We start from the raw sequence: 57,671 nt of genomic DNA on the forward strand, positions 1-57,671 counted from the left end.
GATCAGCGCGCCGATGAACGGCTTGGCGTCGCCGACCGCCATCGCCTGGCTGATCAGCGGGTGCGCCCGCAACCGGTCCTCCAGGATCGCCGGTGCGACGTTCTTGCCGCCCGCGGTGACGATGATCTCCTTCTTGCGGCCGATGATAGTCAAGAAGCCGTCGCCGTCGATGGCGCCGAGGTCGCCGGTGTGGAACCAGCCGTCGGAGAACACGGCCTCGGTCTCCTCGTCGTTGCGCCAATAGCCGGTGAACACCACGCCGCCCTTGACCAACAGCTCGTCATCGTCGTTGATGCGCATACTGTTGCCGGGCAACAACTTTCCGACCGATCCGACCTTGGCGTCGTCGACCCGGTTCACCGTGATCGCGGCGCTGGTCTCGGTGAGGCCGTAACCCTCGTAGATGGGCAGCCCGACACCGCGGTAGAAGTGACCCAGCCGGGCGCCCAGCGGAGCGCCACCGGAGATCGCGCCGCGGCAGTCGCCGCCGAGCGCCGCGCGCAGCTTGCCGTAGACGAGCCGGTCGAACAGCGCGTGCTTGGCCCGCAGCAGCAGCCCGGGGGCGCCGCTGTCCTGCGCCTTGCTGTAGTCGATCGCGGTATTGGCGGCGATCTCGAAGATGCGCCCCTTGCCGTCGTTGCGGGCGTTCTGCTCGGCGGTGTTGTACACCTTCTCGAACACCCGGGGCACCGAGACCACCAGCGTCGGCTTGAACACGCCGAACGTGGGCACGAGGTTCTTGATGTCGCTGGTGAAGCCGAGCGTCACCTTGTACGTGAACGCCGCGAGCGTGATCGCGCGGGCCAGCACGTGTGCGAGCGGCAGGAACACCAGCATCTTCTCGCCCTTGTCCAGCAGCGTCGGGAAGCAGTCCTTGGCGCCGCGGATCTCGTAGACGAGGTTGGAGTGGGTCAGTTGGCAGCCCTTGGGCTGGCCGGTGGTGCCGGAGGTGTAGATCAGTGTCGCGGGATCGGCGGCCTTCAGCGCGGCCAACCGTTCGTCGAGTGCCTTGGCGTCGACCGACTTTCCCGCCTCGGCGAGCTCGTCGAGCGCCGGCGTACCCGAGCCCTCGATGCGCAGTACCTGCCTCAGCGCGGACAGCTCGTTCTCGAGGTGCTCGATCTTGTCGGCGTGCGCGTCGGTCTCGGCGATGATCAGCACCGCTTCGGAGTCCGAGAGCACGAACTTCACCTGTTCTGGCGAATTGGTCTCGTAGATCGGCACGGTGAGCGCGCCGGCGGCCAGGATCGCAAGATCCAGGATGGGCCACTCGTAGCGGGTCGCAGACAGCAGCGCGACGCGGTCGCCGGGGGCGACGCCCTTGGCGATCAAACCGAGTGCGGTGGCCCGGATCTGGTCGGCGGCCTGCTTGCAGGTGACGTCGATCCATGTGCCGTCGACGAGACGCTGGAAAATGACATGGTCGGGATCGTCGCGCTCGTGGTCGAACACGGAGCTGACGACGTTGTCGTGCTCGCCCACCGTGAAGGTTGCGGACTCACTGAACTCACGCACGGTCTTGGCCTCCCGATCCGGCTGGTCTGCTGGTCCCAGCCTAGTCGGCCGCGATCTGCCGGGTCAGGTCCGTATGTGAAGCTGGTAGGCCATGTACAGCATCCAGATTGCGGATGACACCTTCGTCGCAGCCGACCCCGTCGAGGTCGGCCGGTACGTCGCGGATCCCGCGAGCTGGCGTCGCTGGTGGCCCGACCTGCGGTTGACGGTGGTGGAGGACCGAGGCGAGAAGGGCCACCGCTGGACCGTCACCGGCGCGCTGACCGGGACGATGGAGATCTGGCTGGAACCGGTGCTCGATGGCGTCGTCCTGCACTACTTTCTGCATGCCGAGCCGTCGGGGGTGGCGGCGTGGCAGTTGGCCAAGATGAATCTGGCCAAGGTGAACCACCGGCGACGGGTCGCGGGTAAGAACATGGCGTTCGAGGTCAAGCAGCGGCTGGAGGCCACGCGCCCGGTGGGCGTCTCGCCGTTGGCCTGATGCTTCGTCCCGTCGCCAGCAGGGGAGGGTAGATTTTCACCGTGGCGGACAAGACGGCGCAGACCATTCACATCGATGCCGACCCTTCGACGGTCATGGACGTCATCGCAGACATCGGGTCCTATCCGGACTGGGTGGCCGAATACAAGGAGACCGAGGTCCTCGAGGCCGACGCCGAGGGTTACCCGAAGACCGCCCGGCTGGTGTTGGACGCCGCCGTACTCAAGGACACGATGGTGCTGTCGTACGACTGGCCACCGGACCGCAAGTCGGTGAAGTGGAGCCTGGTGTCCAGCTCACTGCTGAGGTCCCTGGAAGGGGCATACCGACTGGCACCCAAGGGATCTGGAACCGAGGTCACCTATGAACTGTCGGTGGATCTGGTCATTCCGATGATCGGGTTGTTGAAGCGCAAGGCCGAACGGCGCCTGACCGACACCGCGCTGAAGGACCTCAAGAAACGAGTCGAGGCTGAGTGAGCGCCAATGCCACCGACACCTCTGCCGCCATAATCAGCCTGTTCGTCGGTAAAGGCGGAGTAGGCAAGTCGACGTTGGCGACCGCCACCGCCGTGCGAGACGCACGGGCGGGCCTGCGCGTGTTGATCGTCTCGACCGACCAGGCGCACTCCATCGGCGACGTGCTCGGTACGACGGTGACGCCGACCGGATCGGGCAAGCCGACCCGGGTGTTCGCCGACCTGGAAACCGGGGGAGACGTCGCCGGTGGCGGATCCCTGGACGCGCTCGCGCTGGACACACTGGCGCTGCTGGAGTCGAGGTGGCGCGAGATCGCCGGCTTGCTGTCCGGCAGATTTCCCCAGTCGGAGCTGGGAAACGTTGCTCCGGAAGAGCTTTCGGCACTGCCAGGTGTCCAGGAGGTGCTCGGGCTGCACGAGGTGGGCGAGCTGGCGGCCTGCGGGCGGTGGGACCGCGTCGTGGTGGACTGTGCATCGACCGCCGACGCGCTGCGCATGCTCACCCTGCCCGCGACGTTCGGTCTGTATCTGGAGCGGGCGTGGCCGCGGCACCGACGGCTGTCCACCGGAACCGACGACCCACACACCGCGGCCGTCGTCGCCCTGTTCGAGCGGGTCGGCGCCGGAACCGAGCGGCTGAGCACGTTGCTCACCGACGAGTCCAAGGTCAGTGCCCATCTGGTGATGACGGCCGAGCGGGTGGTGGCGGCGGAGGCGGCGCGGACGCTGGGCTCGCTGTCCCTGATGGGTGTTCAGGTTGCGGAGTTGATCGTCAATCAAATCCTGGTGCAAGACGATTCGTACGAGTACCGCAACCTGCCCGACCATCCCGCGTTCGACTGGTATACCGAGCGGATCTCGGAGCAGCGAGCGGTCCTCGATGAACTCGACGCCACGATCGGCGACGTCCGGCTGGTGCTGGTGCCCCATATGGCCGGCGAACCGATCGGGGCCAAGGCGCTCGGCGAATTGCTGGACAGCGCACGGCGTCGCGACGGCACGCCGCCGCCGGGGCCGCTGCGCCCGATCGTCGACCGCGAGTCCGGCTCTGGCCTCGAAGCGGTCTACCGGTTGCGGCTAGAGTTACCGCAGGTCGACTCTTCGGCGCTATCGCTTGGCAGGGTCGACGACGACTTGATCATCGGCGCCGGCGCCTTGCGGCGCCGGGTCCGTCTAGCGTCCGTGCTGCGTAGGTGCATCGTGGTGGACGCGCAATTGCGAGGATGTGAGTTGACCGTGCGGTTCCGTCCGAATCCGGAGGTGTGGCCGAAGTGACTGGCCCGCACGCCGATCTCGGGCCGGAGCTGCGCCAACTCGCGCAGACGATCCTGGACACCCTCGACCCTGCGGTGCGGCTCGCCGCCGCCCGCGCGATGGGCAGTGGCGCCGGCAAGTGCCAGCAGCTGTGGTGCCCCGTCTGTGCGCTTGCGGCCCTGGTGGCCGGCGAACAGCATCCGCTGCTCACGGTCATCGCCGAGCACAGCGTCGCGTTGCTGGCCGTGGTCCGGGCGGTTCTCGATCAGGCCGAGCGGCAGGCCGGGTCGACGGGGCCGGGTGAACCGCCGGACGGACCGCCTGCACCGCCGACCGACCCCGGTCCGGACGGGCCGGAGCCGCCCCCACCGCCGGGCCGCTATCAACACATCCCCGTCACAGTCGAGGAGTAAGTGTTCCTCGCTGTGGTCGCATCCACAGTGCGTGGGTAAAGTTGTCGCAGAACACCGGCCGGTGTTCGATCACCGGGAGGGCCCATGTGGTATTGGCTGTTCAAGTACATCTTCATGGGACCTCTGCTGTCGTTGCTGGGTCGGCCGAAAGTCGAAGGGCTCGAACATCTTCCGCACTCCGGCGCGGCGATTCTGGCCAGTAACCACCTTGCCGTCGCGGACAGCTTCTATCTGCCGTTGGTGGTCAGCCGCAGGATCACGTTCCTGGCCAAGGCCGAGTACTTCACCGGCACCGGCATCAAGGGCTGGTTCACCCGCTGGTTCTACACCGTCGCCGGTCAGGTCCCGATCGACCGCACCGACGCCGACAGCGCGCAGAGCGCATTGAACACGGCCGGCCGCATCCTCGGCGAGGGGAAGCTGCTCGGGATGTATCCCGAAGGCACCCGGTCGCCCGACGGACGGCTCTACAAGGGCAAGACCGGCCTGGCGCGGTTGGCGCTGCAGACCGGCGTGCCGGTGATTCCGGTCGCGATGATCGGAACCGACGTCGTCAACCCGCCGGGCAGCAAGATGTGGCGCTTCGGTCGGGTGCAGGTCAAATTCGGCAAGCCGATGGATTTCAGCCGCTTCGAGGGTCTGGCGGGCAACCGCTTCATCGAACGCGCGGTCATCGACGAGGTGATGTACGAGTTGATGCGGTTGTCCGGTCAGGAGTACGTCGACCTCTACGCCACCGACATCAAGGAGGGCAGGGCCGACGACGCGATGAAGCCGTCGGCCCGCATGCCGGAAGTAGCTGCCGGTTAATTGACCGCGGGCACCGGCGTCGCGTCGACGACCGGCCTGCTGCGCTGCGCCGGCTTGATCGCGCCCGCCACCGTGCCGGCCACCAGGATCACCGCGATCGCCCACCACACGTAGGAGCCGCCGGCCAGTTGTCGCCACAGCGAAGCCGCGGTCTCCTTGTGCTCGGGCATCAGCGTGATCGGCGTCCACACCATCAGCGCCAAACCCGCGCCCGCCACCACGGCCAGCGCCGGGTGCCGTCTTCGGTACGCCACCAGCGCCGTGACCACCAGCGCGGGCAGCGCCCACACCCAGTGGTGGGACCATGACACCGGCGACACCACGAGCCCGAACATGGCCACACAGATCAGGGCGAGGACGGGCTGATCGGCCTTGAGCACCCGTCGCACCGCCCACACGGTCAACGCGAGCACGGCGAGACAGGCTATTACCCACAGCACGAACCGTGGTCCTTCGCCCACCCCGAGCCGGGCCAATGCGCCCGCGATGTTCTGGTTGGTGTTCAGCGTCGCGGTGCCTATGCGATCGGTGTTGCGCACCGTCTCGGTCCAGTACTCAAGCGAGTCGCGCCAGGCGAACGCGGCCCCGACCAACGTGGCGACGACGGCGGACGCCGCCGTGACGAGCAACGCGCGGGTGTCGCGACGCAGCAGGAAGTAGAGCAGGAAGACCGCCGGGGTCAGTTTCAGCGCGATCGCCAACCCGAGCAGCATGCCCCGCGGCCACGGTGTCCGGCGCGGCACGCAATCGGCGATCACCAGCGTCATCAACACCACGTTGATCTGCCCGAAGTCGAAGTTCGACCGGATGGGCTCCAAGTAGACCACCGCCGGGGCGACGACGGCCGCGGCCAGCCACGCCTGCCGCAGCCAGGCGGGTTCGCCGGTCACCGAGGTCTCGGACCAGACGTCGCACCGGTGAAGCACGATCGTCACCGCGACGATCAGCAACACCAGTGTGGTCACCGTGATCGCGGCGCTGGCCGCCTCCAACGACAACAACGCGAACGGGGCGAAGGCCACCGCGGCCAGCGGCGGATAGGTGAAGGGCAGGTCCAGCCCGCCCCGGGTGTGGAACATCGCGCCGTCGGCGTACAGCGGTCGACCGTCCAGCCAGGCTTGTCCGCCCATCCGGTAGACGTCGACGTCGATGCGGTACGGAACCGGGCCGAGCAACCGCCAACCCGCCCAGACCAACGCGGCCAGGGTGAGCAACTGGAACAGCCGCCAGGCGAGCGTTGGCCCCCAACCAGCCCCGCCGGGCGACCGCCACATACTCATGTCATCGACCAGACTATCGGGGCGCACCGGCAGGTCGGCCGGTATCCCGGCCACGACACGCGCAGGTCATCGTGCTCCTCGCGGGCGCATGGCCCATCTTGCTCCTCGCGTCCGCATAACCCATCTTGCTCCTCGCGTCCGCATGGCTCGGCGTAGGTTTTCTGCGTGCTCGCGGACATCCACGTCGACTTCGCCATCCCCCCGGCGCGGGTGCCGCTGGTGTTCTGCCTGGTCGCGTTCATTCTGACGTTCTTCGTGATCCGCACGATCGTGCGGTACATCCGCAGCCACCAGAACAGCAGTGCGCCGCGCAAGTGGTGGCAGCCGCGCAACATCTCTGTTTCGGCGGCACAGGGTGGGGGACTGCACATCCACCACGTGGTGATCGGTGTGGTTCTGGTCATGGTCTCCGGCGTGACGATGGTGACGTTGGCGGTTGACGGGGGAGTACCCGAATTCACGGCGGCGGCAATCTTTTTCGGAATCGGTGCGGCGCTGGTCCTCGACGAGTTCGCGTTGATCTTGCATCTGGAGGACGTGTACTGGGCCGAGGACGGCCGGACCTCGGTCGATGCGGTGTTCGCCGCGGTCGCGGTCGCCGGCCTGCTGGTCCTGGGTTTCAACCCGTTGTCGTTCTTCGACATCGACATCTGGCGCGACGACCACAATCTGCTCGCGCGGGCGGGTGTGATCGCGGTGGCGGTGTTGACCCTGCTGCTGGCCGTCGTCGTGCTGCTCAAGGGCAAGGTGTGGACGGGACTCATCGGGATGTTCCTCACACCGCTGCTCGTCGTCGGCGCGGTCCGGTTGTCCCGCCCGCACGCGCCCTGGGCGCGCTGGCGCTACACCAACCGGCCCCGCAAGATGCACCGGGCGCTGGAACGGGAGCGTTGGCTGCGGCGGCCCGTGGTGCAGGCCAAGCTGTGGTTGCAGGACGCCGTCGCCGGCATGCCCAAGTTTCCTGACGACGCGGAGGTCGATGAGCAACTCGACCGCGAAATCCGCGCCGCTCCGGCGCCGAGGGACCGGTCGGTCGCGGCGGAAACCGAAAAGGAACCCGCTTAGTGCGCTACTTCTACGACACCGAGTTCATCGACAACGGTCGCACGATCGAGCTGATATCGATCGGAGTGGCTGCCGAGGATGGCCGCGAATATTACGCAGTGTCAACCGAATTCAACCCCGAACGGGCGGGCAGCTGGGTGCGCAAGCACGTGCTGCCCAAGCTTCCGCCGCCGGCCTCGCAGCTGTGGCGTTCGCGGAGCCAGATCCGCTCGGAGCTGGAGGACTTCTTCGGCATCGACGGTGACGAGCCGATCGAGCTGTGGGCCTGGGTGGGCGCCTACGACCACGTCGTGCTGTGCCAGCTGTGGGGCCCGATGACCGACCTTCCGCCGGCGATCCCGCGTTTCACGCGGGAGTTGCGGCAGTACTGGGAAGAGCGCGGTTCGCCGCGGATGCCGCCGCGGCCGCGGGATGCCCACGATGCGCTGGTCGACGCTCGCCACAATCTGCTTCGGTTTCAGCTGATGACCACCGGCCAAGCGCAGGCCCAGCGGTGAAAAGCACATGTCGCGGGCCGTTACCATGAACGGGTGAACTGGACCGTCGACGTACCCATCGACCAGTTGCCACCGTTGCCGCCGCTGCCCGATGAACTGCGCCAACGGCTCGACGCCGCGCTCGCCAAGCCCGCGGTTCAGCAGCCGAGCTGGGACGCCGATGCGGCCAAGAACATGCGCACCGTTCTGGAGAGCGTCCCGCCGGTGACCGTGCCCGCCGAGGTCGAGCGGCTCAAGGGTCTGCTGGCCGACGTGGCGTGCGGCAAGGCATTCCTGCTGCAGGGCGGCGACTGCGCCGAGACCTTCGTCAACAACACCGAACCCCACATCCGGGCGAACCTTCGCGCGCTGCTGCAGATGGCGGTGGTGCTCACGTACGGCGCCAGCGTGCCGGTCGTCAAGCTGGCCCGGATCGCGGGCCAGTACGCCAAACCGCGGTCGGCCGACATCGACGCGCTCGGGCTGAGGTCATACCGCGGCGACATGATCAACGGCTTCGCGCCCGACGCCGCGGTGCGCGAGCACGACCCGTCGCGGCTGGTGCGCGCCTACGCCAATGCGAGCGCGGCGATGAACCTGGTGCGGGCGCTGACCGGCTCCGGACTGGCCTCGCTGCACCTGGTGCACGACTGGAACCGCGAGTTCGTCCGCACCTCACCCGCGGGCGCCCGCTACGAGGCGCTGGCCGGTGAGATCGACCGCGCGCTGACGTTCATGAGCGCCTGTGGCGTCGACAACCGCAACCTGGATACGGCCGAGATCTACGCCAGCCATGAAGCCCTGGTGCTCGACTACGAGCGCGCGATGCTGCGGCTGTCCGACACGGAGCAGGGCTCCAAGCTCTACGACCTGTCGGCGCACTACGTGTGGATCGGTGAGCGCACCCGTCAGCTCGACGGTGCGCACATCGCGTTCGCGGAGGTGATCGCGAACCCGATCGGTGTCAAGCTCGGCCCGACCATGACACCGGAGCTCGCCGTCGAATACGTCGAGCGGCTGGACCCGAACAACGAGCCGGGCCGGCTGACGCTGGTGACCCGCATGGGCAACAACAAGGTGCGCGACCTGCTGCCGCCGATCATCGAGAAGGTGCAGGCCACCGGCCACCAGGTGATCTGGCAGTGCGATCCGATGCACGGCAACACCCACGAGTCCTCCACCGGCTACAAGACCCGCCACTTCGACCGGATCGTCGACGAGGTGCAGGGCTACTTCGAGGTGCACCGGGCGCTGGGCACCCACCCCGGCGGCATCCACGTCGAGATCACCGGCGAGAACGTCACCGAATGTCTCGGCGGAGCGCAGGACATCTCGGATTCCGACCTCGCCGGGCGCTACGAAACCGCCTGCGATCCGCGGTTGAACACCCAGCAGAGTTTGGAACTCGCGTTCCTGGTCGCCGAGATGCTGCGCGACTGATCGCGCCTAGATGAGATTCGGCAGGTTGCTACCCGCCGTCCACGCGGCGGCCGCGATCAGCGCCGTCAACGTCAACACGGCGACCACCCAAAACAGCAGCGCGCGCCGAGCGCGCTGGCGTGCCCAGTAGAACTCATCGAGGTCGATTCCAGCGAACTGCGCCGACACCGGCTGGAATTCGGGCTCGGGCGCCGGCCAGTCCTCGCGCGGTAGCGTCCGGGTCTGTTGGCGCGGCGCCGGTGGAACCGCCGTCCGCGCGGCGGCGGGCTGCAGGGCAGCGGACGCATGCTGGGCGGAATTGTGGGGAGCCGGCACCCGGAACGGGGGCAAACCGAGTTCGTCGACCATCGCCTCCAGGTGCTCGCCCATCTCATCGGCGTCGGCATAGCGGTGCGCGGGATCGCGGGCGCTGGCGCGCGCCACGAATGCGTCGAATTGCGCTGGGACGCCGGCGATCGTCGAGCTCGGGGCGGGCACGTCGTTGTCCATCCGCTGATAGGCCACCGCGAGTGCAGTGTCGCCGGCGAACGGGGTCTGGCCGGTCAGCAGTTCGTAGGTCAGGATTCCAACCGCGTAGACGTCGCTACGTGGGTCCGCATCGCCGGTGCTGACCTGCTCCGGCGACAGATACGCCGCGGTGCCCAAGATGACGCTGGTGGAGGTGATCTTCGCTTCGGCGACCGCGCGCACCAGCCCGAAGTCGGCGATCTTGACGTCGCCGCCGTCGGAGATCAGCACGTTCTCGGGTTTGACGTCGCGGTGCACCAGGCCCGCGCGGTGCGCCGCCGCGAGCCCGCCGAGGACCGGCCCGAGCACCGCTGCGGCCGCATGCGGGGGCATCGGCCCGCGCTCGCGCAGCAGTTCCCGAAGCGTGCCGCCCTCGACGAGTTCCATCACCAGGAAGGGGTGCTGCCCGTCGATGCCCTGGTCGTACACCGCGACCAGGCCGGGATCGGTCAACCGGGCGACCGCGCGTGCCTCGCGCTGGAACCGCGTCATGAACTGCGTGTCCCCCGCGTACCGCGCGTCCATCACCTTGAGCGCCACGGGCCGATCGAGGCGTAGGTCGAGCCCGCGGTAGACCGCGGACATGCCCCCGGTGGCGATCAAGGTGTCGACGCGGTACCGACCGTCGAGCACGGCCCCGGCAAGCGGGTCCGTGTGCGGGTAGGAATCCACCGAAGACATGTTACGGAGCGCGATCTCGTCGATTTCGCGGCTCCGGCCGGTTGCGACCGGATCTACACTCGGTGCCGTGAGCAGTATTCCGGCCGCGGAGGACGTCCTCGACCCGGCCGAGGACGTCTACGATCTGCCCACCGTCGCCGAGATGCTCGGCGTGGCGGTGACCAAGGTGCATCAGCAACTGCGGGACGGCCATCTGATCGGCGTGCGCCGAAACGGAACAGTCGTGGTCCCGAAGATCTTCTTCGACGCCACCGGCCAAGTCGTCAAACCCCTGCCCGGTCTACTGGTCGTACTGCACGACGGCGGCTACCACGACACCGAGATCGTGCGCTGGCTGTTCACCCCCGACGCATCGCTGACGATCAGGCGCGACGGCGCGACCGAGGCCTTGGCTAATGCCCGGCCGGTTGACGCTCTTCACTCGCATCAGGCCCGTGAGGTGGTGCGCCGGGCTCAGGCGATGGCGTGTTGACCGCCCCCGGTCGCGCCTTGTACAGCGAGTACCACGCCACCGCGGCGCACGCGACGGCCAACAGCACGTGCGCCCACGAATACATGCCGTGCGCCCCGTCGGGTTTCCAGATCACGGTGATCCACGTGGACAGGCCCGCGATCACCGCGATCGAGCGTCTGCTCTGAGTCAACGCCGCCACCACCGCCAGCGGCCAGGTGTAGTACCAGGGCAGGGCCGCCGGTACGAACAGCACCACGATCACCATCACCACCGCGATACCGGTCAGTGCCTCGCGGTCGGTGTGCCGAGATCGCCACCACACGAACGGAAGTGACACCGCGATGACCGCGATCCCGATGATCCTCGCGACGTCGAGCACGGCGTAGAAGTTCACCGGCAGGAACAATCCGCCGAAGGCGTTGATCAGGTTCGCCGCCGCGGTGGGCAGCGTCAGCCAATTGATGATCTTCACCGATCCGGCCAGCGCGGTGAGCCAGCCCAGGCCCACTCCGGCCGCGAAAGACAGCACCGCGAACACCGCGCACAAGATCAGCGCCGAGGCCGCCGTCGCCGTCATGAAGGCTTTGACCGGTGAGAAGCCGCGCCCGCGGCGCAAGTTGCGGGCCCACACCCACACCATGAACGGAAGCGCCAGCCCGGCAGTCGCTTTCACCGCGACCGCGACCGCGATCAGGCTCACGCCCCACACATGGCGGCCATTCAACGTCAACGCGATGCCCGCCATCATCAGGCCCACCATCAGCATCTCGTTGTGCACGCCGCCCATCAGATGGATGATCACCAGCGGATTGAGCACGCAGATCCACAGCGCGGTCGCGCCGTCGGCGCCGATATGACGGGCGACGCGCGGCGCGGCCCAGATCAGCAGCGCCAGGCCGGGAAGCATGCACAAGCGCAGCAGCATCGTGCCCGCGACCACGTCGTCGCCGACCAGCATCGTGACGAACTTGGAGATGAGAATGAAGCCCGGGCCGTACGGCGCGGTGGTGGTGGTCCAGATCGGGCTGACGTTGTCCAGCAACAGGTTCGGGTTGTCGACGGGGCCGACCGCGTACGGGTCGAGTCCGTCGCGCAGCAGTGCGCCCTGCGCGAGGTAGGAGTAGGTGTCGCGGCTGAACAGCGGGACGCTCAGCAGCAGCGGCGCCAGCCAGAAGGCGGTCGTCGCAACCATCGTGTATTCGGTTGCGGTGCGGTTGACCACCTGGCGGCCCAGCCACAGCCATGCCGCCAGCATCAGCGCCACGCCGCCCCACAGCAGGATCGACGACAGCACCAACCCGTGCCCGAACCGGAGCCACGACAGGTGCAGCGACTCCAGCAGCGGGTCGTGCAGTCGCGTACTGCCCGCGCCCAGACCGCCCGCGGTGATCAGGACCGCGCCCACGAAACCGAGCCGAGCCGGTCGGGCCTGCGGCGACCTCGCGAACGACGTCAGCCGCGAAAAATGTTGAGCCAAGGTGCTTTTCGACTGCTGCGTCGACGGTGGGGTGGTCATGCTCTCACGCGGTTCGATTCGCGGCCAGCCGGGCCAGCTCGGACAGTCCCGCCTTGGCGTGCGGGTCGATGTCGGCGGCGTCGAGGATCTGAAGCGCCCGGCGGGTGAGCTCCTCGATGCGGCTCTCCACCGCGTCCAGCGCGCCGACCGACTCGATCACCCCGCACAGCTCTGTGACCTGGGCCTCGGACAGTTCGGAGCCGATGGAGGTGCGCAGCAGCTTGGCAGCCACCGGGTCGGTCTTCTCGGCGAGCTCGACCGCCTCGGCCAGCAGCACGGTGCGCTTGCCGGCCCGCAGGTCATCGCCGGAGGGTTTGCCGGTGACCGCGGGGTCGCCGAACACCCCGAGCACATCGTCGCGCAACTGGAACGCCACACCGAGGTCGGTGCCGAAATCGTGAAAGGCGTCTTGGACGTCCGGACGGTCGGCGGCGGCAGCGACGCCGAGTTGCAGCGGCCGGGTGATCGTGTACGACGCGGTTTTGTAGATGTTGACCGTCAGCGCCGAGGCCACCGACTGCGCGCCGCTGGCTTCGGCGACGATGTCGAGGTACTGGCCGCCCAGCACCTCGGTGCGGATCGCGGCCCAGACCCGCCGGACCCGCCGCGCCGCGTCGGGGGGCAGCTCGGCGGTCGCGACGACGTCGTCGGCCCACACCAGCGCCAGGTCGCCGAGCAGGATCGCCGCCGACATGCCGAACTGCTCGGCCGAGCCGCGCCAACTGTGCACGCGGTGCCGCTCGCCGAATAGCCGGTGCACCGTGGGGAGTCCCCGGCGCGTGGCCGACGCGTCGATGACGTCGTCATGCACCAGCGCGCACGCGTGCAGCAGTTCGAGTGCCGAGCACAACCGCAACACATCCGGGTCGAGCGGGTCCTCGGACCGGTCGGCCACCGACCGCCAACCCCAGTACGCGAAGGCGGGCCGCAGCCGCTTACCACCGCGCAGCACGAATTCCTCCAGCGCAGCGGTCAATTCGGCGTAGTCGTCGCCCATGTACGCACATTCGCTGCGCCGGTCCTGCAGTAGACCGCGCAGCTGCTCGGTGACGGCGCCGGCCAACTCGACGGCTGACGGTGCCGCTGCATGCACGCTCAGCGGGCGCCCCTTTCTCTGTGCCTTCACCCCGGCCCCGAACGCCTTCAGCGTAGAGCCTGCCGATGCCGTTCTAGCAAGCAACGACGGGTGGGCCGAACCTGCCCCGATGCGGGCTAATCGCGCGCGTCGCCCACCCGCGGCGATTGGTCACGGCTCATGTAGGCCAACGCGCCGATGATGCCGGCCACCACGAACGAGCCCAGGCCCAGCCAGATCGCCGCGCCGGTGAACGACCGGGCGCTCGGGTCGGTGTAGCGGGCTTGGGCGTTCATCGTGCTGACGACGCCGGGCCGTAATTTCCACTCGACGATCTCGGTGGACACCTGATCGCCGTTGGTCGAGGTGACCTCGCCGGGAAATGACACCGTCAGCGAGACGTCGGCCTCCGAGTCGTTGAGCGAGGTGAGGTCAGCGCGGCCCTCGAGGATCACCAAATCGCCGGCGCGGCGCAGCGAGATGTCGACACCCGCGGCATCGCGGTTCATGTTCGCCAGTTGGGGCAGCTCGGCGAAGGTGAGGTCGGAGAACACCGCCTGGGAACCGACGTAGTCGTCGCGGCTGTACTCCGAGACCGCCACCTTGTTGGCGAACGGCAGGTTGTTCAACAGTTGGGGGCCCTTGTCGTCGGCGTTCCGCGGTTTGGCCGCGGCGACGATCTGTCCGGACACCCGGTCGTCGGGGGACACCGTGATCGACACCCGCACCCGAACGCAGCCGACGACCGTCGGCAGCACGACGAGTGTCAGCATCACGAGCGTGAGCAACCGGGTTCTGCTGCTGCGGTGGCGGGCCGGCACGAGGTCATCGTGCCAGACGCTCCGGTCACAGTGGCAGTGACCGGCCCAGGATCGCGAAAGCGCGCGGGTCGCCCGCGAAGTGGTAGCCGCGGATGACGTCGGTGAACCCCAGCCTGCGGTACAGCCGCCACGCCCGGTTCGCCTCGCCGTTGATCTCCGGCGTCGACAGCAGCACATAGGACTCCTGCCGGTCGGCGAGCAGTCTGCGGGCCAGCGCCTCACCGAGCCCACGGCCCTGAGCACGGGGGTGGATGTGCAACTCGGTGAGCTCGAAGTAGTTCGTCATCAACTCTGAGATTTGCCTGCGGTCCGCCCCCACGCGTTGCAGCCCGGCCACGACCTGCTGTTGCCACCACTGGTCCGGTGCGCCGCAGTAGCCGTAGGCGACGCCGAGGATGGAGGCGGTGGCCGGATCGGCGTCAGGCCCCTCGAACGCGGCGACGGCCTTCCATCCCGGCCTGCGGGTGTGCTCGAGCCACATCGACGCCCGCTGGTCCTCGGTGCCGCGTGGATAGCGCATCGCATCGACGTAGACGGCGAGCGCGTCACCGAGCCGGCGTTGCATATCGCCCGGCGACAGATCGATGAGAAATGTCGCCAACTGTGCCTGCCTCTCCGCGTGCCTTGCGGTGTCGTCCACACCATTATCGAGCGCAGCCGCCCGCGCTCTCCAAACGACGGTCTTACGTCATACAATCGGGCGTCGAACTGGGTGGTACGGCTCAGATCGACCTCGTATCATGACTGTTAGGTGCCCGGAAGGCGGGCGCCGACGAGTTTGGACTTCGAGACGGCCGCAGTCGGCCCAGGGTTTCCGAGGGAGGGACGAATGCCACTCTCCGATCATGAGCAGCGCATGCTCGACCAGATCGAGAGCGCGCTCTATGCCGAGGACCCGAAGTTCGCTTCGAGTGTTCGCGGCGGAACCCTGCGCGCTCCCTCAACCCGGCGCCGCATCCAAGGCGCCGCGCTGTTCGTGATCGGCCTCGCGATGCTGGTGTCGGGTGTCGCGTTCCCGGCCACCCAGATCAGTGGCTTCCCGGTGCTCTCGGTCCTCGGCTTCATCGTGATGTTCGGCGGTGTCGTGTATGCGATCACCGGCCCGCGGGTACCCGGCGGCCGCGACCGCGCGGTTCCCGAGCCCGGCGCGCCGCGCCAGAAGCGCAGCAAGGGTCCGGGCGGATCGTTCGCCAGCCGCATGGAAGATCGGTTCAGGCGCCGCTTCGACGAGTAGCTACACGCCGATACAGGGGCAGCCCGTCACGGGCTGCCCCTTTTTTCATGGGCGGGCGGGCCATCGCGCCCCACTGCTCCCCACCACGGCGCTGCACGCCTTCTAGCAGCGTTTTCCCTGCCTACCGCATCGGTCGCCCGGTCGCGGTTGATCCGTTGACCCCAGCCTGTGGGGTCATGGTGGGGACGTCAGCAGAATTGCCCGCTGTAAATGGTGGAGAGTGGGGGAATGTGGGGTAAAGTGGCAGACACCGGAGCGACCGGGGCTCCGGGCGGCAGGGAGGTCGGCGAGATGTTTCTCGGCACCTACACGCCGAAACTCGACGACAAAGGGCGGCTCACGCTGCCCGCCAAGTTCCGCGACGCGCTGGCAGGAGGGTTGATGGTCACCAAAAGTCAGGATCACAGCCTCGCCGTCTACCCGCGCGCCGAGTTCGAGAAGCTGGCACGACGGGCGTCGCAGGCATCGCGAAGCAATCCCGAAGCACGCGCTTTCCTGCGGAACCTGGCCGCGGCCACCGACGAGCAGCACCCGGACGGGCAAGGCCGGATCACCTTGTCGGCCGATCACCGTCGCTACGCGAACCTGTCCAAGGACTGCGTGGTGATCGGATCGGTCGATTACCTGGAGATCTGGGATTCGACAGCATGGCAGGAGTACCAGCAGACCCACGAAGAGAACTTCTCCGCGGCCACCGATGAAGCTCTGCACGACATCATCTGATCCGGCGGTCGACCGGCACAGCGGCCGACATCTGGTCCGTGCATCGCGGTCTCTGCCCGAACCGGCCCTGGCGTACTTCCCCAACGCCAGGTCCGCGCTCTCGGACAGGGACCCCGGTGCAGGGGCGTTGGACGGAGGGAAGGCGATGGAACGGCGCAGCGGAGACCACGGACACATCCCGGTCCTGCTGGACCGCTGCGTCGAACTCCTCAAACCCGCGCTCACGCGGCACAGCTCATCCGGTGAGGGTGCGCTGCTCGTCGACGCGACCCTCGGCGCGGGCGGACACGCCGAGGGGTTCCTGACCGAACTGCCCGGGCTACGGCTGATCGGCCTGGACCGCGACCCCGACGCGCTGTGGATCGCGGGGGAGCGGTTGTCGCGGTTCGCTGACCGGGTGACGTTGGTGCGCACCCGCTACGACGGCATCGCGACCGCCTTGAGTGAAACCGATTGGCGCACGGGCAAAGCCGACGGCATGCTGTTCGACCTCGGTGTGTCCTCCATGCAGCTGGACCGCACCGAGCGCGGGTTCTCCTACGCTACGGACGCGCCGCTGGACATGCGGATGGACCCCGACGCAGAGTTGACGGCAGCGGATGTCGTCAACACCTACGACCAGAAGTCGCTGACCCGGCTGTTGCGCGAGTTCGGCGACGAGCGCTTTGCCGGGCGGATCGCCGCTGCGCTCGTGCGCCGCCGCACGCGCCAGCCCTTCCGCACCACCGGCGAGTTGGTCGAGCTGCTCTATCAAGCGATTCCCGCGCCCGCGCGGCGCACCGGCGGCCACCCGGCGAAGCGCACGTTCCAGGCGCTGCGCATTGCGGTCAACGGCGAGTTGGACTCGTTGCGTGCCGCGTTGCCCGCAGCGCTGAGCGCTCTCGCCCCGGGGGGCCGCATCGCCGTGATGGCCTACCAGTCGTTGGAGGACCGCATCGTCAAATCGGCCTTTGCGGCCGCCACGGCGTCCAGGACGCCACCAGGCCTGCCCGTCGAACTGCCGGGTCACGGCCCGGAGTTCGTCGCCCTGACCCGCGGCGCCGAGCGCGCAACTCCCGAGGAGATCGAACGAAACCCGCGTAGCGCGCCCGTGCGGCTACGGGCACTGGAGAAGGTGGGGGCCGCCAGATGAAAGCCAAGCAGGCAAAGCAAGCCAAGCAGGGCAAGCAGGTCAAGCGAAGGGCAGCGGTGCGCGCCGGCGACGAGCGTCGGCGCACCAGCCGCGGTGCTGCGCGTCGCTCGGGGGATGCGCAGGCGCGACGCAAGCCAGCTCGTGAGCAGCGACCGCTGCGCTCTGCGCCGCAGACCAACCCCATTCCGCGCCCGTCCGACGCGCCGGGCCGGCCGAAGAACGCCAGCCAGGCCAAGGCGCGGGCCAAGGCCCGAAAAGCCAAGGCGCCGAAGGTCGTCCGGCCACCGCTACGCGAACGCATCATCGTCAAGCTGGCCTCGATCGAGCTGAATCCGCGCGCCCTGATGGCCAGGGTGCCGTTCGTGGTCCTCGTGATCGGCTCGCTCGGATTCGGCCTCGGGACCACATTGTGGCTGTCCACCGACGCGGCGGAGCGGTCGTACCGGCTGGGCAGCGCCCGCGAGACGAATCAGGCTCTGCTGCAACAGAAGGAAGCGTTGGAGCGCGATGTGCTCGAGGCTCAGGCCGCACCCGCGTTGGCCGAAGCCGCCCGCGACCTCGGGATGATCCCGTCTCGCGATACTGCACACCTGGTGCAGGATCCCGCCGGCAACTGGGTAGTGGTCGGCACACCCAAGCCCGCCGAAGGGGTTCCGCCTCCGCCGCTCAACACCCCGCTGCCCGACGAGGCGCCGCCGCCGGCGCCGCGGCCGCCCGCGCCGCGGGTCGTCGAGCCCCGTGAGCTCACCGTCCGCATGCCGTCCCGCGCGGAACCGCCCCAGTCAGCGACAGCAGTGCCGCCGAGCGCCCAGGTGCCGCACGCGGTTCCGGGACAGCCGCCGCTGCCCGGTCCCGCCCCCGCGACGCCGCCTACCGCGCCGATCGTCCCACCCGGCGATCACATGCAGACCGCTCCGCTCGGCGCACCGCACGTCCCGACCCAGCAGGCGCTGCCCGGCCCGGTACCGGGTGCCGAGCAGTTCAGCCCCGCGGTCCCGGCGCCGGCAGGCGCTGGGGCATGAGCCGCGGGGAGCGCCGGCGCCGCCATGGCGATGCTGCGGACGCCCGCCGCAAATCCGTTGCCGCTTCGCAGGAACGGTCGGCCAGGTCCCGCCGCACTCGCGCGCCGATGGCCGGAACCGGGCTGCGCAGCGCGTCTTTCGTGTTCCGGCACCGGGTCGGAAACGCTGTCATCTTCCTGGTGCTGGTCCTCGCGGCCGGTCAGCTGTTCAACCTTCAGGTGCCTCGCGCGGAGGGGCTGCGCGCCGAGGCCGCGGGCCAGCTCAAGGTCGTCGACGTCGAGAAGGCTGTCCGCGGTTCGATCATCGACCGCAACAACGACAAGCTCGCTTTCACGATCGAGGCCCGCGCCCTGACCTTTCAGCCGGTCAAGGTCCGCAAGCAGTTGGAGGAGGCCAGGGCGAAATCCACCGAGGCGCCCGAACCGAACCGCAGATTGCGTGAGATCGCCGCCGAGGTGGCGTCGCGGCTGAACAACAAGCCCGACGCCGCCACCGTGCTCAAGAAACTCAAGAGCAGTGAGACTTTCGTCTACCTAGCGCGTGCGGTCGACCCGGCGATCGCCGACGCGATCACCACCAAGTTCCCCGAGGTGGGTTCGGAGCGCCAGGATCTGCGCCAGTATCCGGGCGGCTCGCTGGCCGCCAACATCGTGGGCGGTATCGACTGGGACGGGCACGGCCTGCTCGGCCTCGAGGATTCGCTGGACGCCGTGCTGGCGGGCACGGACGGATCGATCACCTACGACCGCGGTTCCGACGGTGTCGTCATCCCGGGCAGTTACCGCAACCGCCACGACGCAGTCGACGGTTCCACGGTGATGCTGACCATCGACGACGACATCCAGTTCTACGTCCAGCAGCAGGTGCAGCAGGCCAAGAACCTGTCCGGTGCCAAGAACGTCTCGGCCGTCGTGCTGGACGCGAAAAGCGGTGAGGTACTGGCGATGGCGAACGACAACACGTTCGATCCGAGCCAGGACATCGGCCGCCAGGAGGACCGCGAACTGGGTAACCCGTCGGTGTCGTCGCCGTACGAGCCCGGTTCGGTCAACAAGATCGTCACCGCGGCCTCCGTCATCGAGTACGGGTTGTCGCATCCCGACGAGGTGCTGCAGGTGCCGGGTTCGATCCACATGGGCGGCGTCACCGTCGGCGACGCCTGGGAGCACGGCACGATGCCCTACACCACCACGGGGATCTTCGGTAAGTCCTCCAACGTCGGCACGCTGATGCTGGCCCAGCGTCTCGGCCCCGAGCGCTTCTTCGAGATGCTGCGCAAGTTCGGCCTCGGGCAGCGCACCGGGGTCGGGCTGCCGGGCGAGAGCGCGGGTCTGGTCCCGCCGATCGACCAGTGGTCGGGCAGCACATTCGCCAACCTTCCCATCGGACAGGGTCTTTCGATGACGCTGCTGCAGATGACGGGCATGTACCAGACGATCGCGAACGACGGTGTGCGCGTCCCGCCACGCATCGTCAAGGCCACCATCGCTCCCGACGGCACCCGCACAGATGAGCCGCGGCCCGAGGGCGTACGGGTGGTGTCGCCGAAGACCGCGCAGACGGTGCGGCAGATGCTGCGGGCCACGGTGCAACGCGATCCCATGGGCGAACAGCAGGGGACCGGCTGGCAGGCCGCCGTCGAGGGGTATCAGATCTCCGGGAAAACCGGTACGGCACAGCAGATCAACCCGGCCTGCGGGTGCTACTACGACGACGTCTACTGGATCACCTTCGCCGGCATCGCCACCACCGACGATCCTCGTTACGTGGTCGGCATCATGATGGACGACCCGCAGCGCACCGCCGACGGGCAGCCGGGAACGACGGCAGCGCCGCTGTTCCACAACATCACGTCGTGGCTGCTGCAGCGCGAGAACGTGCCGCTTTCGCCGGATCCCGGCCCGCAGCTGACGCTGCAAGCCACCTGACAGCGGCAGCGACGGCCTCCGACATGCGGCGGCGGCCAGAGTGCCGGTCGGTAGGGTGTTCTCTCGCCATGAACCTGCGACCCAGCCATCCAGCCGGCCCCGCGCTCGGGCCACTGGCCGAGCAGGTCCAGGCGGTGCCCGCCGCGGGCGGAGCCGTGCCGCAGATCAACGTCACCGGGGTCACGTTGCGCAGCGCCGACGTCGAGCCCGGCGACCTGTTCGCGGCGCTGCCCGGTACGTCGTCGCACGGCGGCCGGCACGTGGGTGAGGCGGTCGCCCGCGGTGCGGCCGCCGTCCTGACCGATCCGGACGGGCTGGCGCTCCTGGGGGCCGAGGTGGACGTCCCCGTCCTCCTCCACAGGTCCCCGCGCTCGGTTCTCGGCGAGCTGGCCGCCGAGGTGTACGGCCGACCGTCCGAGCGGCTGCGTGTCATCGGGGTTACGGGCACTTCCGGCAAGACCACCACCACGTATCTGGTGGAGGCCGGGCTGCGGTCGGCGGAGCGGGTCGCGGGGTTGATTGGCACCGTGGGTGTCCGAGTCGACGGACGGGATCAGGCCAGCGCCCTCACCACGCCCGAAGCGCCCGATCTGCAGGCGTTGCTCGCGGTGATGGTCGAGCAGGGGGTCGACACGGTCGTGATGGAGGTGTCGAGCCATGCGTTGTCGCTGGGCCGCGTCGACGGCGTGCGGTTCGCGGTCGCAGGGTTCACCAACCTGTCCCGCGACCATCTCGACTTTCATCCCACGATGCGCGACTACTTCGAGGCCAAGGCGCGGTTGTTCGATCCCGAATCCCGCAATTGCGCAGACGTTTCCGTGCTGTGCGTGGACGACGATGCGGGCCGGGAGATGGCCAGGCTGGCGCGCGACCCGGTCACGGTCAGTGCGACCGGACGCGATGCCGACTGGCGTGTCGAAGACATCGTCACCGTCGACCGCAACGCGCAGGAGTTCTTCGCGGTCGACCCAGCCGGTGTGCATCACGGCCTGCGGATCGCGCTGCCGGGTCGCTACAACGTCGCCAACTGCCTACTCGCGGCCGCGCTGCTCGACGCGGTCGGCGTGTCGCCCGAACAGGCCGCGCCCGGATTGCGCAACGCGACCGTGCCGGGGCGGTTGGAAGCCGTCGAGCGCGGACAGGACTTCCTGGCGCTGGTCGACTACGCGCACAAGCCCGGCGCGCTGCAGGCGGTGCTGGAGACGTTGCGGGCGCAGACTCAAGGCCGCCTGGCGGTGGTGTTCGGTGCGGGCGGCAACCGGGACCAAGGTAAGCGCGAGCCGATGGGACGCGTCGCCGCCGAGTTGGCCGACCTGGTGGTCGTCACCGACGACAATCCTCGCGACGAGGACCCCGCCACGATTCGCGCGGCAATCGTGGCAGGAGCGTCGTGCGGGTCCACCCAGGTTGTCGAGATCGGCGACCGCCGCGCAGCGATAGCTCACGCGGTGGCGTGGGCGCGGCCCGGCGACGTCGTGTTGATCGCGGGGAAGGGCCACGAGGCCGGCCAGACCACCGCCGGGGTGACCCGCCCGTTCGACGACCGCGAGGCGCTGGCGGACGCCCTCGAGGCAGCGGGCCACCGGCCATGATCGATCTCACGATCGCCGAAATCGCCGAGATCGTCGGCGGCCGGCTCGCCGACATCTCCGCCGAAAACGCAGCGGCCACCCGGATCACCGGCACGGTCGAGTTCGATTCGCGGGCCGTCACGCCAGGCGGCCTCTTTCTCGCGCTGCCCGGAGCCCGTTCGGACGGACACGACTTCGCCGCGGGAGCCGTAGCCGCCGGCGCCGCCGCAGTGCTGGCCGCGCGGCCGGTCGGGGTGCCCGCGATCGTCGTCGATCCGACCCCCGAGACATCCGACCGTGGCGCAGGCGTGCTCGAGCACGACTCCGACGGCTCCGGCGCAGCGGTGCTGGCGGCGTTGGCGAAGCTGGCTGCCGCGGTCGCCGCGAAACTCGTGGCGGGCGGACTCACGATCATCGGCATCACCGGATCGTCCGGCAAGACCTCGACCAAGGATCTGGTGGCCGCGGTGCTGGCGCCGCTGGGCGAGGTGATCGCGCCGCCGGGGTCGTTCAACAATGAACTCGGTCATCCGTGGACGGTGCTTCGCGCGACGCGGGCCACCGACTATCTGGTGCTGGAGATGTCGGCTCGCCACCGCGGCAACATCGCGGCGCTGGCCGCCATCGCCACGCCGTCCATCGCGGTCGTGCTGAACGTGGGCACCGCACACCTGGGCGAGTTCGGCTCCCGCGAGGCGATAGCGGCGACGAAAGCAGAACTGCCCCAAGCTGTTCCAGCGTCGGGTGCGGCAGTCCTCAACGTCGACGACAGCGCGGTGGCGGCGATGGCCACGCAAACCGCCGCACGGGTGGTCAGGGTGTCCCGGGAGCCCGGCGGCCGGGACGTGGACGTCTGGGCCGAGGGGGTCACGCTCGACGAGCTGGCCCGGCCGCGGTTCACCCTGCACGCCGGGGGCCGACACGTCGAGGTCATGCTGGCAGTGCACGGCGACCACCAGGTCTCCAACGCCCTGTGTGCGGCGGCCGTCGCGCTGGAGTGCGGCGCCTCTCTCGAGCAGGTGGCGGCCGCGCTCGCCACCGCCGGGCCGGTGTCCAAGCACCGCATGCAGGTCACGACCCGCAGCGACGGAGTCACAGTCATCAACGACGCCTACAACGCCAACCCCGACTCGATGCGCGCGGGGCTCAAGGCGCTCGCTTGGATGGCCCGCGTGGGCCCACACCCGGAGGGTAGGGGAGGCGGGGGGCTCCGCCGCAGCTGGGCGGTACTCGGCGAGATGGCCGAACTCGGCGACGACGCGATATCCGAGCATGACCGCATCGGCCGACTGGCCGTGCGATTAGATGTGTCACGACTCATCGTCGTCGGAACCGGGAGGACTATGAGCGCCATGCACCACGGCGCGGTGATGGAGGGATCGTGGGGGGCTGAGGCCACCATGGTCGCCGACGCCGACGCGGCGCTGGCCCTGCTGCGCGCCGAACTGCAACCGTCAGACGTGGTGTTGGTGAAGGCCTCCAACGCGGCCGGGCTGGGCGCGTTGGCCGACGCTTTGCTCGATCTTGGGTCCGCCGAAGACCTGGACCCGAACGCATGAGGCAGATCCTCATCGCCGTCGGCATCGCGCTGACGGTCTCGATCCTGCTCACCCCGTTGCTGATCCGGTTGTTCACCCGGCAGGGCTTCGGCCACGAGATCCGCGAGGACGGGCCGCCGACCCACCACAAGAAGCGCGGCACGCCGTCGATGGGTGGGGTGGCGATCGTCGCGGGCATCTGGGCCAGCTACCTGGGCACGCACCTGGTGGGCGTCGTGATGGACGGCAGGGGCCCGTCCGCGTCGGGCCTGCTGGTGCTGTTCCTGGCCACCGCGCTGGGCGTCGTCGGCTTCGTCGACGACCTGATCAAGATCCGGCGCTCACGCAACCTCGGCTTGAACAAGACCGCCAAGACGCTCGGAATCCTGGCCGCCGCGATGCTGTTCGGCGTGCTGGCCTTGCAGTTCCGCAACGCCGACGGGTTGACGCCCGGCAGCGCCGAGCTGTCGTATGTGCGTGAGATCGCCACCGTGACGCTGCCGCCGCTGCTGTTCGTCCTGTTCTGCGTCGTTGTGGTCAGCGCCTGGTCGAACGCGGTGAACTTCACCGACGGGCTGGACGGGCTCGCCGCGGGCGCGATGGCGATGGTGTGTGCGGCCTACGTGCTGATCACGTTCTGGCAGTTCCGCAACGCCTGCGCGACCAGCCCGGGGCTCGGGTGCTACAACGTGCGCGACCCGCTGGACCTGGCGATCATCGCGGCCGCGACCGCGGGGGCGTGCATCGGTTTCCTGTGGTGGAACGCCGCGCCGGCCAAGATCTTCATGGGCGACACCGGATCGCTGGCGCTGGGCGGCATCATCGCCGGGCTGTCGGTCGCGAGCCGCACCGAGATGCTGGCCGTCGTGCTCGGTGCCCTGTTCGTCGCCGAGGTGGTGTCGGTCGTCGTGCAGATCATGGCGTTCCGCACCACCGGCCGCCGGGTGTTCCGGATGGCGCCGTTCCACCACCACTTCGAGCTGGTCGGGTGGGCGGAGACCACGGTGATCATCCGGTTCTGGCTGCTCACCGCGATCGCCTGCGGGCTCGGTGTCGCGCTGTTCTACAGCGAGTGGCTGACCACCGTCGGTGCCTGAGATGGTGCGGATCGAGCCGCTGGTACCCGGGGCCCGCGTGCTGGTGACCGGGGCGGGTCTGACCGGCCGCTCCGTGAGCGCCGTGCTCGAGCCGACCGGTGTGCGGCTGACGATCTGCGACGACGATCCGCTGGCGTTGCAGCGGCTGATCACGCCCGCGACGGTCGTCACAACCGCCGAGGCCGCGGCGAACATCGGCGACTACGCGCTGGTGATCACCAGCCCCGGCTTCGCGCCGACCACGCCGGTGCTGGTCGCGGCGGCGGCCGCGGGCGTGCCGATCTGGGGTGACGTGGAGCTGGCCTGGCGGCTGGACCGGGCCGGCTGGTTCGGTCCGCCGCGGCGCTGGCTGGTCGTCACGGGCACCAACGGCAAGACCACCACCACCTCGATGCTGCACGCAATGCTGCTGGCGGCCGGGCGACGCGCTGTGCTGTGCGGCAACATCGGCAACCCGGTGCTCGACGTGCTGGCCGAGCCATCCGACCTGCTCGCGGTCGAGTTGTCCAGCTTCCAGCTGCACTGGGCGCCGTCGCTGCGACCGGACGCGGGAGTGGTGCTCAACGTCGCCGAGGACCACCTCGACTGGCACGGCTCGATGGCGGCTTACGCACGCGACAAGGCCCGCGTGCTGGACGGGCGCGTCGCGGTGGTCGGACTCGACGACCCGGTCGCGGCGGGCCTGCTCGACAGCGCCGCCGCCGCGACCCGCGTCGGCTTCCGCCTGGGTGAGCCCGGCGCCGGTGAACTCGGCGTGGTCGGCGGCACGCTCGTCGACAACGCATTCAGCGACCGGGTTGCGCTCATCGAAGCGGCGTCGATCCCGGTAGCCGGTCCGGTCGGGGTGCTCGACGCGCTGGCCGCGGCCGCCCTCGCCCGCGCGGTCGACGTGCCACCGAGCGCCATCGCCGATGCATTGGCAGGCTTCCAGGTCGGCAGGCATCGTGCCCAGGTCGTCGGGACGGTCGCCGGGGTCACCTACGTCGACGACTCCAAGGCGACCAACCCACACGCTGCCCAGGCATCGATCGCCGCATACCCGCGGGTGGTGTGGGTGGCCGGCGGCCTCCTCAAGGGCGCATCGGTCGACGAGTTGCTCGCTTCCGTGGCGAATCGGCTGGTCGGAGCGGTGCTGATCGGCCGGGACCGGACGACGATCGCCGAGGCGTTATCGCGACACGCCCCGGATGTCCCCGTCATCGAGGTTGTGACGGGGGAGGATTTTGGGGTGCAAGGGACAATTGGGTCGGATGTTAGTCCTGTTACCAATGTGATCAAGCTCCCGGACGCCTCCTCCGGGGACGCGATCATGGCCGCGGTCGTCGGCGCGGCCCGGGAGCTCGCCCGCGCGGGCGACACCGTGTTGTTGGCCCCCGCCGGCGCCTCCTTCGACCAGTTCAGCGGCTACAGCCACCGCGGCGACGCATTCGCCGACGCCGTGCGCGCCCTGTCCGGATAGCGGGCGATGAGCGCGATCCTGACCCGGCTGCGGCTTCGCAGGGCGGGCGCCGAGGACAAGCCGGCAGAGCCGGCGCCCGAAACGGCCGGGCCCCGAACCCGTTTCGGCGCGTGGCTCGGCCGACCGATGACGTCGTTTCACCTCATCATCGCGGTGGCCGCCCTGCTGACCACGCTCGGGCTGACGATGGTTTTGTCGGCTTCCGGGGTGTACTCCTATGACCAGGACGGCTCGCCGTGGGTGGTGTTCGGCAAGCAGGTGCTGTGGACGGTGGTCGGGCTGTTCGCGTTCTACCTCGCGTTGCGTGTGCCCATCCAATTGATGCGCACCCTGGCCTTCTCCGGCTTCGCGATCACGATCGTGCTGCTGATCCTGGTGCTGATCCCAGGAATCGGCACCGTGTCCAACGGCTCCCGGGGCTGGTTCGTGGTCGCGGGATTGTCGATGCAGCCCTCGGAGCTTGCCAAGATCGCATTCGCCATCTGGGGTGCGCACCTGCTGGCCGCCCGTCGCATGGAACAGGCCTCGCTCAAGGAGATGTTGATCCCGCTGGTGCCGGCCGCGTTCGTCGCACTCGCACTCATCGTCGCGCAGCCCGACCTGGGGCAGACCGTGTCGCTGGGCATCATCCTGTTGGGTCTGCTGTGGTATGCCGGGCTGCCGCTGCGGGTGTTCGTGTCCTCACTGTTCATGGTCGTGGTGTCGGCCGCCGTACTTGCCATGGCCGAGGGCTACCGGTCCGCACGGGTGCAGTCGTGGCTGAACCCGGCGGCCGACGCGCAGGGTTCGGGGTATCAGGCCCGTCAGGCGCGGTTCGCGCTGGCCAACGGAGGGGTGTTCGGGGACGGTCTGGGCCAGGGCGCGGCCAAGTGGAATTACTTGCCCAACGCGCACAACGACTTCATCTTCGCGATCATCGGCGAGGAACTGGGCTTCATCGGCGCTGCCGGACTGTTGTGCCTGTTCGGTCTGTTCGCCTACACCGGTATGCGCATCGCCCGGCGCTCTGCCGACCCGTTTCTGCGCCTGCTGACCGCCACCGCGACGCTGTGGATCATGGGCCAGGTATTCATCAACGTCGGCTATGTGGTCGGGTTGTTACCGGTCACCGGGCTGCAGCTGCCGCTCATTTCGGCTGGCGGAACATCAACGGCGACAACGCTTCTGATGATCGGCATCATGGCGAACGCGGCGCGGCACGAACCCGAGGCGGTGGCGGCGCTGCGAGCCGGCCGCGACGATCGGGTCAACAACCTGCTGCGGTTGCCGCTGCCCGCACCCTATGTGCCGTCGCGCACCGAGGCGCTGCGCGACCGGCTCAGCAGGCGCGGCGCCGAGCGATCGGGCAAACCGGGGAAGGGTAAAGGCACCCGGCCCGCCAAGCCCGCGGCCAAGCAGGCCTCCAAGCCCGTGCGTAAGCAGGCCGCCGACGGCCGCCGCAAAGGTAAGACGGCCGGCGGGCCGGTACGGGCCGCAAGGCATCATGGAGGCGGCCGCACGGACAGAAGCCGGCGGCGCGCACTGGAAGGTCAGCGTTACGGGTGAACGACACGGTCTCCGTGGTACTCGCGGGCGGCGGCACCGCGGGACACGTCGAACCGGCGATGGCGGTGGCCGACGCCCTGGCCGCGCTCGACCCGAACGTGCGGATCACCGCGCTGGGCACATCGCGCGGCCTCGAAACCCGGCTGGTGCCCCAACGGGGCTACCACCTCGAACTGATCACGCCGGTGCCTCTGCCGCGCAAACTCTCGGGTGATCTCATCCGCCTGCCCGTGCGGCTGCGGCGGGCGGTGCGGCAGACCAGGGCGGTGCTCGACGAGGTCCAGGCCGACGTCGTCGTCGGATTCGGCGGCTATGTCGCGCTGCCGGCATATCTGGCCTCGCACAGCCCGCGCCGACACCGGCGGGTGCCGGTGGTGGTGCACGAGGCGAACGCCAGCGCCGGCTGGGCCAACCGGGTCGGGGCCCGATCGGCGCGGCGGATCCTCTCGGCGGTGCCCGACCCCGGGCTGGGCAGCGTCGAGGTGGTCGGGGTGCCGGTGCGCGCGGCGATCACCTCGCTGGACCGGATGGCACTGCGGGCCCAGGCCCGCGCCCACTTCGGATTCGCTCCCGACGCCCGTGTGCTGTTGGTGTTCGGTGGATCGCAGGGAGCCCAATCTCTCAATCGTGCGGTGGCGGCTGCGGCCAAAGACCTTGCGGCTGCGGGTATCTCGGTGTTACACGCCCACGGTCCCAAGAACACCCTTGACCTGCGCGAGCCCGCCGACGGCGATCCGCCTTACGTCGCGGTGCCGTATCTGGACCGGATGGATCTGGCGTACGCCGCAGCCGACCTGGCGATCTGCCGATCCGGTGCGATGACGGTCGCCGAACTGACCGCGATCGGGCTGCCCGCGGTGTACGTGCCACTGCCGATCGGCAACGGCGAGCAACGGCTCAACGCGCTGCCCGTGGTCAACGCGGGCGGCGGACTGATCGTCGAGGACTCCGACCTGTCGCCGGGCGCCGTCGCCGACACCGTCGTCAGTCTGCTCACAGACCCCGGCCGGATGCAGACGATGACGGCGGCCGCCGCGCTGGCCGGTCACCGCGACGCGGCCCGGCGGGTCGCCGAGATCGCTCTCGAAGTCGCACGCGGCTCCGGTCGAAAGAGCTTGCAATGAAAGCGAAGTCGCTGCCGGTCGAGCTGCAGCGGGTGCACATGGTCGGCATCGGCGGAGCGGGCATGTCGGGTATCGCACGCATCCTGCTGGACCGTGGCGGGTTGGTGTCGGGCTCCGACGCAAAGGAGTCGCGCGCGGTGGCCGCGCTGCGGGCCCGCGGCGCGGCCATCCGGATCGGGCACGATGCGTCCTCGCTGGACCTGCTGCCCGACGGGCCGACCGCGGTGGTCACCACCCACGCTGCAATCCCGAAGACCAATCCCGAACTGGTCGAGGCGCGGCGGCGCGGAATCCCGGTGATCCTGCGCCCGGTGGTGCTGGCCAAGCTGATGGCGGGATACACCACCTTGATGGTGACCGGCACGCACGGCAAGACCACCACCACGTCCATGCTCATCGTGGCGTTGCAGCACAGCGGTTTCGACCCGTCCTTCGCGGTGGGCGGGGACCTCGGCGAAGCCGGCACCAACGCGCACAACGGCAGTGGCGACTGCTTCGTCGCCGAGGCCGACGAAAGCGACGGCTCACTGCTGGAGTACACCCCCGACATCGCGGTGGTGACGAACATCGAGGCCGATCATCTCGACTTCTTCGGGAGCGCCGAGGCGTACGGCGCCGTGTTCGACGACTTCGTCGAACGGCTCAAACCCGGTGGCGCACTGGTTGTCTGCACCGACGATCCGGGGGCCGCGGCGCTCGCCGAGCGCACCGCGGAGTTAGGTATCCGGGTGCTGCGGTACGGCAGCGATCCGGTCCGGCCCCTGCAGGGCACGCTGCTGAGCTGGGAGCAGCACGACACCGGTGCGGTGGCCCACATCCGGCTCGCCGACGAACCGCACCCGCGGGTGATGCGCCTTTCGGTACCGGGGCGGCACATGGCGCTCAACGCGATCGCGGCGGTACTGGCCGCGATCGAGGTGGGCGCGCCGGTCGACACCGTGCTCGACGGGTTGGCGGGCTTCGAAGGCGTCCGACGCCGGTTCGAGTTGGTCGGAACGGCCAGCGGTGTCCGCGTCTTCGACGACTACGCGCACCATCCGACCGAGGTGCGGGCCACACTGAGCGCCGTGCGCACGGTCACCCAGCAGTCCGGTGGCCGGTCCATCGTGGTGTTCCAGCCGCATTTGTATTCGCGCACACAGACATTCGCGCGTGAGTTCGGGCAGGCGTTGGACGGTGCCGACGAAGTGTTCGTCCTCGACGTGTACGCGGCCCGCGAACAACCGATCGCCGGGGTCAGCGGCGCCAGCGTCGCCGAACACATCAGCGTGCCCGCGACGTACGTGCCGGACCTGTCCGCGGTGCCGGCGCGCGTGGCCGAGGCCGCCGCGCCGGGCGACGTCGTCGTCACCATGGGCGCCGGTGATGTGACCATCCTCGGCGCCGAAATCCTCGCTGCGCTGCGGATCAAGGCCAACCGCGGCACACCGGGGTCGCGATGACCGAGCCGACCGACAGCGGCCCGCCCGAGCAGCCGGACGCGCCGGAGCCGGCGGCGCACGCGCCCGAGGCTGCGGCGCACCCGCCCGAGGCCGCGGCTCCGGATTTCGAGGGGCCGCGACGGCGGGCACGCCGGGAGCGGGAGGAGCGTCGCGCGGCGCAGGCCAGGGCCACCGCGATCGAGCAGGCCCGCAGGGAGGCCAAGCGGCGCGCGCTCGGTAAGCCCGCCGACAACACCAAAAAACTCGGCCGCGGCACGGTCCGAGGCTTGAAGGTGCTGATGTGGTCGGCGCTGGCCAGCGTGATCGTCGTCGGACTCGGCCTGCTGCTGTACTTCACCCCGGTCATGTCCGTGCGCAACACCGTGGTGACCGGGTTGGGCGCGGTGACACAGGAGGAGGTCGTCGCGGCCGCGGCGGTCGCGCCGGGCACGCCGCTTCTGCAGGTGAACACCGACAACGTCGCTGAACGGGTCGCGACGATCCGGCGGGTCGCCAGCGCGCGTGTCCAGCGCCAATACCCGTCGACTCTGCGGATCACCATCGAGGAGCGGGTGCCGGTGGTGGTCAAGGACTATCCCGACGGGCCGCACCTGTTCGACCGCGACGGCGTCGACTTCGCGATCGGCCCGCCCCCGCCGGGGGTGCCGTATCTCGACACCGACACCCCCGGCCCCAACGACGCGCCGACCAAAGCAGCACTGCAGGTGATGACGTCGCTGCGCCCAGAGGTCGCCGCGCAGGTCGCGCGGATCGCGGCGCCCTCGGTCGCGGCCATCACCTTGCAACTCGTCGACGGCAGGCAGGTGATCTGGGGTACCACCGATCGCACCGAGGAGAAGGCATTGAAACTCGGGGCGCTGCTCACCCAGCCCGGACAGACCTATGACGTGTCGAGCCCGGACCTGCCGACAGTGAAGTAGCCGCACAAGGGTGGCGAAAAATCGGCGACACGTCGGCGCGCCTGCATGGCAACCGCGCGACCTCGCCCTACCGTTCTGATTGCGCGGGAACAACTTGACATAACTATAACCCTCTGGTTGAGGTTTAGGGTTTGCCAAGCGGTCGGCGTGTCGACAGCCAACCCGGGAGGAAGGGATCGCAATGACCCCCCCACACAACTACCTCGCCGTCATCAAGGTGGTCGGCATCGGTGGCGGCGGCGTCAACGCCGTCAACCGGATGATCGAGCAAGGCCTCAAGGGCGTGGAGTTCATCGCCATCAACACCGACGCGCAGGCGTTGTTGATGAGCGACGCCGACGTGAAGCTCGACGTCGGCCGCGACTCCACGCGTGGCCTCGGCGCCGGCGCCGACCCCGAAGTGGGACGCAGAGCCGCCGAAGACGCCAAGGACGACATCGAGGAGCTTCTGCGCGGCGCCGACATGGTGTTCGTCACCGCGGGCGAGGGCGGCGGCACCGGTACCGGCGGCGCACCCGTGGTGGCGTCGATCGCGCGAAAGCTGGGCGCATTGACCGTCGGCGTGGTGACGCGGCCGTTCTCGTTCGAGGGCAAGCGGCGCAGCAACCAGGCCGAGACCGGAATTCAGTCGCTGCGCGAGAGTTGCGACACGCTGATCGTGATCCCCAACGACCGGCTGCTGCAGATGGGCGACGCGGCGGTGTCGCTGATGGACGCCTTCCGCAGCGCCGATGAGGTGTTGCTCAACGGCGTGCAGGGAATCACCGACCTGATCACCACGCCAGGCCTGATCAACGTCGACTTCGCCGACGTCAAGGGCGTGATGAGCGGGGCCGGAACCGCGCTCATGGGAATCGGTTCCGCCCGCGGCGACGGCCGCGCGCTCAAGGCCGCCGAGATCGCGATCAACTCGCCGCTGCTCGAGGCGTCGATGGAGGGCGCGCAGGGTGTGCTGCTCTCGGTCGCGGGCGGCAGTGATCTCGGTCTGTTCGAGATCAACGAAGCCGCATCGCTCGTACAAGAGGCCGCTCATCCCGAAGCCAACATCATCTTCGGCACCGTCATCGACGACTCGCTCGGCGACGAGGTCCGCGTCACCGTCATCGCCGCCGGTTTCGACTCCGCCGGCCCGGGACGCAAACCGGTGGTCAGCCCCGCCGAGGGGCAGGGCATCTCACCCGGGAAGGCCGGCAAGGTGACCACGTCGCTGTTCGACCCAGCCGATCCGGCGAGCGTGCCGGTGCACACCAACGGCGCGACGGTCAGCATCGGCGGGGACGACGGTGGCATCGCCGACGACGACGTCGACGTGCCGCCGTTCATGCGCCACTAGCCATACTGGCGACCGTGACGGTTCGGATACGGCGCGTGACCACCACACGCGCCGGCGGCGTCTCCGCGCCCCCGTTTGACACGTTCAACCTCGGTGATCACGTGGGCGACGACCCGGGCGCCGTCGCCGCCAACCGCAAGCGGTTGAGCGCGGCGGTCGGGCTGGGGGAGCACGGAATCGTCTGGATGAACCAGGTGCACAGCGATCACGTCGTTGTGGTGGACCAACCGCCGGACGCGCCGGTAGACAATACCGACGCTTTGGTTACCACCAGGCCGCGTTTGGCATTGGCGGTGGTTACTGCCGATTGCGTTCCCGTTTTATTGGGCGATGCACGGGCAGGAGTGGTGGCGGCCGTGCACGCCGGGCGGGTCGGCGCGCAGAAAGGCGTCGTGGCGCGCACCGTCGAGACGATGATCTCGCTGGGTGCGCGGGCCGAGGACATCTCGGCACTGCTGGGACCCGCGGTCAGCGGCCGTAACTACGAGGTTCCAGAGGCGATGGCCGCAGAGGTGGAGACCACCCTGCCCGGCAGCCGCACGACGACCGCGAAGAATACGCCGGGGTTGGACCTGCGAGCCGGAATCTCCCGGCAACTAACCACTTTGGGTGTCGCCGCCGTCGACGTCGACCCGCGCTGCACGGTCGAGGACCGCGACCTGTTCAGCCACCGGCGCGACGCCCCGACCGGGCGACTTGCATCGTTGGTGTGGATGGAGTGACGGACGCCTTGCCCACGTCGCGCGAACTCGAGTTGGCCGAATCGTTGGCCGGCGTGCGGGCCCGACTCGCCGCCGCGGCCGAGGCCGCCGGACGCGATATCGACGAAATTGAATTACTACCGGTGACCAAATTCTTTCCGGCAACCGATGTCATTATTTTGCGCCGTTTGGGATGCGAAGCTTTTGGTGAATCACGCGAACAGGAAGCGTCCGATAAAGTCAAAGAAATCGCTTCGATGGCGAATGTCGCGGCCATTCGCTGGCACATGGTGGGGCGGATACAACGCAACAAGGCGCGGTCCATCGCGGGCTGGGCGTATGCGGCGCACTCCGTCGACAGCCACAAATTGGTAGCCGCCCTGAACCGCGCGGCGGCCGACGCGCTCGACGACGGGCGCCGCACCGAACCACTGCGCATCTTCATCCAGGTGAGCCTCGACGGCGACGAGAGCCGAGGCGGCGTCGACGTCGACAAGGCCGAGCACGTCGACGAGCTGTGCGCGGCCGCGCATGCGGCGCCTGCGTTGGAGTTCGTCGGGCTGATGGCGATCCCGCCGCTGGGCGCCGACCCCGACGCCGCGTTCGCTCGCCTGCAGACCGAATATCAGCGGGTGCAGGCGGCCCACCAGCAACGTCTGCAGTTGTCGGCGGGGATGTCCGGCGATCTGGAGGCGGCGGTCAAACACGGCTCGACGTGTGTGCGTGTCGGTACCGCGTTATTGGGACAACGTCCTCTACCGTCACCAGAAGTAGTCACTCCAGTCACACATTCATCACAGACACCAGAGTCCAGGGCATGAGAAGGGTCGAGCGATGAGCACACTGCACAAGGTCAAGGCCTACTTCGGTATGGCCCCGATGGATGACTACGACGACGAGTACTACGAGGACGACGACCGCGGCGCGCCCCGTGGATATTCCCGCCGTAGCCGCGAGGACCGCTTCGACGAGGAAGGCTACGGCCCGGGTCTGCGGGCCTACGACGACCGCGAGTACGACGACGCGCCGGCCGGTTACCGGGGCGGATACGACGACCGGTTCGAGCCGAGGCTGCGTCCGCCCCGCGAATTCGACCGTCCCGCACCACGATTCGCTCCGATGCGCGGCGCCACCCGGGGTGCGCTGGCGATGGACCCCCGCCGGATGGCCGAATTGTTCGAGGCGGGCAGCCCGCTGTCGAAGATCACCACGCTGCGGCCCAAGGACTACAGCGAGGCGCGCACCATCGGCGAGCGGTTCCGCGACGGCACCCCGGTGATCATGGACCTGGTGTCGATGGACAACGCCGACGCCAAGCGCCTGGTCGACTTCGCCGCGGGCCTGGCGTTCGCGCTGAGGGGGTCGTTCGACAAGGTCGCCACCAAGGTGTTCCTGCTGTCACCCGCAGACATCGACGTCAGCGCCGAGGAGCGGCGCCGCATCGCCGAGGCGGGCTTCTACGCCTATCAGTAGGCACTCTCTGGCGGACAGGTAGGCTGGCGTCGCACCTCGGGCGTGACCAGCCGCGAGGGCTGTATCTGATGTCACACCCCTGCCCGTAGCGAGGTCGGCTCCGTTGTCGCTCTTCTTCGAAATCCTGGGCTTCGCCCTGTTCGTGTTCTGGCTGCTGCTGATCGCCCGGGTCGTGGTGGAGTTCATCCGGTCGTTCTCCCGCGACTGGCATCCCAAGGGGGCGACGGTCGTGATCCTGGAAGTCATCATGACCGTGACGGACCCGCCGGTGAAACTGCTTCGGCGGCTCATTCCGCAGCTCACGATAGGCGCGGTGCGGTTCGACCTGTCGATCATGGTGCTGCTGCTGGTCGCCTTCATCGGCATGCAGCTGGCGTTCGGCGCGGCCGCCTGAGCTCCAGCCGGGCAGCGCAGTGATCGGGCCCGCCGCGAGTTGCGGACAAGATTTGCCGGGGCCGAAATTGGGCCGCGAAATCGTCTCCGAACGGCCGACGATGTTTGAAATTCGTTCTTAATTTCATCCACTTCTGCAACGGCCGCGGCTGGTGTGACAGGATGGACGCCAGTTACGTTCCACCCAAGCTCTACACTTTGAGACCGGTTGACTGTCCAGACTTCAAGGGGGCGACAATGCCGCTCACACCCGCCGACGTTCACAACGTCGCGTTCAGCAAGCCACCCATTGGCAAGCGCGGCTACAACGAGGACGAGGTCGACGCGTTCCTCGACTTGGTGGAGAACGAGCTGACGCGGCTCATCGAGGAGAACGCCGACCTCCGTCAGCGCGTCGCCGAACTGGACCAGGAGCTGGCGTCCGCCGGCTCCGGGGGCACCGGCCAGTCGACGCAGGCCATGCCGGTCTACGAGCAGCCCGCTCCCGAGCCGACCCCGGCGCCGACCCCACAGCAGCAGCCGGCCTACGAGGCCCCGTCCGCGCAGGTCAGCGAGGATCAGGCGCTGAAGGCGGCCAGGGTGTTGAGCCTGGCCCAGGACACCGCGGACCGGTTGACCAGCACTGCCAAGGCAGAGTCGGAGAAACTGCTCGCCGATGCCCGCGCGCAGGCCGACGCGATGGTCAGCGAGGCGCGGCAGACGGCCGAGACCACCGTCGCCGAGGCGCGCCAGCGCGCCGACGCGATGCTGGCCGACGCGCAGACCCGATCCGAAACCCAGCTGCGCCAGGCGCAGGAGAAGGCCGACGCCCTGCAGGCCGACGCGGAGCGCAAGCACTCCGAGATCATGGGCACCATCAACCAGCAGCGCACGGTGTTGGAGGGCCGCCTCGAACAGTTGCGCACGTTCGAACGCGAATACCGCACTCGGCTCAAGACGTATCTGGAGTCCCAACTCGAGGAGTTGGGGCAGCGCGGCTCGGCCGCACCCGTGGATTCCAGTGCCGGTAACGACGGCGGCGGGTTCAATCAGTTCAACCGGGGAAACAACTGAACGCTCGCCGACCTAGGGTTGATCAATGCTGATCGTTGCGCTCGTCCTCGCTGTCATCGGCCTCGCCGCGCTCGTGACGGCGGTTGTCACCAGCAATGAGCTGATCGCCTGGGTCTGTATCGCCGCCAGCCTCATCGGTGTCCTGCTCCTGATCGTCGATGCGGTCAGGGAGCGCTCCCGTGGCCGGGCGGCCGCCGCCGACGAGAAGCAAGCCGACGCGGAGCCGGAGTACTACGAGGACTATCCGGACGACACACCGGCTTCGGACGAGCCCCGACACGTCGACGAATCATCCGAAGCGGACGCCGAGACCACGGTCGTCGAACAGGCCGATTCCGGCGAAGAGCGCCGCTAAGCGATTCAAGTCGGCGGATTGCCCGGCTCGCCGGGAGTGAGCAATTCACGCACTTCGTCGTCGGTGACCTGGTGGAAGTCGGCGAACACCTGGCCCACGGCTTCGAATCCCGGCGGCATGGTCGCGCACACCACCTCGTCAGCTTCTTTCGCCAGTTCCCGGCAGGCCGATGGTGGTCCGACCGGAACCGCGACGACGACCCGAGCCGGATCCTGGGCGCGTACGGCGCGCACCGCGGCGAGCATGCTGGCGCCGGTGGCGATCCCGTCGTCGACCAGGATCACGGTCTTGCCGGCGAGGTCGGCGGGTGGGCGGTCGCCGCGGTAGACCCGCTCACGGCGATTCAGCTCCTCGGTTTCGCGCGCGATCGCGGCCTGCAGCGCCTCGTCACCGATCCCGAGGTTGCGCACCAAGTTGTCGTTGATGACGACGCCGCCGCCGCTGGCCAGCGCGCCCATGGCGAGCTCCTCCCACTGCGGCACCCCGAGCTTGCGGACCAGGAACACGTCGAGCGGAGCGTGCAGCGCGTGCGCCACCTGCCAAGCGACCGGCACACCCCCGCGAGCCAATCCCAACACCACCAGATCCTGATCGCGGTAGGACGTCAACTCGTTCGCCAAGACTTCGCCGGCGTCTCGGCGGTTCTGATACACGCGTCTGGCACTTCGGCGGGTGAGCCCGCTCCATCCGCTCATCACAGTTCGTTTCGATGTCGGGACTTTGTCAGCCTATGTCCGTGGGTACCCCACCCGGGCGCAATCCATCGGCGCGACGGGAGCGAATATCAGTCATGGGCATCGAGTACCGCAGCGTCGTCGAGCATCCACTGGAAGAGGTGTTCGCGTGGCATGCGCGGCCCGGTGCGATGAGGCGGCTCGTCCCGCCGTGGCAGCCGATGAAGGTGGTGGCCGAAGCGGGGTCACTGGCCGACGGGCAGGCGGTGCTGGGACTCCCCGGCGGTCTGCGCTGGATCGCACAACACGATCCGACCCGCTATGACCCGCCGCGCCGCTTCGTCGACGTGCTGTCCTCGCAGGGACCGGCCTCGTGGCCGCCGCGTCTGGTCGGCGGATGGACGCACACACACGAATTCGCCCCGGCGCCCGGCGGTACGACGGTCTACGACCACGTCGCCACCCCGGTACCCGCGGCGGCGCTGCGGCCCATGTTCGTATACCGCCATCGTCAACTGGCCGACGACCTCGCCGCGCACCGTGACGGCGCCGCCGCCGGGTTGCGGCCCCTTACCGTCGCGGTCAGTGGAGCGTCCGGTCTCGTCGGGTCGGCGTTGACGGCATTTCTGAGCACCGGTGGCCATCGGGTGATCCGGCTGGTACGACGGGCGGCGCACGGCCCCGACGAACGGCAGTGGAATCCCGATCGGCCGCAGCCTGACCTGCTGAGCGGTGTGGACGCGGTCGTGCATCTGGCCGGCTCGTCGATCGCCGGGCGTTTCACCGATGCGCACAAGGACGCGATCCGCGACAGCCGCATCGAACCGACCCGACGGCTGGCCGAGGCGGCGGCCGACGCGTCGGACGGACCCGGGGTGTTCGTCAGCGCTTCGGCGGTCGGCATCTACGGCTTCGACCGTGGCGATGCGGTGTTGGCCGAGGAAAGCGTGCGCGGCGACGGCTTCCTCGCCCATGTGGTGGCGGACTGGGAGGCGGCGACCACACCCGCCACCGATGCGGGACTACGGGTCGTCACCGTGCGGACAGGAATCGTGCAGTCCGCGCGCGGAGGCACGCTGCGGCTGCTGCGGCCGTTGTTCGCCGCCGGCCTCGGCGGCCGGCTGGGCAGCGGCAGTCAGTGGTTGTCGTGGATCGCGCTCGACGACCTGCTGGACGTCTACCACCGTGCGCTCTACGACGCCCGGCTCACCGGTCCCGTCAACGCGGTTGCGCCCCATCCGGTGCGCAACACCGACTACACCAGGACGCTGGCGCGGGTGTTGCGGCGACCGGCGATCGTGCCGGTGCCGTCACTGGCCCCTCGGCTGCTGCTGGGCGAGCAGGGCGCCCGTGAGCTCGCCGAGGCCGACCAACGGGTGGTGCCGGCCAAACTGCAGACGCTGGGCCACCGCTTCCGCCATCCGTCCCTCGACGCCGCGCTCGCTCACGAGCTCGGGCGGGCCGCCCGTTGCGTAAATTGACGGGTAAGCGGGCATTCCACGCCAGTGTCAGTGCTGGCCGAGTGGTTCCTCACGTCAGATGAACGCGGCAACCCGAGTTGGGCCCTGCCGGCATGGAGTGAAGGCAACCAAGCCGAAGCGCTCATCCACGGGGCGACCTACTTCGATCGGCTCGTCACCGAGGTAGAGGCGCTCGGCGCCGGTGATCACCTGTTCTTCGCCGACTGGCGAGGCGACGCCGATGAGCGACTGCGCGAGGACGGGCCGACCGTCGCGGAACTGTTCCGCGCGGCGGCCGAACGCGGCGTACTCGTCAAAGGGCTGATGTGGCGGTCGTATCCGAACCGGTTGCAGTTCAACGAGGAACAGAATCGCCATCTCGCCGAGACGATCGAGCGCGCCGGCGGCGAGGTGCTGCTCGACCAACGGGTATTGGTCGGCGGGTCGCATCATCAGCGATTGGTTCTACTCCGTCATCCCGACGAACCGCGCCGCGACGTCGCATTCATCGGCGGCATCGATCTGTGCCACTCCCGCCGCGACGACGCGTCGCACCGAGGTGATCCGCAGGCGGTGCAGATGTCGAGCCGCTACGGTGAGCGCCCACCTTGGCACGACGTGCAACTGCAGGTGCGCGGTCCGGTCATCGGCGCGCTGGACACCACGTTCCGTGAGCGTTGGACGGCCCGGGCGCCGCTCGACCTGTTCAATCCGCTGGCATGGTTACGTGACCGGTTTCTGGGCCCCGAGGCCGCGCGGCATCCGCTACCGGATCAGCCGCCCGACCCGCCGCCCTGCGGATCGCACGCGGTGCAGGTGCTGCGTACCTACGGCGATGCGTTGATCCAGTACGAATTCGCCAAGGACGGTGAGCGCAGCATCGCCCGCGGATACACGAAGGCGGTCCGGCGCGCCCGGCGCCTGATCTATCTCGAAGACCAGTACCTGTGGTCGGAGGAGGTCGCGCGCCTGCTGGTCGACGCGTTGAGCGCGAACGAGGATCTGCACTTGGTGGCGGTCGTGCCACGCTATTTCGATCTGGAAGGCGGTCTGGGCCGGCCGCCGACGTTGGTCGGGCGACAGCTGGCGCTCGACGCATGCCGCCGCGCCGCACCGGAGCGAGTGCACGTGTTCGACGTCGAGAACCACGAGGGCACACCGGTTTACGTGCACTCCAAGGTGTGCGTCATCGACGACACCTGGGCCTGCATCGGCAGCGACAACTTCAACCGGCGGTCCTGGACGCACGACAGTGAGCTGTCGTGCGCGGTGCTCGCCGCCGACGGCGGGTTCGCGCGCGACCTGCGACTGCAACTCATGCGCGAACACCTCGACCGCGCCGATGACGGCAGCGAGGACGAGGGGCTGGCCGACCCCGACGATGCCGTGCGCGAAACCATATCTGCCGCAGACGCTTTGGAGGCGTGGCACCAGTCGGATCGCCGAGGGCCGCGGCCACCGGGTCGATTGCGGCCGCATGAGAGTGAACGAGTCGATCCGTTGACGCGGCTGTGGGCCGAGCCGGCGTACCGGATGATCTTCGACCCGGACGGCCGGTCGTATCGCGATCGACTGTTGAGGCGGCGGTGGCCGTGAACGTTCACGAGTGGTTCCTCACCGCGGAGGAACGTGGCAACACCGCTTCCGATCTGCCGGCGTGGTGCTCGGGCAACCGCGTCGAACCGCTCGTGCACGGCGCAACGTATTTCGAGCACCTCGCCACCGAAGTGGAAGCCCTGCGGGCCGGCGACTACGTGTTCTTCACGGATTGGCGGGGGGATCCGGACGAGAAGATGCGTGACGACGGTCCGACTGTTCGCGAGTTGTTCTGCCGTGCCGCCGAACGCGGCGTGATCGTCAAGGGCTTGGTGTGGCGGTCGCATCTGGACAAGTTGGCCTACAGCGAGGAGGAGAACCGTCACCTCGGCGAGCACATCGAGGAGGCGGGCGGTGAGGTGCTGCTGGACCAGCGGGTCCGAATCGGGGGTTCACATCACCAGAAGCTCGTCGTGATCCGGCATCCCGGCGCGCCGGAGCGCGACGTCGTGTTCTCGGGCGGCATCGACCTGTGCCACTCGCGTCGAGACGATGCGACACACCACGGGGACCCGCAGGCGGTGCAGATGTCGAGTCGGTACGGGGAGCGACCACCGTGGCATGACGTCCAGCTGCGACTGCAGGGACCGGTCGTCGGTGCGCTCGACATGACCTTTCGTGAGCGGTGGAACGACCCGGCGTCGCTGGACATGCTGAACCCGCTGGCATGGCTGCGGGACAAGTTCGGCCGAGCCGACATGACCGCCGATACGTTGCCCGAACAGCCGCCGGATCCGCCGCCGTGTGGGACTCACACTGTCCAGGTGCTGCGCACCTACCCGGACGCTCATTTCGCGTACGACTTCGCGCCGCACGGCGAGCGCAGCATCGCCCGCGCCTACAGCAAGGCGGTGCCGCGCGCGCGCCGGCTGATCTACCTGGAGGACCAGTACCTGTGGTCCAAGAGGGTGGCCGAGCTGTTCGCCCGCGCACTGCGCGACAACCCCGACCTGCACCTGGTCGCGGTCGTGCCGCGCTACCCCGACGTGGACGGTCGGCTGGCGTTGCCGCCCAACCAGGTCGGCCGCTGGCAGGCGATCGAGACCTGTCGTCAGGCAGCCCCGGATCGGCTGCACGTTTTCGATGTCGAGAACCACGAGGGCACACCGGTTTACGTGCACGCGAAGGTCTGCGTGATCGACGACGTGTGGGCGTGTTCGGGCAGCGACAACTTCAACCGGCGATCGTGGACGCACGACAGCGAACTGTCCTGCGCGGTGCTGGACGATGAAGGTGTCTTCGCCCGCGACTTCAGGTTGCGATTGTTGCGCGAGCACCTGGACCGAGCCGAAGACGGCAGCGAGGACGGGGGACTGGTCGATCCCGTCACCGCGGTAGGCGAGATCGTCGCCGCCGCTGAGGCGTTGGAGGCGTGGCATGCGTCCGGCCGCACGGGGCCGAGGCCGCCGGGCCGGCTGCGCCCGAACAAAGCCGAGAAGCTCGGGCTGCTGACGCGGCTGTGGGCGGAGCCCGCCTACCGGTTCATGTACGACCCGGACGGGCGGTCCTACAGGGACCGCCTGCGGCGCCGAGTGTGAACTCGACCGGCAGGGCGGCAGGACCGCTGATGCCGGTCAACGGTTTCCACGGTGCGGGCCCTGCTCTGCGGATGTCCGGCATGCGTCGCGCCATGGTCGTCAACGCCTCGCAGAGCTCAATCCGCGCTAGTCGGGTGCACTTGGCCCAGGAGACAGCTCGTCACGGCTGACCGGATCTGTCACCGGGCCGTGGCATACTCGCACATATGTTCGATACAGCGGAGCTTGCGGCAGTCGACCCGACCGCCGACGAGGCGGCGTTGGTCGAGCAGATCTCGTGGCTGGAGCGGGTGAAGTCGGCTGCGGCGGCCGGCCAAGCCCGGGCGGCGGCGTTGTTGGACGCCAAGCGCCGCGCCGCCGAATCCGCCGCCGGCGTGCCGGCTGCCAAACGGGGCCGCGGCCTGGCCGGCGAGGTCGCCCTGGCCCGGCATGATTCGCCGACACGTGGGGGTCGGCATCTGGGGTTGGCCAAGGCGCTGGTGCATGAGATGCCCCATACGTTGGCGGCGTTGCAGCGCGGCGCGCTCTCGGAGTGGCGAGCCACGCTGATCGTGCGTGAGTCGGCCTGCCTCGACATCGAGGACCGCCGCACCCTGGACGCCGAGATGTGCGCCGATGTCGCCGCTTTGGCGGGAAAGGGCGACGCGCGGATCGTTGCGCAGGCCAAGGAGATCGCCGCTCGGCTGGACGTTCAGGCGGTGGTCGATCGGGCGGCCAAGGCTGAGGCAGACCGCACTGTCACCATCCGGCCCGCCCCCGACACCATGACTTATGTGACTGTCCTGCTGCCGGTGCGACAGGGCGTTGCGGTTTACGCGGCGCTCAAACGCCAGGCCGACACGACGTTCGATGATCGCTCGCGCGGGCAAGTCATGGCCGACACTGCCTACGAGCGGATCACCGGCCGACCCGCCGAGGTCGCCGAACCCGTCGTGGTCAACCTCGTTATGTCGGATCAAACGCTGCTCGGCGACGATGACAGCCCTGCACTCCTCGACGGCTACGGCCCGATCCCGGCCGACGTGGCACGCAGAATGGTCACCGCGGCCGGGTTCGACAAGCGGTCAGCGGTCATGCTGCGGCGGCTGTATCGGCGCCCGGCCAGCGGCGCGTTGGTCGCGATGGAGTCGCGTTCTCGGTGCTTCCCGAGGGGCTTGGCGCGCTTCATCGCGCTGCGCGACCAACGCTGTCGCACTCCGTACTGTGACGCCCCGATCCGCCATACCGACCATGCCGTGCCCCGAAGCCGGGGCGGCCCTACCCATCGGGTCAACGGGGTGGGCTTGTGCGAACGCTGCAACTACGAGAAGGAAGCACCCGGCTGGCAGGTCAGCCCCAGCGAGGTCGACGGCGTGCACCACGCCGAGTTCGTGACACCCACCGGTGCACACCACCACTCACTTGCACCGCCACCACCCGGACCACCGGTGGCGGAGATCAGCGAAGTCGAATCTCAGGTCGCCATCGCGCTGACCGACTTACACGCCGCGTAGGAAGTACAGGCGCTCAGGTCGACCGACGCCGTACTGCAACCGCAGCTCCAGCGCGCGGTACTCAAGTAGTGCTCGAGATAGCGCCCGCACTGACCCGTGAGATGCCTACCAGATCCGCACACTCGGCGGCCGACAGGGCGTGCGGCACCGAAATCCCGTGGTCAAGTTGCTCCTGGGCAGCGTGTCACACCAGTTGCTCCTGGAATGCCGCAAGCCGGTCCGGGCGGTGAAACAGTCTCCTGAACTGGCGTAACCCACGCCACATTTGTTTCGACCGCGTTTCCGGCGACCGGACGGCCGCGCGAAGCCCATGTGAGCGGGTGTTGACGTTTCCGACACGGATGTGCAACCGATGCGGAATGGGCTCACGCGACTCTGATGCCTGTGAAGACTCTGCGCCGCAGCCGCACGATCGAGAACTGGGACGCCGAAGACGTCGAGGCATGGGAATCCGGTGGCAAGCAGATCGCCAACCGCAACCTGATCTGGTCGATCTTCGCCGAGCACGTCGGCTTCTCGGTGTGGTCGATCTGGTCGGTGATGGTGCTGTTCATGCCGCAGGACATCTACGGCATCGACGCGGCGGGCAAGTTCTATCTGGTCGCAGTGCCCACCCTGGTCGGCGCCGTCATGCGCATTCCTTACACCATCGCCCCGGCCAAGTTCGGCGGCCGCAACTGGACCATCGTCAGCGCCCTGCTGCTGCTCATCCCGGCGGTGATGACGCTGTGGGCGATGACGCAGCCCGACACGACGTACACCACGTTCATGATCGTCGCGGCCTTCGCCGGTTTCGGCGGCGGCAACTTCGCCTCGTCGATGACCAACATCAACGCGTTCTATCCGCAGCGCCTCAAGGGCTGGGCGCTCGGCCTGAACGCAGGCGGCGGAAACATCGGCGTCCCGGTCATGCAGCTGGTCGGCCTGCTGGTGATCGCCACCGTCAGCAACACCGCGGCCGAAGCCGTCTGCGCCATCTACCTCGTGCTGATCGGGCTCGCCGCGCTGGGCGCCGCACTGTTCATGGACAACCTCGGCAACCAGCGGTCCAACATCAGCGCAATGGCAGAGGCGTTGCGGTTCAAGCACTCCTGGGTGATGAGCTTCCTCTACATCGGCACGTTCGGCTCGTTCATCGGGTTCTCGTTCGCGTTCGGTCAGGTGCTACAGATCAACTTCCTCGCCGGCGGCGACACCCCGGCTCAGGCATCGCTGCACGCCGCCCAGATCGCGTTCATTGGGCCGCTGCTCGGCTCGATCTCCCGGCCGTTCGGTGGCAAGCTGGCCGACCGAATCGGCGGCGGCAAGATCACGCTCTACACGTTCGTGGCAATGATTTTCGCCGCGGGCGTGCTGGTAACCGCGGGAACTCTGGATGATGGCGCCCCTGGAGCCCCGTCGAGCGCGCAGATGATCGCCTACGTCGTCGGATTCATCTTGCTGTTCATCCTTTCAGGTCTCGGCAACGGCTCGACCTACAAGATGATCCCGTCGATCTTCGAAGCCAAGGCGCAAGGCCGCGACGACTGGAGCCGCGACGAAAAGGCCTCCTGGTCCCGCAGCATGTCCGGTGCGCTGATCGGGTTCGCCGGAGCGATCGGCGCCCTCGGCGGCGTGTTCATCAACGTGGTGCTGCGCGCGTCCTACGTCAGCGATGCCAAGTCCGCGACCAACGCCTTCTGGGTGTTCCTCGCCTTCTACGTGATCTGCGCGATCGTCACCTGGTTCGTGTTCCTCCGCATGCAAACCCCTCGGACCCGCGCCGGCGAGCAGTTCGACAGCGCGGCATCGCCGGTACCGGCCTGACGCCCATGGTCACCCGCACGGCGTGCTCCTACTGCGGCGTAGGCTGCGGCATCGAGGTGCACACAACGACCGACCGCGAGACCGGCAGACCAGTCATCGCGCGAGTGGCCGGAGACAAGTTGCACCCGGCCAACTTCGGCAGATTGTGCACCAAGGGCGCCACGCACGCCGAGATGATGCGCGCCGACGACGGCCGGTTGACATCGGCGTTCCTGCGGCCCACCCGGGACGAGGAACTGGTCCCCATGCCCGTCGACGACGCGGTCGCCGAGGCGGGCCGGCGGCTGCGAGCCATCGTCGACGAGCACGGTCCCGACGCCGTCGCGCTCTATGTATCGGGCCAGATGTCCATCGAGGCCCAATATCTGGCGACCAAACTGGCCAAGGGCTTTCTGCGCACCGTGCACATCGAGTCGAACTCACGACTGTGCATGGCGAGCGCGGGCACCGGCTTCAAGCAGTCGTTGGGCGCCGACGGCCCGCCGGGTTCCTACAGCGACTTCGACTGCACCGACCTGTTTTTCGTCATCGGCTCCAACATGGCCGACTGCCACCCGATTCTGTACCTGCGGATGGCCGACCGGCTCAAGGCCGGTGCCAAGCTGATCGTCGTCGACCCCCGCCGCACCACCACCGCCGAACGCGCCGACTTGTTCCTCCAGATCAGACCCGGCACCGACCTGGCACTGCTCAACGGCCTGCTCCACTTGCTGGTTGAAAGCGGAGACATCGACCGCGATTTCATCAAAGAGCACACCGACGGCTGGGACGCCATGCCGACGTTTCTCGCCGATTACACCCCTGACCGGGTTGCCGCCGTCACCGGCCTCGCCGAGGCCGACATCCGGACGGCCGCAAGGATGATCGCCGAGGCGGGGGAGTGGCTGAGTTGCTGGACGATGGGGCTCAACCAAAGCACCCACGGCACGTGGAACACCAACGCGATCTGCAACCTGCACCTGGCCACCGGCGCGATCTGCCGACCGGGCAGCGGGCCGATGTCGCTGACCGGGCAGCCCAACGCGATGGGCGGACGCGAAATGGGCTACATGGGACCGGGATTGCCCGGCCAGCGCTCGGTGACCTCGGCGGAAGACCGTGCGTTCGTCGAGGAGCAGTGGAACTTGGCACCCGGCACGATCCGTTCCGACGTGGGCCCCGGCACCATCGACATGTTCCGTCAGCTCGCCGACGGCGATGTCAAGGCATGCTGGATCATCTGCACCAATCCCGTTGCCACGGTTGCCAACCGGTCGACCGTCATCGCCGGGCTGGAGGCGGCCGATCTGGTCATCACCCAGGACGCCTACCGCACCACGGCGACCAACACCTACGCCGACATCGTGCTGCCCGCCGCGCTGTGGGCGGAGTCCGACGCGGTGATGGTCAACTCCGAACGCAACCTGACGTTGCTGCAACAGTCCATTCCGGCGGCGGGTCAGGCCCGCCCGGACTGGCAGTTGATCTGTCAGGTGGCCGCGCACATGGGGTTCGGCGAGCACTTCTCCTACACCTCCAGCGAACAGATCTTCGACGAGATCCGGCGGTTCTGGAATCCGAAGACGGGATACGACCTGCGCGGCATCAGCTATGCGCGGCTACGACAGACACCGGTGCAGTGGCCCGCCCCGCAGGACGACGAGGCGGACCGGCATCCCGTCCGCTACCTCAACGACGGCGTCAGCCAGGAGTACTTCGTCGACGAGCACGGACACGCTCCGCGCCTCGCGTTCGCGACGCCGTCGCGCCGCGCGGTCTTCTACGCGCGTCCGCACATGGACCCCCGGGAACTGCCCGATGACGACTATCCGTTGGTTCTCAACACCGGTCGGCTGCAACATCAATGGCACACCATGACCAAGACGGGTTTGGTCGACTCCCTCAACAAGCTCGACTCCGGGCCGTTCGTCGAGATCCACCCCGACGATGCGCTGACGCTCGGCATCGACGATGGTCAGCGCGTCGAGGTCACGTCGCGGCGCGGACGAGCGGTGCTGCCCGCAGTCGTCACCGACCGGGTGCAACCGGGAAGTTGTTTCGCGCCGTTCCACTGGAACGACGACCACGGCGTGAATCTCACCATCAACGCGCTGACCAACGACGCCGTCGATCCCGACTCGCTGCAGCCGGAGTTCAAAGCCTGCGCGGTCAACCTGCTGCCGGTCGCTTCGCCGACGCTCACCGAACATGAAACGCTCTATGTCGCAGGGTTTTTCAGCGGCCTGGCCGAGGGTCATTCCGATGTGCCGACGCTGCCCGATGCCGCGCCGCTGAGCGCCGAGGCGCGGCAGTGGATCAACACTCTGCTCGCCACGCAGTCGCGCCATCCGTCCGAGGACCCGATCGTGCGGCCGCACTCGGGCGACGGTCCTCTCGTGCTGTGGGCCTCTCAGACCGGAACCGCGCAGGACTTCGCGGCGCGGCTGGCCGACCGGCTCGACGGGGCGCAGCTGGTGAACATGAACGACATGGCGCCCGCCGACCTGGCCGCGGCTCACGACGTGGTGGTCGTCACCAGCACCTTCGGCGACGGTGAGCCGCCCGACAACGGTGCCGGCTTCTGGCACCGCCTCGAGGGCGCGGAGGCCCCCGTGCTGGTGGGTGTGCGGTACGCGGTGCTCGGCATCGGCGACCGGTCCTACGACAACTTCTGCGGGCACGCCAAGGCGCTCGACGCCAAACTGGCCGACCTCGGCGCCACCCGGTTGCTCGACCGCGCCGAGTGCGAAGCCTACGAGGACGAGCCAATGCAGCGATGGGCCGACGACCTGACCGCGTTGCTCAATCCCGGCATCACGCCCTCGCCACCTGCCGGAAGTGTCTCGATCCTCGCGCGCCCCGCCACTGTCGCGCAGCCGTTCACCCGCGCGCGGCCCATCGTCGCGCCGCTGTCGAGGAACGCGGTCCTGACCGGGTCGGCATCGCGGAAAGAAGTGCGCCAGTTGGGCTTCGACATCTCTCAGCACGAGATCAGCTACGCCGCGGGCGATTCACTGGGAGTGTGCCCCACCAACGACCCCGCGGTCGTCGATGCGTGGCTGGCGGCCACCGGAATGCCGGGTCAACACGCGATCGAGGTGGACGGCACCGAACACTCGCTGCGTGATGCGCTGCTGTCGCACTACGACTTCTGCCGAGTCACACCAGACCTGCTGCGCTTCATCGCCGAACACAGCCGCGACGCCAAATCCTTGCTGGCTCCCAAAGCCAAGCTCGACAAGTGGCTGCGGGGCCGCAACGGCCTCGACCTGGTCCAGGAGTTCGTCGTGCACGCCGACCCGGACGAATGGCGCGAGGTGCTGGTGCGGCTGACGCCGCGCAGCTATTCGATTTCGTCGAGCCCGCTGGTCAGTCCACACGAGGTGCAGTTGACGGTGTCGGTGGTGCGCTACCGCAGCGTCCACGGTGGCCGGCGGGGTGGGGTCTGCTCGACGTTCCTCGCCGATCGCGCGTCGTCGGCACCGGTCTTTCTGCAACGCTCGCCGCACTTCCGCCCGCCGGAGGACGGCTCGATCCCGATGATCATGGTCGGGCCGGGTACGGGGGTGGCGCCGTTCCGCGGGTTCCTGCAGGAACGACGCGCACTCGGCCACCGCGGCCCCAACTGGTTGTTCTTCGGTGACCAGCACCGCAGCCAGAACTACTACTACCGCGACGATTTCGAGGACATGGCGCGCGACGGCCTCCTGGACCGGTTGGACCTCGCATTCTCCCGCGACCAGAAATCGCGGGTGTACGTCCAGCACAGGATGCTCGACCGCGGCGCCGATATCTGGCGCTGGCTCGACGACGGGGCGCACTTCTACGTCTGCGGTGATGCCACCCGCATGGCCCGCGACGTCGACGCCGCACTGACCACGATCATCGAGAGACACGGCGGCATGTCGCACGAGCAGGCCCATGACTACAAACGCGAACTGGTCGGGACCAAACGCTACGTGCGGGACGTGTACTGAACCGAGGTCAAAGCGGTGTCCGAGGGGGGACTTGGCCACTTGCGACACGGGTCGAGGTCTTCGAGTTGGGTCGTTGACCAGCTAGTTTTCTGACGGACCAATGACATGGGCTGGCAAGTGGTCGTGGCTTTGAGGGAGCTGCCGTGACCAAAAAACAAGCAAACCGACTCTGGATAGCCCGGGGAGGATTTCGCGGCGACGTGGGCCCGTGAGTGAAATGGACAATGGAAAATATGGGCGAGAGTTTGTCCGGGCGTGTGTCTACACTGACCCATGGTGACTGAGAACGTTTGTTCGAAGAAGAAGTGGGAGACTCCCGATGACCAGGGTCGTCTCCTCGATCCCCGTCAGTTCCCAGAGTTGAATGCGATGTTCTACAACGCTGACCCGTCTGAGTTCATCAAGATGCGCTTCAGGGTGCTGTCCCTCATGGCCGTGCCCGATCCTTTTCTAGCGCCGGCGTTCGCGGTCGATCGACAGATCGCTTCCGTCAGGTTCGGCGGAGGAGAAGTTCCACCGCCTGACGTGCGGATGAGATACCTGCGCACCGAAACTGTTGCAATCGTGCACCATGCGTCCGAAGCGTTGCTGCGTCTGTATTTCGCGCATCTCGACCACCCAGAATGTCCATGGTTGGGCATGTCGACGTCGACCGACTTCGCGAAGTTCAAGGAGCGGGTTGGCAATACATTGAAGGCAGGCTTCAACAGAGAAGACATTGCCCTGCTGTTCCTCGGCGGCTCAGACCCTGCCGGCGCCACTATAAATGTTTCCCAGGAGGAGTTCGACGGCACGATCGACGCGATGGAGTTCTTGTTGGAGGACTCGGCGGATCGATTCCTCAGCGACTCATTCCTCTATAACGCTGTAAAGCACGGGTTGACCGCCATTGATCTCGATGACGAGTCGGCACAGATGGTGTGGACGAGCCATGATGGCAAGAGCGTTCCGATGCACAAGGGTCCGGCGCACGTGTATCTCCATCAGAAGCTTCATCCGACCGCGAAGGTATCCGAGGGGCAATGGTTCGTCAGCATTGACAATCCCAATCCAGAACGAGACCTCACGGTCACATACTTGATCACGCAGGCCATCGATTCGCTCTGGGCGGTGGCGCGGCGTCGGTACCTCGGACAGCCTGGCGCTATTTGGTGCATCAAGATTGGTTCCGTAGAGATGGCTATCTATGGGCCGGTGGAGCGCGCAGGGAACCTGTTGCGGCGAATGTCGTCCGAGTTGATCAAGACCAAGCCCGATGGCGACGTTGATGGAACGAATCATCACATCGCTGTGCACAACATTCCAGAAGAATGGAACCCAGAGGACGAAGAGCATCAGCCTGGCATGCGTGAGGTTGAACTTCCTCTCCGGCCGCAGGACGTGCATACACCGTCGTCGAGCCAGCTGGCCTATCTGCCTTTCGTGCCCAAGGGATTCCAGCAGGGGCGATAGCGAATCCACTTGATGCAGGGCGGATTGGTCGTCGAATAGGCGCATCTATGTTCGGTGCCGCCCACGCCGACCAGATCAAGATGCCCATGCTGCCGCAGTGAACGAGCGCGAATTACGTTGTCAACAATTGCCTTTCGCGATTTCGGGCCGTGTGCGATCAGTGCTTGTTTTCTGGATCGGTTGTTAAGGGGGGCTAGTTTTGCGCACCAGCGGTCGGGGTTCGAAACCCTCCGTGCCCACAAGATTTGTGCAGTTCAATGCCGCTTTGTCTGCGTACTTGCGCGCGGTGCCGGTCGCCTGATTAGGGCCAATTTGCCACCAAGTTGACAACCGCTGGACGGTGGTTCGTGTCGGGTAGTGAGTCGCCTGAACCGGTGGCCTCGGCGATCAATGCCGTGGAGTCGCGGATTCGGGTGTTTTTGGGGCTAGTGCGCCGTATGTTCGAGAAGGTCGAGCAGGCCACCGTCGACGTCGGTGGTGGTGGGGCCGAGGTAGTCAACGCGGGCTTCTGCGATGGCTGAGAGTTGGATCGGTTGAACGCCGAAGTTCAGCTCCGCGTGGACAATTCGATCGATTCCCGCTCCGATCAGCGGTGTTATGGTCTCGGAAATAGAGTGCAGGTTTGCGCCGCGGATCTGTCCGCCGTGAACAATCATGTTGCGCTTCCGGTACAGACGTGTGAACTCTCGGGTGAGTATTTCGGTGATGTTGGTTATCTCCTGTCGAGGGTTGCGCAGAGCAGGTCTAACACGTTGTAGGGCAAGGTTGTCTGTCGCATTGCTTAGTGCGAGGTCGGGTCTGGTGCAAGCCAGCTTCTGAAAGTACTTGGCCCGCTCAAGGTTGGTTGGGCATTCGGCGATTGCTATGGCAGCGGCATCGTCGTTCTCTGCGCTGTATGTCTTTGCCAGCCCGGTGAATTCGGCTCTCATCAAGCTGGCGGCGATGATCAGCGAGAATCGTCGCGCGGCGACGATGTCATCGGCGTCAGCTGGCCCGACCAGTAATGATTCGACCGCTGACCATCCGCTCATCACTGCGATGTGGGGTGCCGCGGTCTGGAGGGGTTCAACCAGCGCGAGTGTATTCGCGAGGTAGTCTGCGGTTTCCAAGTCTTGCAGTCGGCCCAGACGTTCGAACGACGTGAGGTTGATCATTCGGTTGGTCGATAGGGTGGGGAACCCGCTGTGCTTCTCCATCGACCACATCGTGGAGCAGATGCCGACGGAATTGCGGCTGCCGAGCTGAAACTTTGTCCTGACGTGAGCAATGACATCGCGGGCGGCATCGGCGGCGGCATTCACGTCGTGGGCACTAGTGTGTACGAGGAAAGAACCTTGGTGCCGTACTGGTTTCGCGTCCGGCGCGTGGGCGCGCTTCCACGTCGCCGTCTCACTTGACGTCAACCATCCACGGGCAGTACTCGAGTTGATTTCGAACGGGGGATTCTTGTCCACGCGGACACAGAAGGTATAGGTCTTCTCAGGGGCCTTGAGTCGTCGATCTGCTTCCCTGAGCAGGTCGCCGGGAGTGACGATTTGGTCCTTGGACTGAACGTCGCGAAGCCAACTGTAGAGGCTGTTCTTGTGCATGCCTGCGCCAAGAATGTGGCCCGTAATACGTCGCGCCGCACCTTCGGTGTCGACGGGTCGATTGTGCGGCGGATTATCAAGCGCTTCAGCCCAGTTGGTGAGGTAGGCCCCATTCATCTCTTCAAGATGGTGGCGCAGCGCGATCCATGCGTGACTCGTCTCATCTGTATCCGGCTTGATCTCCTTCGCCACGGCTTCGATGCACTTCCCGAAGTCGGCGATCCCGTGATCAGTTCGGAGTGCACTCATCAAATGCTTGCGCCGCTCGGCGATGGCGAGTTCGCGCGCACCGGGGCGGGCGCCGTCCATGAGGAACTCCTGTGCTAATTCCATCGTCCCGCCACGCCACAATCGGCGATGCCACGGTGCTCGGGTCGATGCAATCTCCATCACGCGGTCGATGAAGCCGGCCAGCTTCGAGGTCTCGACGATAGGCACTCGTGGTACGCTACAGACGTAAATGGGCTTCATCGACGCGCGTGCGTGTCCATAAGCCCATTCTTCCTTCAAGGAAGCAGGCGCCCCGCTGACATGGCGGGGCGCCTCTTTTTTGTTTGTCGGCAAGCGGCGGTCTCCAACTTAACCACTTTGTTTCTAGCGCTGGTGCACTCGATCGACCAGCTCCCTGGCGGGGGTAGGAATTACGCCCGGCAGCGATCACCGCGACGAGCACATCGAGGAACAGCCAGCGGGCACGTCGGCGACGTCGGTGTTCACGACGGGATAGCCAAAATTCCGTGGTCATGTGTCGGTGAACGCCGAGCTCTCTCGGCGTCAGCGAATACGAAAATCCTCTCCGACACAGGTCGAGGCGGATTTTATATTCACATAGCTAACTCAAACGTGTCCGAGGGGGACTTGGCCATCTGCGACACGGGTTGAGACCTGGCGAATCGGTACCTGATCGTCGTCCGTGCCGGGGTTGACTCACTCTACTGTCGGGCGGTCGGGCTAGGGGTCGAGTTGGGCGGGGGCGACTCGGCACCCGGCGGCTTGGGCTCCGGTGTGCAGGCGTCGGTCCCAAACGCCGACGATCAGGCCGGGGTCGCCGACAGCCAACGCGCTGGCCAGATGGACAGCGTCGGCTCCGCGCAAGGCGTGGGTTCGGGCGAGGTGGCCGGCGTGCTGTTCAACCGTCGCGGTGAGTTCGACTGGGCGGGTGGCGGCCCAGAAGTCCTCCCAGTCACGCTCGACGTTGGCGAGCTCGGATTCGGTTAGGTCGTGATTGCGGGCCGCTGCAGCGAGTGCGGCACGGACTTCGGGGTAGGCCAGACGGCTGGCCAATGCGGCGTCGCAGCCGTCCCATAACGCGGCCGCGAGCGGACTCCCCGTCTCACTGGTGAGAAGTTTGACGAAGGCGCTGGCGTCGAAGTAGACGAGCGGCACCGGTCAGCGCCGCTGGTCGCTGACCCGGTCAGACACCGGCCGTCGCGGTCGGGGCCTCGGCCGACCCGCAGCGACGGGCCGCTGCGCGGTGGCCTTGCCGATCACGCCTTCGGCCGTGAGACGCTCCAAGGTGTCTGTGCTGTCCAGCGCGGTCAGTCGCGCGATCGGAATCCCACGGTCGGTGACGACGACCAAACCACCAGCCCGAGCTCGATCGAGCCAATCGCTGAGGTGCGCGCGCAACTCGCTCACGGATACATCCACACCCTGAACTGTACACTCATTGAACCGTGATTTGTACATGTCACTACTGAGTGCGGCAACCACGACCTGAGAGATTTACCTGCGCAAGCCGGAGGCGAGGTGGCAACGGGCCGCTACACGGATTCGTCCGCGGTGCTGGCGACGTCGGGACGGTCGATGTCATGGTGGCTGGTCGCCTTGCGTCCAAGCCGCATCCGAACGTGTTGCGGCGGAAGGTGTTTGCGCGTCCCCGATGGGACTTCGTCGCAGCTGGCGTTCGTGGTCAGCTGCATGGCGACGGCAGCGCCTCGGTGTCGGACGCCGGGTCTAGCTTGCAGCAACGAGCTTTTGAACTCTGCTTGAGATGCTGTGTGCGGTGACTGCTGGCGATCGCCTTCATTGGCGTCTGTCGCCAGCGACCCGATTCAACAACTCTTCCAGTAGTAACCAGTTGGCCAGCTCGACGCTCGCTCATGCGGTCTTGTCCTGACAGAAGATGTATCCGTTCACGTTGGTGGTGAACCTTTCGTCGGTGACTACACCGTTGACGGTGATGCGGCAACCGATGGTGGTTCCGTCGCCTTACGCGCGCAGGTCGGCGAAGAGCGTCGGGTCAGCGGTGGTCAAGGTGCGCGACCACGGCAGTGGCATATCGTCGACGCGCTAGGGTTGGGCGTCTTCGTCGAGGTAGTTGATGGTGGCCACGGAGGTCTCGACACGATGTTGTTGGACCCGAAGATGCCGTGCAGTCGGTAGGTGCTGAAGCCGACCACCGCGACGACGATCACGGTCACGATGGCCGTCCACCGTCGCCTTACTACATTGCCGACCGAAAAACCGCTCACCTGAAAGCCTTTCGATGTCCGGTGGACACGATCAGGTCCTGAGGCACGGATCGAGAGCAGCCGAGTGGCCCTTTGTGAAACGGTATGGTACCGTACTGCCCAGCGCAACCGCCGAAGCGGAGCCCCTGCGCGGAGTTCGCAGGCGGAAAGCGGCAATGAGAGATGACTTGAGGTGTGCGTGGTCTCCGATCCGAGGAGCGATCCGCCTAGTGCGCCGTTGAAGTCGAGGCGGGCTGCGCGAGAAGCTCAATTGTTGACGATCACGTTGCAGCAGTTGCAACAACACGGCTATGACCGGCTGACCGTGGAAGCCGTGGCCACACAAGCGAAGGCCAGCAAGGCAACGCTGTATCGGCGGTGGCCGTCGAAGTCGGATCTGGTGCTGGCGGCGTTCGTCGAAGGTACCCGGCTCGCCGCTGTGCCGCCGCGGACGGGCTCACTGCGGGACGACTTGTTGAGAGTAGGAGCTTCGGTGTGCCAGCAGGCGTGTGAGCACGCGAGCACCATGCGAGCCGTGCTGAACGAGATGTCGCACAACCCTGATCTCAGAAAGGCTATGCAGGACGAGTTCGTCCATCAGCACAAGCTGGTGATCGATGAGGTCCTAGCTGAGGCCGTGCAGCGCGGCGAGATCGACGCCACGGCGATCAGCGATGAGATCTACGATCTGCTACCGGGATACCTGGTCTTCCGGGCTCTCGTTTCGGCGCGCCCGCCGACCCTGAAGTCGGTTCGCACTCTGGTAGACAAGGTGCTGCTGCCCAGCCTCGGACACCGCGGCTTGTCGTAGCCCGATGGCCAATGAGCCTACTTGCACAACGTTTTCGATGACACAATGGGGTCACGCACCAGCCGAGTGTGGTTGCAGACCCGAATACCCGCGTGGAGATGCCGATCTCGACCGGAGCTGCATCCCCAAGCATAGCCATCCTTAAGGAAATAGGTTCGTCTTTGTCCAAGCCGGCTGGGCTCGTCGTGGGAAGGCGCAGATGACCCAGGGTAGAGCTGCCGGCATTGCAGATCCGTGTGCCGGCAGCCACCAAGACGGCGACGTCGAGCGGAATGTGGCGCTGGCTGCTTTGCACGTCGTCGACAGCCTGGTCCACCAGACCCGCGCCCGGCCCGGGTCGCCAGTCTCGTAGCCCAGGTGATGGGTCATCTCGGTCTGCAACGCCCGTTCCAGCACCGACTTGGTCGGCTCGTTGAGCAAACCATCCGCGCCGTCAATCGGAGTACCGGATTTCACCGCATCCTTGATCAACGAATCCAACGTCTCCGCCGAAAACGTCTCCGCCAAATGCCGAGCCGCCGACTTCTCCCCGCCCGCCGACCCTATGGCCTTGGTCACAAATCACTCCTTCTGTCCGCCCGAACGGCGGTCCGATGATGGACCACCCCGGACTTACACAGATGGAATGACACGCCCATCAGGTTGGCCAGGGTGCGATGCTGATGCAGCTGGTCTCACCGGGAAATCGGCCGATAACCTTTGCGCGGCGACGGGTTTCGCCGAAGGTGCGTTCGATGAAGTTCGAATGCCGGATGCGGTGATGATGCTCGGTCGGAAACCGCAGATAAGCGGTCAGGCCCTCGCGGTCGGTGCTCAGGATCTTCATCGCCGCCGGGTAGATGGCGACGTAACGGTCGGCGAACGCGATCAGGCGGGCAGCGGACACGTCAAGCCCCGGTCGCGCAGATCGGTCAGGAAATCAGCCCAGGCGTCGGTCGACTCCCCGGTGCCGGGGGCCAGGCCCACGAAGACGGGCTTGCCATCGGTGGTGATCCCCCAGGCGGCCAGAACCGGCTCGGCCGGCGAGCCCGGATGCATCCGGAAGAACGAGGCATCCAGGAACAGGTAGTCCAGCATGACATCATCGAGGCGTCGGGCCGCCCAGCTGTCGTATTCGGTCTTAATGGCTTGACATACTTGCGACACAGTCGATTTCGAGATCGCGGCCTGATCACCGAGTGCATCGGCCAGGGTTGCCTCGACGTCGCGTACCGACAGCCCACGCACGAATGAGGCGATCACCAGCGACTCCAACGCGTTGGTCTTGGTGACGTTCTTGCCGAACAGCCGCGAGGCGGACGCAGCGGTCGTGCCGCGCAGCTTGGGACGCTCCAAGGTGACCGGGCCGGCCATGGTCTTGGCCGTCACCGGCCGATAGCCGTTACGCGACCCAGACTGCGCATCCGGTGTCGCTGCGCTGCGCTGCGCTGGTAGCGGTCACGGCCGAGGAACTCGGTCACCTCGGCCTCCAACGCGGCCTGCATCAAAAACTGTGCCCCCAGGCGGGCCACCTCCTCCAGGATCTCGTGCTACTCACGTTCAGAGGCGAACAGCTCGTCGATCTTGGCGCGGACACGGTCGATCGGCAATACTCGTGCCGGCACGGGCGTAGGTCGTTTCTTCGATGACTTGGTAGGTCTCGAAGCAGAACCCACGCCCGGCCCCATTTACACCGGTTTCAGGACACGACCGGGGTACTTCAACTGAACCTGTCAGCGCCAACGAGGAGCGACTCACTCGGGCGGCATAAGCGGCCTGACGCCGTATCCATCGAACGGGTCGAGCCCACGGAAGGTCGAACTCCGTCGGGATCGACGGTGCCTTCGCCGCGGTGTGTGAGCTCACCGACGCCGACGACAACCGGAGTACGTGCTGGGATGGCCAATAGTCAGGTCACGCTCATCGTCGACGCCTGCTATGCGACATGACTGCGATATTGTCACATCTGGCTTCCATGGGACAACCGCCGGTATTCGACAGAGCGAGTCGGTTTGGCACGGCATACTTGCACCCGTGACGAAAAAATCGTTGCGATGGGGCGACGCGACTTCTGCACCAAGCCGCGATATGGCCCGCGACCGCCTACTCGATGCCGCCGAAACGTGCCTGCAGAGCAGGGGGCTGTCAGGTACCACGATGGAGGACATCGCCAGACAGGCGGGCGTATCGCGCGCCACGGTCTATCGCTACTTCCCGAGTCGGGAATCCGTCGTATCCGGTGTCATCGTGCGCGCAGCGGAACGCTACCTGCACCGCATCAGCGGGCGGATCTCGGCGCACACCGACTTGGGCTCTGCGATATTGGACTTCGTCGCAGCCACGGTGCGCGCGGCCCGCCGCGAACCGATAATCGGAATACTGTTCGGCAGCGACGATGAACTGGCCGGCGTAGGGCTGGCCAAGGGAACATCGGTGGCGCTGTTCGAACTCGTCGCCGAGTTCCTGCGACCCGTGTTCGCCGCCCACTGGGACCAACTCGAAGCCGGCATGTCGGTCGATGACGCCGCCGAATGGATCCTGCGCACGATTCTGAG

The 57,671-nt window shown here is 67.4% G+C and carries 48 protein-coding genes and 6 pseudogenes (2 of these 54 cut by a window edge); 38 read left to right on the forward strand and 16 right to left on the reverse strand.

Annotated features, from left to right (window positions below):
* A protein-coding gene (locus tag G6N18_RS02040; protein ID WP_083000720.1) for an AMP-dependent synthetase/ligase crosses the window boundary here: on the reverse strand, positions 1 to 1,515 show its 5' portion. It extends 285 nt beyond the left edge of the window; 1,515 of the gene's 1,800 nt are visible here — the first part of the coding sequence; it begins with the start codon at positions 1,513 to 1,515; its stop codon lies off the left edge, out of view.
* A 91-nt stretch (positions 1,516 to 1,606) separates the two neighbouring features.
* Between G6N18_RS02040 and G6N18_RS02045 the strand changes: the two genes are divergently transcribed.
* The 5 genes from G6N18_RS02045 to G6N18_RS02065 all read left to right on the forward strand — a co-directional run bounded on the left by G6N18_RS02045 (position 1,607) and on the right by G6N18_RS02065 (position 4,951).
* The gene (locus G6N18_RS02045; protein WP_067216948.1) at positions 1,607 to 1,996 is read left to right on the forward strand and encodes a polyketide cyclase / dehydrase and lipid transport; all 390 of its coding nucleotides are present in this window, start codon (positions 1,607 to 1,609) and stop codon (positions 1,994 to 1,996) included.
* A gap of 41 nt (positions 1,997 to 2,037) precedes the next feature.
* Complete coding sequence (locus G6N18_RS02050) at positions 2,038 to 2,475, forward strand: SRPBCC family protein (RefSeq protein ID WP_067216951.1); 438 nt, start codon at positions 2,038 to 2,040, stop codon at positions 2,473 to 2,475.
* Positions 2,472 to 3,749, forward strand: a complete 1,278-nt coding sequence (locus tag G6N18_RS02055) for an ArsA family ATPase (protein ID WP_083000718.1) — start codon at positions 2,472 to 2,474, stop codon at positions 3,747 to 3,749. The genes G6N18_RS02050 and G6N18_RS02055 overlap by 4 nt, the downstream gene beginning before the upstream one ends.
* Positions 3,746 to 4,141 carry a hypothetical protein gene (locus G6N18_RS02060; RefSeq protein ID WP_083000835.1) on the forward strand — a complete coding sequence of 132 codons (396 nt, stop codon included), beginning with the start codon at positions 3,746 to 3,748 and terminating at the stop codon, positions 4,139 to 4,141. Before G6N18_RS02055 ends, G6N18_RS02060 begins: the two co-directional genes overlap by 4 nt.
* Before the next feature lie 84 nt (positions 4,142 to 4,225).
* Positions 4,226 to 4,951, forward strand: a complete 726-nt coding sequence (locus G6N18_RS02065) for a lysophospholipid acyltransferase family protein (RefSeq protein ID WP_083000717.1) — start codon at positions 4,226 to 4,228, stop codon at positions 4,949 to 4,951.
* Here G6N18_RS02065 and G6N18_RS02070 read toward each other — a convergent pair.
* Positions 4,948 to 6,231 (reverse strand): glycosyltransferase 87 family protein, encoded by a 1,284-nt coding sequence (locus G6N18_RS02070; protein ID WP_083000715.1) that lies wholly within the window; start codon positions 6,229 to 6,231, stop codon positions 4,948 to 4,950. The genes G6N18_RS02065 and G6N18_RS02070 overlap by 4 nt on opposite strands.
* 165 nt (positions 6,232 to 6,396) lie before the next feature.
* On the opposite strand from G6N18_RS02070, the gene G6N18_RS02075 reads away from it, so the two are divergent.
* Genes G6N18_RS02075 through G6N18_RS02085 form a run of 3 tightly spaced genes read left to right on the forward strand, consistent with a single transcriptional unit; the run spans position 6,397 to position 9,212 of the window.
* The gene (locus G6N18_RS02075) at positions 6,397 to 7,296 is read left to right on the forward strand and encodes a hypothetical protein (protein ID WP_083000713.1); all 900 of its coding nucleotides are present in this window, start codon (positions 6,397 to 6,399) and stop codon (positions 7,294 to 7,296) included.
* Positions 7,296 to 7,793: a polyadenylate-specific 3'-exoribonuclease AS gene (locus tag G6N18_RS02080; RefSeq protein WP_067216958.1), complete on the forward strand. Its 498-nt coding sequence runs from the start codon at positions 7,296 to 7,298 to the stop codon at positions 7,791 to 7,793. The genes G6N18_RS02075 and G6N18_RS02080 overlap by 1 nt, the downstream gene beginning before the upstream one ends.
* Positions 7,794 to 7,826: 33 nt before the next feature.
* A complete protein-coding gene (locus tag G6N18_RS02085) occupies positions 7,827 to 9,212 on the forward strand; it encodes a class II 3-deoxy-7-phosphoheptulonate synthase (RefSeq protein WP_083000711.1) in 1,386 nt (461 codons plus the stop codon).
* A 6-nt stretch (positions 9,213 to 9,218) separates the two neighbouring features.
* On the opposite strand, the gene G6N18_RS02090 is transcribed toward G6N18_RS02085, so the two are convergent.
* On the reverse strand, positions 9,219 to 10,400 hold the full coding sequence (locus tag G6N18_RS02090) for a protein kinase domain-containing protein (protein WP_083000709.1): 1,182 nt from the start codon (positions 10,398 to 10,400) through the stop codon (positions 9,219 to 9,221).
* Between the two features lie 67 nt (positions 10,401 to 10,467).
* Between G6N18_RS02090 and G6N18_RS02095 the strand changes: the two genes are divergently transcribed.
* Positions 10,468 to 10,872, forward strand: a complete 405-nt coding sequence (locus G6N18_RS02095) for an Rv2175c family DNA-binding protein (protein WP_067215458.1) — start codon at positions 10,468 to 10,470, stop codon at positions 10,870 to 10,872.
* Here the strand turns inward: G6N18_RS02095 and G6N18_RS02100 are convergent.
* The 4 genes from G6N18_RS02100 to G6N18_RS02115 all read right to left on the reverse strand — a co-directional run bounded on the left by G6N18_RS02100 (position 10,793) and on the right by G6N18_RS02115 (position 14,867).
* On the reverse strand, positions 10,793 to 12,370 hold the full coding sequence (locus G6N18_RS02100) for an alpha-(1->6)-mannopyranosyltransferase A (RefSeq protein ID WP_083000707.1): 1,578 nt from the start codon (positions 12,368 to 12,370) through the stop codon (positions 10,793 to 10,795). The genes G6N18_RS02095 and G6N18_RS02100 overlap by 80 nt on opposite strands.
* A 4-nt stretch (positions 12,371 to 12,374) precedes the next feature.
* Positions 12,375 to 13,463 carry a bifunctional (2E,6E)-farnesyl/geranyl diphosphate synthase gene (gene idsA2, locus G6N18_RS02105; protein ID WP_083000833.1) on the reverse strand — a complete coding sequence of 363 codons (1,089 nt, stop codon included), beginning with the start codon at positions 13,461 to 13,463 and terminating at the stop codon, positions 12,375 to 12,377.
* 119 nt (positions 13,464 to 13,582) lie between these two features.
* Entirely contained in the window at positions 13,583 to 14,218 is a 636-nt protein-coding gene (locus G6N18_RS02110) for an LppM family (lipo)protein (RefSeq protein ID WP_083000832.1), read from the reverse strand.
* A 73-nt stretch (positions 14,219 to 14,291) separates the two neighbouring features.
* The gene (locus G6N18_RS02115) at positions 14,292 to 14,867 is read right to left on the reverse strand and encodes a GNAT family N-acetyltransferase (RefSeq protein ID WP_067215447.1); all 576 of its coding nucleotides are present in this window, start codon (positions 14,865 to 14,867) and stop codon (positions 14,292 to 14,294) included.
* Positions 14,868 to 15,095: 228 nt separating this feature from the next.
* Here G6N18_RS02115 and G6N18_RS02120 point away from each other — a divergent pair, with 228 nt between their 5' ends.
* The 20 genes from G6N18_RS02120 (at position 15,096) to G6N18_RS02215 (ending at position 36,309) form a co-directional block, all read left to right on the forward strand.
* Entirely contained in the window at positions 15,096 to 15,500 is a 405-nt protein-coding gene (locus G6N18_RS02120) for an SCO2097 family morphological protein (RefSeq protein WP_067215425.1), read from the forward strand.
* Positions 15,501 to 15,791: 291 nt separating this feature from the next.
* Positions 15,792 to 16,223 carry a division/cell wall cluster transcriptional repressor MraZ gene (gene mraZ, locus G6N18_RS02125; RefSeq protein ID WP_067215443.1) on the forward strand — a complete coding sequence of 144 codons (432 nt, stop codon included), beginning with the start codon at positions 15,792 to 15,794 and terminating at the stop codon, positions 16,221 to 16,223.
* A gap of 145 nt (positions 16,224 to 16,368) precedes the next feature.
* On the forward strand, positions 16,369 to 17,355 hold the full coding sequence (gene rsmH, locus G6N18_RS02130; protein ID WP_083000705.1) for a 16S rRNA (cytosine(1402)-N(4))-methyltransferase RsmH: 987 nt from the start codon (positions 16,369 to 16,371) through the stop codon (positions 17,353 to 17,355).
* On the forward strand, positions 17,352 to 18,377 hold the full coding sequence (locus tag G6N18_RS02135) for a cell division protein FtsL (RefSeq protein ID WP_083000703.1): 1,026 nt from the start codon (positions 17,352 to 17,354) through the stop codon (positions 18,375 to 18,377). The genes rsmH and G6N18_RS02135 overlap by 4 nt, the downstream gene beginning before the upstream one ends.
* A 107-nt stretch (positions 18,378 to 18,484) precedes the next feature.
* Positions 18,485 to 20,305, forward strand: a complete 1,821-nt coding sequence (locus G6N18_RS02140; RefSeq protein ID WP_234806114.1) for a peptidoglycan D,D-transpeptidase FtsI family protein — start codon at positions 18,485 to 18,487, stop codon at positions 20,303 to 20,305.
* 68 nt (positions 20,306 to 20,373) lie between these two features.
* Positions 20,374 to 21,897: a UDP-N-acetylmuramoyl-L-alanyl-D-glutamate--2,6-diaminopimelate ligase gene (locus G6N18_RS02145; RefSeq protein ID WP_083000699.1), complete on the forward strand. Its 1,524-nt coding sequence runs from the start codon at positions 20,374 to 20,376 to the stop codon at positions 21,895 to 21,897.
* Positions 21,894 to 23,435 carry a UDP-N-acetylmuramoyl-tripeptide--D-alanyl-D-alanine ligase gene (locus tag G6N18_RS02150; protein WP_083000697.1) on the forward strand — a complete coding sequence of 514 codons (1,542 nt, stop codon included), beginning with the start codon at positions 21,894 to 21,896 and terminating at the stop codon, positions 23,433 to 23,435. Before G6N18_RS02145 ends, G6N18_RS02150 begins: the two co-directional genes overlap by 4 nt.
* Positions 23,432 to 24,511: a phospho-N-acetylmuramoyl-pentapeptide-transferase gene (gene mraY, locus G6N18_RS02155; RefSeq protein WP_067215402.1), complete on the forward strand. Its 1,080-nt coding sequence runs from the start codon at positions 23,432 to 23,434 to the stop codon at positions 24,509 to 24,511. The genes G6N18_RS02150 and mraY overlap by 4 nt, the downstream gene beginning before the upstream one ends.
* Positions 24,504 to 25,970 carry a UDP-N-acetylmuramoyl-L-alanine--D-glutamate ligase gene (gene murD / locus G6N18_RS02160; protein ID WP_179962352.1) on the forward strand — a complete coding sequence of 489 codons (1,467 nt, stop codon included), beginning with the start codon at positions 24,504 to 24,506 and terminating at the stop codon, positions 25,968 to 25,970. Before mraY ends, murD begins: the two co-directional genes overlap by 8 nt.
* A gap of 6 nt (positions 25,971 to 25,976) precedes the next feature.
* Positions 25,977 to 27,515 (forward strand): putative lipid II flippase FtsW, encoded by a 1,539-nt coding sequence (gene ftsW, locus G6N18_RS02165; RefSeq protein WP_083000693.1) that lies wholly within the window; start codon positions 25,977 to 25,979, stop codon positions 27,513 to 27,515.
* The gene (gene murG, locus G6N18_RS02170; RefSeq protein ID WP_083000692.1) at positions 27,512 to 28,639 is read left to right on the forward strand and encodes an undecaprenyldiphospho-muramoylpentapeptide beta-N-acetylglucosaminyltransferase; all 1,128 of its coding nucleotides are present in this window, start codon (positions 27,512 to 27,514) and stop codon (positions 28,637 to 28,639) included. The genes ftsW and murG overlap by 4 nt, the downstream gene beginning before the upstream one ends.
* The gene (murC, locus tag G6N18_RS02175) at positions 28,636 to 30,081 is read left to right on the forward strand and encodes a UDP-N-acetylmuramate--L-alanine ligase (RefSeq protein WP_083000690.1); all 1,446 of its coding nucleotides are present in this window, start codon (positions 28,636 to 28,638) and stop codon (positions 30,079 to 30,081) included. The genes murG and murC overlap by 4 nt, the downstream gene beginning before the upstream one ends.
* Positions 30,078 to 31,001, forward strand: coding sequence for a cell division protein FtsQ/DivIB (locus G6N18_RS02180; RefSeq protein ID WP_083000689.1), 924 nt, complete (start codon positions 30,078 to 30,080; stop codon positions 30,999 to 31,001). Before murC ends, G6N18_RS02180 begins: the two co-directional genes overlap by 4 nt.
* Positions 31,002 to 31,182: 181 nt before the next feature.
* On the forward strand, positions 31,183 to 32,334 hold the full coding sequence (gene ftsZ, locus G6N18_RS02185) for a cell division protein FtsZ (protein WP_067215376.1): 1,152 nt from the start codon (positions 31,183 to 31,185) through the stop codon (positions 32,332 to 32,334).
* A gap of 14 nt (positions 32,335 to 32,348) precedes the next feature.
* The gene (gene pgeF, locus G6N18_RS02190) at positions 32,349 to 33,056 is read left to right on the forward strand and encodes a peptidoglycan editing factor PgeF (protein WP_179962353.1); all 708 of its coding nucleotides are present in this window, start codon (positions 32,349 to 32,351) and stop codon (positions 33,054 to 33,056) included.
* A 53-nt stretch (positions 33,057 to 33,109) separates the two neighbouring features.
* Positions 33,110 to 33,856 (forward strand): YggS family pyridoxal phosphate-dependent enzyme, encoded by a 747-nt coding sequence (locus tag G6N18_RS02195; protein ID WP_407663543.1) that lies wholly within the window; start codon positions 33,110 to 33,112, stop codon positions 33,854 to 33,856.
* A 13-nt stretch (positions 33,857 to 33,869) separates the two neighbouring features.
* Positions 33,870 to 34,508 (forward strand): cell division protein SepF, encoded by a 639-nt coding sequence (locus G6N18_RS02200; RefSeq protein WP_083000685.1) that lies wholly within the window; start codon positions 33,870 to 33,872, stop codon positions 34,506 to 34,508.
* Positions 34,509 to 34,611: 103 nt separating this feature from the next.
* Entirely contained in the window at positions 34,612 to 34,902 is a 291-nt protein-coding gene (locus G6N18_RS02205) for a YggT family protein (protein WP_067215360.1), read from the forward strand.
* A 236-nt stretch (positions 34,903 to 35,138) separates the two neighbouring features.
* On the forward strand, positions 35,139 to 35,954 hold the full coding sequence (gene wag31 / locus G6N18_RS02210; protein ID WP_067215357.1) for a DivIVA-like cell division protein Wag31: 816 nt from the start codon (positions 35,139 to 35,141) through the stop codon (positions 35,952 to 35,954).
* Positions 35,955 to 35,979: 25 nt separating this feature from the next.
* On the forward strand, positions 35,980 to 36,309 hold the full coding sequence (locus G6N18_RS02215) for a hypothetical protein (RefSeq protein WP_083000684.1): 330 nt from the start codon (positions 35,980 to 35,982) through the stop codon (positions 36,307 to 36,309).
* A gap of 5 nt (positions 36,310 to 36,314) precedes the next feature.
* On the opposite strand, the gene G6N18_RS02220 is transcribed toward G6N18_RS02215, so the two are convergent.
* Positions 36,315 to 37,004, reverse strand: coding sequence for a phosphoribosyltransferase (locus G6N18_RS02220; RefSeq protein WP_083000682.1), 690 nt, complete (start codon positions 37,002 to 37,004; stop codon positions 36,315 to 36,317).
* Positions 37,005 to 37,099: 95 nt separating this feature from the next.
* Between G6N18_RS02220 and G6N18_RS02225 the strand changes: the two genes are divergently transcribed.
* Genes G6N18_RS02225 through G6N18_RS02235 form a run of 3 tightly spaced genes read left to right on the forward strand, consistent with a single transcriptional unit; the run spans position 37,100 to position 41,577 of the window.
* On the forward strand, positions 37,100 to 38,464 hold the full coding sequence (locus G6N18_RS02225; RefSeq protein ID WP_083000680.1) for a TIGR01777 family oxidoreductase: 1,365 nt from the start codon (positions 37,100 to 37,102) through the stop codon (positions 38,462 to 38,464).
* Between the two features lie 24 nt (positions 38,465 to 38,488).
* Positions 38,489 to 40,039, forward strand: coding sequence for a phospholipase D family protein (locus G6N18_RS02230; RefSeq protein WP_083000678.1), 1,551 nt, complete (start codon positions 38,489 to 38,491; stop codon positions 40,037 to 40,039).
* Positions 40,036 to 41,577: a phospholipase D family protein gene (locus tag G6N18_RS02235; RefSeq protein WP_083000828.1), complete on the forward strand. Its 1,542-nt coding sequence runs from the start codon at positions 40,036 to 40,038 to the stop codon at positions 41,575 to 41,577. Before G6N18_RS02230 ends, G6N18_RS02235 begins: the two co-directional genes overlap by 4 nt.
* Here the strand turns inward: G6N18_RS02235 and G6N18_RS24465 are convergent.
* Positions 41,522 to 41,707: pseudogene (locus G6N18_RS24465) on the reverse strand (cytochrome P450); the annotation flags it as partial. The gene G6N18_RS02235 and the pseudogene G6N18_RS24465 overlap by 56 nt on opposite strands.
* A 76-nt stretch (positions 41,708 to 41,783) precedes the next feature.
* Between G6N18_RS24465 and G6N18_RS02240 the strand changes: the two are divergent.
* On the forward strand, positions 41,784 to 43,070 hold the full coding sequence (locus tag G6N18_RS02240) for an HNH endonuclease (protein WP_083000677.1): 1,287 nt from the start codon (positions 41,784 to 41,786) through the stop codon (positions 43,068 to 43,070).
* Here G6N18_RS02240 and G6N18_RS24795 read toward each other — a convergent pair.
* A pseudogene (locus G6N18_RS24795) lies at positions 43,056 to 43,206 on the reverse strand (two-component system response regulator); the annotation flags it as partial. The gene G6N18_RS02240 and the pseudogene G6N18_RS24795 overlap by 15 nt on opposite strands.
* Before the next feature lie 242 nt (positions 43,207 to 43,448).
* Here G6N18_RS24795 and G6N18_RS02250 point away from each other — a divergent pair.
* The 3 genes from G6N18_RS02250 (at position 43,449) to G6N18_RS02260 (ending at position 50,284) form a co-directional block, all read left to right on the forward strand.
* Entirely contained in the window at positions 43,449 to 44,876 is a 1,428-nt protein-coding gene (locus tag G6N18_RS02250) for a nitrate/nitrite transporter (RefSeq protein ID WP_083000675.1), read from the forward strand.
* 5 nt (positions 44,877 to 44,881) lie between these two features.
* On the forward strand, positions 44,882 to 48,832 hold the full coding sequence (locus tag G6N18_RS02255; RefSeq protein WP_083000674.1) for a bifunctional nitrate reductase/sulfite reductase flavoprotein subunit alpha: 3,951 nt from the start codon (positions 44,882 to 44,884) through the stop codon (positions 48,830 to 48,832).
* A gap of 276 nt (positions 48,833 to 49,108) precedes the next feature.
* Positions 49,109 to 50,284 carry a hypothetical protein gene (locus G6N18_RS02260; RefSeq protein ID WP_083000827.1) on the forward strand — a complete coding sequence of 392 codons (1,176 nt, stop codon included), beginning with the start codon at positions 49,109 to 49,111 and terminating at the stop codon, positions 50,282 to 50,284.
* Positions 50,285 to 50,709: 425 nt separating this feature from the next.
* On the opposite strand, the gene G6N18_RS02265 is transcribed toward G6N18_RS02260, so the two are convergent.
* From G6N18_RS02265 to G6N18_RS02280, 4 genes and pseudogenes are all read right to left on the reverse strand, one after another.
* Positions 50,710 to 52,311, reverse strand: coding sequence for an integrase (locus G6N18_RS02265; protein WP_083000672.1), 1,602 nt, complete (start codon positions 52,309 to 52,311; stop codon positions 50,710 to 50,712).
* Between the two features lie 513 nt (positions 52,312 to 52,824).
* A complete protein-coding gene (locus G6N18_RS02270) occupies positions 52,825 to 53,259 on the reverse strand; it encodes a type II toxin-antitoxin system VapC family toxin (RefSeq protein ID WP_083000671.1) in 435 nt (144 codons plus the stop codon).
* Between the two features lie 3 nt (positions 53,260 to 53,262).
* Positions 53,263 to 53,717 (reverse strand): annotated as a pseudogene (locus tag G6N18_RS24470) (type II toxin-antitoxin system Phd/YefM family antitoxin).
* Positions 53,718 to 53,973: 256 nt separating this feature from the next.
* A pseudogene (locus tag G6N18_RS02280) lies at positions 53,974 to 54,347 on the reverse strand (MmpS family transport accessory protein).
* A gap of 178 nt (positions 54,348 to 54,525) precedes the next feature.
* On the opposite strand from G6N18_RS02280, the gene G6N18_RS02285 reads away from it, so the two are divergent.
* The gene (locus G6N18_RS02285; protein ID WP_083000668.1) at positions 54,526 to 55,137 is read left to right on the forward strand and encodes a TetR/AcrR family transcriptional regulator; all 612 of its coding nucleotides are present in this window, start codon (positions 54,526 to 54,528) and stop codon (positions 55,135 to 55,137) included.
* 329 nt (positions 55,138 to 55,466) lie between these two features.
* On the opposite strand, the pseudogene G6N18_RS24940 reads toward G6N18_RS02285, so the two are convergent.
* Positions 55,467 to 55,644, reverse strand: a pseudogene (locus G6N18_RS24940) (IS256 family transposase); the annotation flags it as partial.
* Between the two features lie 148 nt (positions 55,645 to 55,792).
* Positions 55,793 to 56,741, reverse strand: a pseudogene (locus G6N18_RS24945) (transposase); the annotation flags it as partial.
* 463 nt (positions 56,742 to 57,204) lie between these two features.
* On the opposite strand from G6N18_RS24945, the gene G6N18_RS02305 reads away from it, so the two are divergent.
* Positions 57,205 to 57,671: the 5' portion of a TetR/AcrR family transcriptional regulator gene (locus G6N18_RS02305; protein WP_179962404.1), read on the forward strand. It continues 127 nt past the right edge of the window; only the first 467 of its 594 coding nucleotides appear in the window; it begins with the start codon at positions 57,205 to 57,207; its stop codon lies off the right edge, out of view.

This window comes from Mycolicibacterium celeriflavum (assembly GCF_010731795.1).
Taxonomy (GTDB): domain Bacteria; phylum Actinomycetota; class Actinomycetes; order Mycobacteriales; family Mycobacteriaceae; genus Mycobacterium; species Mycobacterium celeriflavum.

Bases quoted from the DNA above. Each gene is read 5' to 3' on its own strand.
- G6N18_RS02225 (WP_083000680.1), top strand. From the start codon at position 37,100: ATGGGCATCGAGTACCGCAGCGTCGTCGAGCATCCACTGGAAGAGGTG.
- G6N18_RS02045 (WP_067216948.1), top strand. From the start codon at position 1,607: ATGTACAGCATCCAGATTGCGGATGACACCTTCGTCGCAGCCGACCCC.
- mraZ (WP_067215443.1), top strand. From the start codon at position 15,792: ATGTTTCTCGGCACCTACACGCCGAAACTCGACGACAAAGGGCGGCTC.
- G6N18_RS02065 (WP_083000717.1), top strand. From the start codon at position 4,226: ATGTGGTATTGGCTGTTCAAGTACATCTTCATGGGACCTCTGCTGTCG.
- G6N18_RS02250 (WP_083000675.1), top strand. From the start codon at position 43,449: ATGCCTGTGAAGACTCTGCGCCGCAGCCGCACGATCGAGAACTGGGAC.
- ftsW (WP_083000693.1), top strand. From the start codon at position 25,977: ATGAGCGCGATCCTGACCCGGCTGCGGCTTCGCAGGGCGGGCGCCGAG.
- G6N18_RS02240 (WP_083000677.1), top strand. From the start codon at position 41,784: ATGTTCGATACAGCGGAGCTTGCGGCAGTCGACCCGACCGCCGACGAG.
- G6N18_RS02100 (WP_083000707.1), bottom strand. From the start codon at position 12,370: ATGACCACCCCACCGTCGACGCAGCAGTCGAAAAGCACCTTGGCTCAA.
- G6N18_RS02135 (WP_083000703.1), top strand. From the start codon at position 17,352: ATGAAAGCCAAGCAGGCAAAGCAAGCCAAGCAGGGCAAGCAGGTCAAG.
- mraY (WP_067215402.1), top strand. From the start codon at position 23,432: ATGAGGCAGATCCTCATCGCCGTCGGCATCGCGCTGACGGTCTCGATC.
- G6N18_RS02120 (WP_067215425.1), top strand. From the start codon at position 15,096: ATGCCACTCTCCGATCATGAGCAGCGCATGCTCGACCAGATCGAGAGC.
- G6N18_RS02215 (WP_083000684.1), top strand. From the start codon at position 35,980: ATGCTGATCGTTGCGCTCGTCCTCGCTGTCATCGGCCTCGCCGCGCTC.
- G6N18_RS02070 (WP_083000715.1), bottom strand. From the start codon at position 6,231: ATGAGTATGTGGCGGTCGCCCGGCGGGGCTGGTTGGGGGCCAACGCTC.
- ftsZ (WP_067215376.1), top strand. From the start codon at position 31,183: ATGACCCCCCCACACAACTACCTCGCCGTCATCAAGGTGGTCGGCATC.
- G6N18_RS02150 (WP_083000697.1), top strand. From the start codon at position 21,894: ATGATCGATCTCACGATCGCCGAAATCGCCGAGATCGTCGGCGGCCGG.
- rsmH (WP_083000705.1), top strand. From the start codon at position 16,369: ATGGAACGGCGCAGCGGAGACCACGGACACATCCCGGTCCTGCTGGAC.
- G6N18_RS02180 (WP_083000689.1), top strand. From the start codon at position 30,078: ATGACCGAGCCGACCGACAGCGGCCCGCCCGAGCAGCCGGACGCGCCG.
- G6N18_RS02110 (WP_083000832.1), bottom strand. From the start codon at position 14,218: ATGCTGACACTCGTCGTGCTGCCGACGGTCGTCGGCTGCGTTCGGGTG.
- G6N18_RS02220 (WP_083000682.1), bottom strand. From the start codon at position 37,004: ATGAGCGGATGGAGCGGGCTCACCCGCCGAAGTGCCAGACGCGTGTAT.
- G6N18_RS02090 (WP_083000709.1), bottom strand. From the start codon at position 10,400: ATGTCTTCGGTGGATTCCTACCCGCACACGGACCCGCTTGCCGGGGCC.
- G6N18_RS02200 (WP_083000685.1), top strand. From the start codon at position 33,870: ATGAGCACACTGCACAAGGTCAAGGCCTACTTCGGTATGGCCCCGATG.
- G6N18_RS02140 (WP_234806114.1), top strand. From the start codon at position 18,485: ATGGCCGGAACCGGGCTGCGCAGCGCGTCTTTCGTGTTCCGGCACCGG.
- wag31 (WP_067215357.1), top strand. From the start codon at position 35,139: ATGCCGCTCACACCCGCCGACGTTCACAACGTCGCGTTCAGCAAGCCA.
- murC (WP_083000690.1), top strand. From the start codon at position 28,636: ATGAAAGCGAAGTCGCTGCCGGTCGAGCTGCAGCGGGTGCACATGGTC.
- G6N18_RS02145 (WP_083000699.1), top strand. From the start codon at position 20,374: ATGAACCTGCGACCCAGCCATCCAGCCGGCCCCGCGCTCGGGCCACTG.
- G6N18_RS02255 (WP_083000674.1), top strand. From the start codon at position 44,882: ATGGTCACCCGCACGGCGTGCTCCTACTGCGGCGTAGGCTGCGGCATC.